Raw genomic sequence first — 57,671 nt, 5'->3', positions numbered from 1 at the left:
CCCTTTTATTGATAGAAACGTAACCCAAAGGGAGTATCATGCGTTGTCTTTGCGTATACGTACAGACTTCGATATTATCAAATCAAATAATGCTGAAAATTATATTAAGAAAAATCCACAATTAAATTTATTTGCAACAAACGATCCTCGTCACATTGTGGCATCAAGTGATTAAGCGAGGTCGAAATTATATACTATGTTCATGCCCGGCTGTAGTGAATCAAATTCTACTCAATACTTCCCCTCATCTAAATCCTAAGTCGGATCAATAACGTTCCAATCGTTGCCCCAAACTAAGTTGCTTTCTCAAGCTGCCAACTCATGCGTCAACTTCAATAAGTCTTTCGCTTCTACAGCACAGGTCGTGAGGGTGCGGCCCTTCGCATCGGCAAACTCGACTTCATACACACCATCAGCCAGTTCTTCGACAATGGTGCCGACCTGCCCGACGCTCAACTTCTCATCCGGCAATTCGGTTAGTAGAGCGACAATATCTAATAACTGCAACGGCTTGTCCATGCTATTATTTATATAATGTAACAACTTGTTAAGCGGGGTATTGTCTCGCCATTACGGATAATCCAGCCAGTAAGCACAGTTGCTGTCCGATCATTGCGTGTCCAGTTAAATTCAACTGCGAATCGTTTACCGTATTTATCTTCTTTGCCAATTGAAGCGGGGTTTCGCTTTATCTCCGTCAGAATGCGATTTTTTAATTCGCCAGCATCAGCTACTGTTATACCAAGAACTACCCGAAAGACAAACGCTTTATGTTTCCCTTCTTCATGTTCACTATTTAAAACATAGCCTGTTAGCTTACGGTCATCAATAACAGCTTGATTGGCATTCGGTAAATGTACTAATTCTACTTGAGCCATTTTTCCAATTTCCTGCCAACTTCTTCGTGCGTAAAGACCCGCCCTTCGTGGTATTGCTGTCGGCCCTGTTCAAAACTTTGAAGCAAAATTAGCCGCTCCATCAGGTCGTCAAGCGAAAATTCGTCGGGCAGTTCAGACAACGCTTCCTGAATGATAGCTTTCGTCATGATTTTGGTCTGTTAATAGCTAAAACTACGAAGTAAACGAATTAATACCAAATTAGTATTTCCTCCTCATTTCGGTGTAGCCTGTACTGTGTCTCAAACGTGCCGTCGATAGTAAAAAGCCCCTGCCATTGCCAGCAGAGGCTTTTCTACCCACAATCTACCTCAAAATACTATGCATTCGCTTCGGCTAACTCTTTCAGCTTCGCCAGTGCCTTTGGCCAGGTTTCCTCGAAGTAGGCCTTGTGGTCGTCCGTAACATCCAGGTCGACGGTCAACTCTGTTTTACCTCCATCAACAGTTTTGAGTGTGTAATTTTCGGAAGCCCCTGACCATTTTCTGGTTTCCGCACTATCCAGGTCTTCCACGCCGTCTTTGATTGTTCCTACGTGTATAAACGACATACATTCGTTGGGTTTGTTTACGGCAACGGTAGAAACCAGTCCTTCGTTATTGCCATCGAGAAACAGGACTTTGCTGCCTTCTTCCCAGGTGGATTCTACCCGCGACCCTTCGCTGAAGGGGGCCGTCCAGGCCGGGTAGGTGGCTTCATTCCACAGGATATCCCATACTTTTTCGCGGGGGGCATCAAGTACGATATTGACTGTTAGCTTCTTCATGGTTTTAATTGGTTCATTAGTTGTTTTTGTTGGTACGTGGCTGCTATAAACAATCACTTTCTACAACAAAGATGGCTCACGTTGAGCGGAGTTTAGGGGGGTGATCAGGCCAAATTTAGGGGTTAATTCAGTCAAAATCAGGCTGGCCGACACGTCGGCCAACGGCGCGATTATACGTCTGTCAAACGGGTCATTATCGGAAAAAAGGAACCGGTTGAACCGGCCCTGTTGCCGTGAGACAATGAAGAGTGGGTGAGATTGACCTGCCAGGTGAATGGTGCCGTTTAACGCATATAAAAAGCGCGCAGAAACTTTCAGTGCCCCGTTCGGTTATCCATAAAACGAATTAGCCAACTCGCTTTGGCCCCTGGTTATGAAAAAATATGGACTTTCGCTGCTTATATGGTCATTAATGGCCGGTAGTTGCCAGCAGGCTGATCAGGATCAGGTTCAGACTCCCTGCGCTCAGGCTGCCGTTACGACGAAGGCACCTCAGGCGGAGATTACCGCCCTAAAGCAGTATATCGACGCCAATCGCATCACGGCTACCGCCGATGACCGGGGGTTCTACTACACCATCCAGTCGGCTGGTTCAGGAGCCAAACCAACCGTGTGTTCCAATGTGACGGTTAACTATACCGGGAAACTAACGGACGGAAAAACGTTTGATAGTGGCGCCGGGGTGAGCTTTGGCTTAAACCAACTCATTGTTGGCTGGCAGGAGGGCATTCCCTTGGTAGCGCCTGGTGGCAGCATCACGCTCTACCTACCCCCCAGTCTGGCCTATGGGTCGCAGGCGCAGAATGGCATACCGGCCAATTCCATCCTTATCTTCACTATTGATCTGGTGCGGGTTAATTAAGGCTACCCGTTCTATACGCCTGGACTTTAGACTGTTGACCCTCCATTCCTCCCGGCTACTTCAGCGTGATTGGCTCCGGCGCTGGCATGAGGGCAGCAACCGGCTTTTTTACAGCAAGTAGGGTGATAAGAGCCGATAAGAGCAGGGAACCGGCCATGAACAGATAGGACGCGCCAAAACCACCCGTTGTTCCATTTAAATACCCCACGATATAGGCCCCGATAAAGGACCCCAACGCCCCGAAGCTGTTAATCAGGGCCATGGCGCCACCCGCTACGTTCCTCGGCAGAATTTCCGGGATAATGGCAAAGAAGGGGCCATAGGGAGTATACATGGCTCCGCCAGCCAGGATAAGCAGGCCAAAGGAGAGCCAGAAATGATTGACGCCGATGAGGTAAGATCCATAGAACGCAATAGCGCCCAGTACTAAAAATGGCCAGACAAAGGCTTTCCGGTTCTGGATTTTATCCGAAAAATACGACGCGCTCAGCATCCCGATGATGGCCAGCACATACGGCACCGACGACAGCCAGCCGGTTTTCACAATCGTCATGTTGGGGGCAGCATTCAGAATGGACGGAAGCCACATCACAAACCCATAGACGCCAATACTCCACAAGGCATATTGTAAACTGAGCAGAATAACCACGCGGGATTTAAAGGCCTCTCCGTAGTTTTTTACCGGTTTAATGCCCTGTTGTTCCTGCCATAACTGGTCGGCTAAGGCCTGCTTTTCGGCATTGGTTAACCAGTTGGCATCTTCGGGCTTATCATCGACCAGCCGCCACCAGAAAAAGGCCCAGATAATGGCGGGCAGGCCTTCCAGAATGAACATCCATCGCCAGCCCACCGCCTGAATTAAATACCCCGACAGAACCGACATCCAGAGGATTGTGGCCGGATTGCCCAGAATCAAAAACGTATTGGCCTGGGAGCGTTCGGCTTTACTAAACCACCGGCTTAAAAAAAGCAGCATCGACGGCATAACGGCGCTCTCGACCACACCGAGCATGAAGCGAATGACAATCAGGACAGTCACATTGCTGACAATGCCGGTTGCCATGGCAAGTGCTCCCCACAAAATCAACGACCAGAAGATGAGCTTTTTAGCGCTTCGGTTTTCGGCGTAAACGGCCCCCGGCACCTGAAAGAAAAAGTAACCCAGGAAGAACAGTGAGCCTAACAGCGACGACATCGCGGGCGTGATGTGCAAATCGGCTGCCATGCCGCTGGCGGCTCCAAACCCAAAATTAGCCCGGTCTAAGTACGCCAGACTGTAGGTGATAAAGGCGATGGGCAACAGCCGATACCACCGGGATTTTGCAAGCGGGTTGTTCATTCGAGGTCTCTACGCCGGTTGAGTGTCTGCTTGTGTGTCGTTCGCGCAGGGTGCGCTGACCACTAAAGCAGCGGGTTCGGGTAGCTCTACTGAATCGCAGGCCGCTTATTCTTTCTTTGGTAATTCCTGATTATCGCGGGTGTTTTTCTGGACAGCGATGGCTCCGAATAAACCTAACAAGAAGGCAAAGGCATAGAACCCTTTTTCGCTGGGTAACAGGGTCGCGTTCCACAGACCAACGGTCAACAGCACGATGGATAAAATGGTTGAAAACCAACAGATACTGTAATAAATATCTGTCACAGGCAATCCTTCTAACCGGTCTCTAACGCTTTTCTGGACCGATACGACCGAGAAAAGGCCAAACATTAAGACGGTAAAATAGAAGCCTTTTTCGTTCAACAGCATGTCGGAACGCCAAAGCCCGATTAAAAAGCCGAACATTCCTGTTCCAAGAGCAAACCATGACGCACCAATAAAGGCGGCTGATGTTTTTTGGTTCATGATACTGGTTTTGATTGGTGGTTTAGTAATTTTCATGGCAAAAGTAGCCCAGTGCCGGTCCACCGGTTAGTGAAAACTCATAATGAGTTGTTCTGGGGTTACAGTTGGTACGTTTGAGCCAGTACCTGGTAGCAGCCAACCGACAGTGGAGCCAGTAAACGCGTCAATCCTGCGCGTTATTCCTTTAATCCTACCCATTGTTCATTGGCTATAGTATGCCAACGGGTTAACCGCCAATTTCGCCGACTGAACGAAGGCAATCAATCACATCTCTAACCAATTCGTAACGCATGACTTTCTTCTGGATTTTGTGGAGCATCGACGCTGTTATTGCCCTTATTTTTGTCTACTTCTTTTTTGAAGGTATGGGCGATGGGTCTATTTCGTCGTTCAACGGCGGGTTGTGGTTTCTGATACTGGCCGTTTTAGGCGCTGTTCTGGCAGGCGGTTACTGGCTGCAGACTCATCAGCATGAGGCAGGGGCAAAGGTCTTGTTAGGCGTGCTGGCTATACCGGGCCTGTTAGCTGGCCTTTTCTTCTTGATCCTGCTGATCGCGAATCCCCGCTGGAACTGACGGGCCTGACAGGAAGGAGTCGCTCAGTCTTTCACCAACGGATAAATCCCATGGGACCCCTGTTTCCTGTTTTTCCGGGCGAAAGAAGCGTGTTCCGCAGGATACTGTAGCAAACCTTAAATGACCCGATTGATTGACCACGGACTGGCCGGAGAATCTACTCAACTTCTCCGGATTGAAACACCCGCATAAAAAATTTACCCAGCAGGTAAGCGGCCCCCTCCAGTAAGACCCAAAACATCAAGAGGTTTCCAGTCCATTCCTCCAGGAAAGCACTCAGTCTGGTTTGCATGGTGCGGTTCAAGAGTAAGTAGATTTACCAATAATACCAAAGGTATATCTACTCGTTGCAGCCTTGCAATACCGTTTACTAAATATTACCAATAATATGTTTTTGTAAATACAATAAGGAAAGGAGATTTTATTTCCGGACGGGCCTGGTGAGGCAGAATGCGAGTGTAATAAGCGCCAGCAGGACCAGCGGATACAGCAGCAGACGCGACAGGTTTCGGTGGTCGTGGACGTAGGCCATTGCCGAACTATGGGCAAGGAGCAATGTAATGCACGCCGATAGCACGCGCACATTGATGAGCGTTGAATGTTTCATAACGAACTAAGGTTGAACAGCAGCGGATGTTCAAAAGTAAACACGTTACCAATACGTGGCAAGCATTAACAAAAGAAGTTTTTGGACTCGTTTCTGGTCAGCGTATTCGGTGAAGCAAAGAATGGCAGGAACAGTTCCCTGAAGACTACTGACAGACCAATCGTTAGCCCAATCAGCAAGGTGGCCGCCAGAAACAAAAATAAATACCGCAGGTTAGGCAGAACAACGTGAAACAAATAGGTCATCGTCGCGGGGCTGAATTAGTAACAGTCAATCTCTTGTAGACTATTAAATTTTCAAACGGTCACTAAGCCAGCCCACCCTCACTATACGGAAAAGAAGCCGGTTTGTCCACCTGCCGCCGGTCAGTTTCAGCGCCCAGGCGCAAACCGATAGCTTCCTACAGGCACCCGACGCCGGACGTGCAGTGGCTTTGTATGATACGCGGAAGCAGGTTTGCAACGCCAGTGAGTATGAGTAAAGTAACGCCAAAAGAAGCTTCTAAACTGGAAGTGGGTTTTCGATAAGGCAGGCCACATCACTATAAAAATGAGGGTAGAAGTGGAAATCGGAATGTACCAGTTTGGGCAGGGCGTCCATTCGGTGGCCGATCTACTCGATCAGGTTTGCCCCTTCATACCCGATTCGTTTCTCCCTTCGTGGCATCACCCGTAGCACCTGCTCACATGGAAACGTTATTATGGATGTACTTCATCGTTGGGTTTTGCCATCCCTCTTTAGCCAGGCCCAAACCCGCTTTTCTTAACCCGTTTGCTTATAGTAGACGAGTAGATAACAACTATTTGGTTTACCGGAATCATTACTTCGGGCTCCTGGATTCAACCGGCCACCAGATTGTATCCTGCCGCTATGATGACATTGACCGATTCTATGACGGAATGGCTGAAGTGGTTTTAAACGGTAAGCACGGGTATATTAACCAGCAAGGCAACGTGGTTATTCCCCTTTTGTATACTCGTGCGAATCCATTTCAGAAAGGGGAGGCCTTAGTCGTCACGGCCGAAGGTGATGTGGGCTATTTGACCAAAAAAGGGCAACCTGTAATGCCCTTTAGTCAGTTTGGACGTCCCTACTTTAAAGGCCGTTATGCCAAAGGGTGGGCTTGTCAACCCTATATTGGGAATCAATACCGGGAAAGTGCCGGCGAATTTTACCAGGGCCTGGAAGCCGCTGCCGACTATGTTCCTCAAGAGATCTCATCGACCCAGGCCTTTCGGCCATCTGGATTAACCTCAGTTTTTATTGGCGACAAACAACATAGACGCTATGGATTAGCGGATTCGTTAGGCCACATCGTCATACCGTTGGTTTTCGAAGATGTTAGTGAAACTGAGTACGCCTGGAAAGACTGGATTCGAGTCAGGAAGAATAAGCGGTATGGCTTTTTAGACCGGCAATCTGGAAAATTAGTTATCCCTATACAGTTTGAGGATTCACAACCGTCGGCTTACAATCAGGTTTGGGTCAGGCAAAACGGCAAGTGGGGCAGCCTTGATCGAAAGGGAAACGTTGCCGTTCCCTTCCAATACTCCGCCGTGTCAGCCTATTGTGAACAGCGCGCCATTGTGAAGCAAGCCAATCGCTACGGATATGTAGATACAACGGGCAAGCTACGTGTACCTATACAGTTTGACCAGGCATCGTATTATCGCCAGGGACGGGCTAAAGTCTATCAGGGAAATCGCTGGCTGGAATTAGACGCACGGGGAAGCGTTCTTGCCAGCGGATTACAAGCTGATGTGTTTTGGAATTGGGTAAAATACGGCTCGTTCCTGAGCGGAGTACTATTCTTTATTTTTTATGCCTATCGAAATAAACTTGCTTTAGTGAGCTAAAGGCAATTTCGGGTCATTATGCTGCCCTTTACCACGTAACGAATAGAAATTGAAACCAACTATTTCCTTGTGAAAATCGACTAACATAAACCCCGTCAGTACGTCTCATACTCATAGTACAAGGTTTCTACCACGCTATTATCGACGGCCTTAACGCGCTTGGTTGGTAGGTTGGCCGCGTTGTAGGTGTACCCGTACACGGTGGTTGCTCCCCCGGAAAGTACGGCCGAAAGCACATTGTTCTGGCTCAGGTTAAAAAAGTTATTAATTCCCCCGTAGTAGGTATAGTAAGGCCCAAACTGACCGGAGAAGGTGAGCGGACTAAATACACCTGGGGCCGGAATGAGAAACACCCCATAGAACGGGTTTATTTTATCATCGAAGGTAAAGGTGGTGCTTGCCGACCCTCCGGTAAATGGAATCGACGGGCCGCCCGAACGAAATACCGAGAACCCCTCATTCGTAAGTGTCAGGTTATTCCCAGGGAAGGTAAACGTACCACTTCCGCTGTACTGAAGACCGCTCACCCCAAGTGATTTTCTGTAGCCTGACACCCGATTGTCGGCGGTATATTGGGGTTCTATAGTGTAGGTGGAGGGCAGGTGATTCAAACGGGAAACCTGTCCCGCTCCATTATAGGCGTACTCGTAGGTCTCAGAATAGGACCCCCGTCTGACAATCCTGCGGTTGACCTGCGTAAGCCGATTTTGCGCGTCGTACTGATAGACCGTGTTTTCAACCGGCGCTGCGCTGCTATCGGGTGTCTGGAAGCCAATAATCAGGCTTAGCCGGTTCTGTCCATCGTACTTGAAGGCGCTAACCCTGGTCGGATTATTGGGCGTTTCCTGGGTGATGGTTTTAACCCGCAGGCGACTCGGCTCTATTCCGGGCGACACCACCGGAACCCGATGGTCGATGCAAGACAGAGCGGTGGCAATTAACAGCAGGCTGATAAGCCACTGGCGGAGATGTGAGGTTTTCATGACGATTTAGTTATAGTGTATTTTGACTATATCGCTTATGCGTCAAGAAGGTAAGTGACGATAAACCGAAAAATTCTGAACTTATCAATTAGTCCATTTACACCAAATGAAATGATAGGCCATAGTACTACACAGGCTTCTTGAGGACTTTTTGACGAAAGCCAATGATAGTCTAACCCAAGTCTAACAGCGGTAAGAGGATTACACAGTACCATCCGCAGTCCGGTGCTTCCTGTCAGGAATTCACGAACTTCTTTTACATTAGAAAATGCATTTACTGTGGTAAGGAGTTTGACGCCCGTAGAGTAGGTACCGCTTTTTGTGGTCAGAATTGCCAAAAGGCTGACTTGCGATTAACGAAGAAAAAGTCATGAGTTTACATAGGCAATAAAAAAGCCCGGCTACCATAGGCCGGGCTGTTCTGTTGTGAATTATCAGGGGTATCATAAATCATTATATAGTACTAGTATAACATGCTGATTATTAGTATTTTATGAATAAAAATTACTGGTTGTCAACGGGCAAAGTTTGTGAATAGGTATCAATTGCACATAAAAAAACCGTTCAAATCATTGATTTTGAACGGTTTAACTAATTTTTGCAGAGAGAGAGGGATTCGAACCCCCGGACCTGTAACAGTCTTCGGTTTTCAAGACCGACGCAATCGACCACTCTGCCATCTCTCTTTCTAAACGCAAATATACAACCATTCGCATATTTGTCAACCCACGCCGGGGCAGTTTCGGGCAAAACCCCTAATTTTGGGCGATGTTTAAAGAGTGAACGAGTGAAAATGTGAAAGAGCGGAAAACGACCGCCTTTTCGAGCGCTCTTTCACTCTTTCACTCTTTCGCTCTTTATGAACTCCCCCGAATCGCTACCAACGCTTGAAATCGCCCGCAAACTGGGCCTGCTCCCCGACGAATTTGACCGCATTGTCGAAATCCTCGGTCGCCAGCCAAACTTTACCGAACTGAGTATCTTCTCGGTGATGTGGTCGGAGCACTGTTCCTATAAAAACTCCATCGTCTGGCTCAAAACGCTCCCCCGCGACGGCGACCGAATGCTGGCCAAAGCCGGAGACGAGAACGCGGGCCTGGTGGATATTGGCGATGGGCTGGCCTGTTCGTTCAAGATTGAGTCGCACAACCACCCATCGGCGCTGGAGCCGTATCAGGGTGCAGCAACGGGCGTGGGGGGTATCAACCGGGATATTTTTACGATGGGTGCCCGGCCTATTGCTCAACTGAATTCCCTCCGGTTTGGCGAGTTGACCTCCGCCAAAACCAAACGGCTGCTGCGGGGGGTGGTGAAAGGTATCGGCGATTACGGCAATGCCTTCGGGATCCCAACCGTTGGGGGCGAGATCTATTTCGATGAATGCTACAATACCAACCCACTCGTCAATGCCTTTTCGGCGGGGATTGTCGAGGTCGGTAAATCGGCGAAAGCCACCAGCTACGGCGTTGGTAATCCGGTGTTTATTGTTGGGTCGGCAACAGGAAAAGACGGTATTCACGGGGCCACCTTCGCGTCGGAAGATATTTCGGCGGCTTCGACCGACAAATTGCCTGCGGTGCAGGTCGGCGACCCGTTCATGGAGAAACTGCTGCTCGAAGCCACGCTCGAAATCATTGCCACCGGGCATGTGATTGGCATTCAGGACATGGGCGCGGCTGGCATCATCTGCTCGACCTCCGAAATGAGCGCGAAGGGCGAGCACGGCATGATCATCGACCTCGACAAAGTGCCAACCCGCCAGCCCAACATGGCCCCGTTCGAGATTCTGCTGTCCGAATCGCAGGAGCGGATGCTGGTCGTCATCGAGAAAGGAAAAGAAAGCGTTATTCAGGGCATTTTCGACAAGTGGGATTTGAACTGTGCCCAGATTGGCGAGGTGACGCCCCCCGGTGCGAACGATACCGGACCATCCAGTCGGGGCAGGCTGCATTTCTACCGCTATGGCGAACTCGTGGCGGATGTGCCCGCCCATGACCTCGTGCTGGGTGGCGGGGCGCCCCAGTACCAGCGCGAGTACCGAGAACCGGCTTACATTCAGGAGTTTGCCAAATTTAATATATCGGATGTGACCGATATTGCTTCCCCGCCCGCACCGGGAGAAGGTTGGGAGGAGGTACGAAAAATAGCTGCACATTTGCTGGCACACCCGAATATCTGCTCCCGCAAGTGGGTTTATGAGCAATATGACTCGATGGTAGGGACGGCCAACCGCAGCACCAACGCCCCTTCCGACGCGGCCGTGGTGCGCGTGAAAGATCCCCGAACCGGAACGCCGGCCGCCGGAACGCCGGCCACTGAGAAGTCTATCGTGATTACGGTCGACTGCAACAGCCGGTATGTAAATGCCAACCCGCGCAAAGGAGCCATGATTGCCGTGGCCGAAGCCTGCCGCAACATCGTTTGCACCGGGGGCGAACCACTGGCCGTGACCAACAACCTTAACTTTGGCAATCCCTACGTGCCGGAGGTATACTGGCAGTTTGTAGAAGCCGTGCAGGGCATGGGCGAAGCCTGCCGCCGGTTCAGTACGCCAGTTACGGGCGGTAATGTGAGTTTCTATAACCAAAGCTCCGACGATGGGCCGGTGTTTCCAACGCCCACCATCGGGATGCTGGGCCTGATGGAAAACCCCGCCCACCACATGACCCTCGACTTTAAAAACGAAGGCGATTTGATTTATCTCGTTGGCCCGTCGACAAACGATATTGCATCGTCGGAGTATCTGTATTCCTATCTGGGCATCAAAGCCTCGCCCGCGCCCGACTTTGATTTTGAAACCGAATGGCGCGTTCAGGAAGGCATCAAAACCCTGATTCGCCACGGCTGGCTTCAGTCGGCGCACGACGTATCGGATGGGGGCTTGTTCATCACGCTGGCCGAGTCGGCAATGGCGGGGAACAAAGGGTTTCAGATTAATGCGGATACCCGGTATCGTACCGATTCGTTCCTGTTCGGGGAGAGTCAAAGCCGCGTGGTGGTGACTATCGCGCCCGAGCAGCAACTGCATGTGGAAGGCTATCTGAATGATAGTGTGCTGCCGTTCCGATTCCTGGGCACCGTTACGGTGGATGCCGGTCCGTCGTCACGGCTTGTGATCGACGACAACCAAATCCTAACCGTTGCCGAAGCGAAAGGCCTGTATGACAATGCGTTGGGGAAAATAATGGCGTAAGGATGTAAATCGAAAGTAGGTATGCCTGCTCAGAAACGCCACCAACCGTCCCCAATAATGTCAGTTGACGAATACCTCGTTTATGAAGGCATTGACTTACTGCCCGACGATGAGAATACATTACCAGAAACAAAGCCAGACTAATGCCTTACGACCTACCCACTCTTACCCGCGACATCTGCACCATTGCCACCGATGCCGGGGCGTTTTTGCTTCAGGAACGAAGCCTGTTTCAGCGCGAAGCCATCGAATACAAAGGGCTGAATAATTTGGTCTCTTATGTGGACAAAGAAACCGAAAAGCAGTTGGTGGAGCGATTGAGCCGCTTGCTGCCCGAAGCCGGATTCATTACCGAAGAAGGCACCACCGGGCAGGAGGCCGATCAGAACGCCCTCAACTGGATTATCGACCCGCTCGACGGAACCGCCAATTTCATTCATGGGCTGCCCGTTTTTTCGGTGAGCATCGGGCTGGCGCAGGGCAGTACGCCCATTGCCGGGGTGGTGTATGACCCCAACCGAAACGAGTGCTTTTCGGCCTGGCAGGGTGGGGGCGCCTACTGCAATGGAACCCGGCTTGCGGTCTCGCCCGCTACCCACCTGGGCGAAAGCCTGATTGCAACGGGTTTCCCATACTCGCGCTTCGGGCAGATGCAGAGGTACTTACAGATTCTGGAATCGCTGATGCAGCAAACGCACGGGCTGCGCCGGATGGGGTCAGCCGCCATTGACCTGGCCTACGTGGCGGCTGGCCGCTTCGAAGCGTTTTATGAGTACAACCTCCACTCGTGGGACATGGCGGCTGGCGTGCTGCTCGTTCGGGAAGCGGGCGGCATCGTCACCGATTTCGAGGGGGGCGATGCGTTCCTGTTTCGGGGCGACGTGATTGCCGGTTGCGGCATTCATCCCGAATTAATTCAGGCTATTCAGGAATATTGGGAATAAACGAGTTATGACACAGAGATACACAGAGATTTTTTATCAATAGCCGCTGTGTATCTCCGTGTTCCTCTGGGCAGCTCTGTGTCCCAGCTTTTTAAATCAAACACACATGCAAAACCTCGACACCCTCCGGTATCCCATTGGTCAGCTTGCTCCCGGCCAGATGTTCTCGTCGGCCGACACGCAACAGCATATTGCCGCCATTGATGAGTTCCCCATCAAACTAACCGAATTAGTTGGAAAATGGGGCGACGACCGGCTCGATACACCGTATCGGCCCGATGGCTGGACGGTTCGGCAATTGGTGCATCATGTAGCGGACAGCCACTTGAACGCCTATGTTCGCACCAAACTGGCCCTGACCGAAACAAACCCAACGATCTCGCCCTACGAAGAAGGTGAATGGGCCAAATTGCCTGATTCTAAACTTGATGTAGCGCCGTCGCTGGTTATTCTCCGAAACCTGCATGTTCGCTGGGTCGAAATACTGGCCTCACTAACGGAGTCGGATTTACAGCGAACGTATTATCACCCTGGCAGTCAGCGGACTTACTCACTCCAGGAAGTCGCCGGATTATACGCCTGGCACGGCGAGCACCATTACCAGCACGCCTATCGGCTGGCCGAACGGAACGGTTGGCTGTAGAAAAATGTATAATAGATAATGTATAGTGAAGTTGAGCAGCAGGTTATTCAGTTCACCTTATTCATTATCCATTTAAAATCATGCAGGAATTCATCATCTTCCTGATTTTTGCCGCAGCAGTAGGCTACCTAAGCAGCCGGATGTATCGAAATTTCTCGAAAAAACAGGCGGGCTGCGGAAAGGGCTGCGGTTGTGCTACTGATGCGAAACCGCCGGTAGTCGTTGCGGGCAGGCGACTATAACTATCCTAAGATAACTTTTTGTTAATCTGATACGTTCTTGTAGTAATGACTACTCAACGGCTCATCGGATTTTTTGTGTTACTGGTTTTTATCGGTAGCCTGGACGGATGCAACCGCGTTCGTCCCGATATTCCCGTTGCCGAAGCGTTTGAGCCGCCCATCACTGACCCTGTGTCGTACATGGCTGGAACGATAACGTTCAATATTCGCGATCTGGAGAACAAAATAAACCGCTCACTGCCAACAACGCTTGTTCCTGAAGAAGCCTTTGAAGGAAAGAAAGGAGAAGCCTGGCGATTTCGGGTGGAGCGCACCGGCCCGGTGAAAATTCGTTATGCCAACCGGCGGGTTTATTTTTCGGCTCCCCTGCAAGTCTGGTACAGTAATCCAATTGGTCTGCGAAAAGGTGAAAACCGCAAAAGTCGCCCATTTTGTGCGCTGGCTGTCAATTTCACCAGTCCGCTGGGCGTTAGTTCCGGCTGGCGGCTGGCAACGAAATCGACGTTTGAAGACTACCACTGGATTCAGAAACCAGCCGTGCGGGTGCTGGGCGTAAAAATTAACGTGACGAAACTCTCGGAACGCTTACTTGAGAAACGGCGGGGTGCAATAGAGCATGCCATCGACAGCGCCGTCTATAACGGATTGCGACTCGACCGGCAGGTGCGAAAAGTCTGGCGCGATATGCAAAAGCCCCTCCGAATTAGCAAAGTACCTGAAAATCTCTGGCTGCTCCCCAAACCATTTAGCATTGCTGCGGCCCCTGTTCTGGGCAATTCGCGGCAAATCAGCGTACCCATTCAGATTGCATTCCGGGTAGATACCCGCCTGGGACCGAGGCCGGTTGTCGATACGCTGGAACGATTACCCCGGCTACTACGGCGGAATGTACTGCCCTCGTCGTCCCGGCTGGAGGTACTGGCCTTTATTCCCTATTCCGATATCAACCATGTACTTACCCGAACCCTCACCAAACAAAAACTGAACCTGATGGGTGGTACTATAACCATCAAACGTGCGTCGATCTACGGTAGCGGACGAAACCTGATCCTGCGAACGGACGTGAAAGGGGCGGTAAATGGCACACTCTATTTTCACGGTATACCCGCCTACGATACGCTGACGAATACCCTCCGGATCGTTAATGTTGATTTCGACGTGGATACGAAAGAACATTTGTTTGCCACGGCCGACTGGCTGTTGCACGACAACCTCCGCGACACGATTCAAACGGCTTTAGTAGTTCCCCTTCGCCAGCAGATTGATACCATTCCCGAAAAAATAGAGACAGCCTTTGCCCGGGCGAAAGCCGGTCAGAAAACCGACCTCGATATCGACGCCTTTCAGTTGGTGCCGCAACGCATTGTTGTTCAGCGCGACGGTGTACAACTATTGATTAAGGTCCGCTCGAAAGTAGCCGTGAAGGTGAAAAAGTTGTAAAAGTAGTCGTCAGCCAGTAGGCTATAATCGTTACTGACGGACGACTATTACTTCCAGCGCCACAAATACCGGCTGGCAGTTGTCCGGTAGGGTCGCCAGGCGTCGGCTATCTGTTGCAGCACCTTATACAACGCCCGGCCTGTTAACCCCTCCGTTTCCTGGGGATAAGCGCGAATCATGCGCTGCCGAATCACCAGATCGTCAATTGGAAATACGTCGGGCCGGTCGAGCACGAACATCAGCAGCATCTCAACCGTCCAGCGGCCTACGCCGTTGATGGGCAGCAAATACTGCACAATTTCTTCGTCGGTCATCGCGTCCAGATGCGCCCGGTCAATCGGCTTATTGAGTGAAAACTCCGCCACACTTTGCAGGTACCTGAGTTTCTGAAACGACAGCCCGGCAGCCCGCAATTCATCGGTCGTTTTGAGCAGCAGCGCGTTGGCGTGGGGGTAATTGTCGGGGAAGAGTGCCCGAAAACGCCCAAAAATCGCATCGGCGGCTTTCACCGAAATCTGCTGCGACACAATACTTTCCAGCAATGCCAAATACACGTCGTCGGCATACTCGTTGAAGACCTTTGGCGCTGAGGTCTCCGCAATAATCCGGGCCATCGTGGGGTCCTGGGCAAGGTGGGCGAGGGCTAAATCCTCCATAGTTGATAGCAGACGGGTCGGCGAATTGGATAAAAAGGCTTCCGATGGCAAGTTAAGGGAGTTTGCCGTCTGTTAAGCCGCCGGACAGTCTTAAAAATCGTACTCCGCTGCATTCGCTCCTGAGATTGAGTGATTGCAGCGGAGTATGACAAATTGTCCGCCAATCACCGCCCGCCCAACGGTATCAGGTAGCCTATCGACAACATCGCATTTTGGGGATGCAGCGTCGCGCCAGCGTCATTGGATGAGAACAGGTACGAATAACGGGCCTCCAGCAGCACCGAACCCGGCCCCGCCTTCAGGGCTACTCCGGCCCCGCCCGACGCACCAAACGCCAGGCGGCCTTCGTTCGTCATATCCAGCTTCTGCGAGTCGGATTGGCCGCCTTCCTGAACGGAAACCGTTCCACCCGTAGCGTAGGTCATAACCGGCCCGGCATTGACAAAGAACCGAAGGTTAGGTTGGCCAAAACTGGCTTTCAACAGCACCGGCACTTCGACAATACTGTATTTGATCTGCAAATAATCAGAGCCAGCGGCCATACGAACGCCATACTGTGTGTACAGAATTTCGGGTTGTACCGAAAACGATGGGCCACCAAAATTGAACACTACTCCGCCGTGAAAGCCAGTGACACGAGCGAGCTTAATACCCTCGCCCAGAGCGGAAACATCGACCCCGCCGATGGTGGATGAGTTGCCACCCAGCCGGAAGCCAATGCGGAAGCGGCCCTCGCTGGCGCTTGCGGGAATAACTTGAGGTGCCGGACGACTGGCGGCTACAGCCTGTGGTTTAGGAGGGGCTACATAGGCCGTTTCCGGCTGTTCCTGACGAACGGACGCAGCAGATACAGGCTGGGCAGTCGTGAGTTTTGCGGCCGGAACTGGCTTCTTCACCGATGGGGTGGCCGTTCGGGTCGTCGCTGGCCGTGCAGCAAGGGCTGACTTACGGGCCGCTGGTTTTGGCTGGGCCAACAGCGGCAGGGTAACAAAAGATAGAGCAAGTAGTGAGAGGAATTTGTTCATGATGGTTGTTGTTTGTGTTGTTTACTGGACCAAAATTGAGGGGTTGCCTCATCGTATCCAGCGCTGGGTTGTGTGAACTGGCATTTCAGCCAGATGAACCAAAGAAAGGAAGGCTTAGGCCGACAAACACGATGTCCCGGCTAAATGAGCTTACCGGGCCGGCGGGCGGGGTCGCCGCCGGTAAAACCCGGTGAATCCTGTATCTTTCGAATCATTTCGTATACTCCCCGACCACGAACCATGAAAACCAGACTTCACTGGAAATGGATGCAGGCTTTGCTGCTCTGCCTGCTGCTTGTTGCCACCGCGAGCAGGGCGCAGGTAACGAATCCCGTTAACGCGATTTTTCCGGCGGGCACCCGCTTCGTTGCAAACGTGGCCTATGCGGGTGATACCTCAAAAAAGCACCTGCTGGATATTTATCTGCCTGCCAAAACCGGCACCAATCCCCCTTTGGTCGTCTGGGTACATGGGGGCGCGTGGATGCTCAACGACAAGTATGCCGACATGAGTTATATGAAAAATACGGTTCGGTCGATTCTGGAAAAAGAGTATGCCTTTGCCTCTATCGACTACCGGTATAGCACAACGGCTCGGTTTCCGGCTCAGATTCAGGATTGCAATCAGGCGCTGGAGTTTCTGTATCAGCAGGCGGCTACCTACGGCTACGACCGAAATCGAATTGCCTTGATTGGGTTTTCGGCGGGTGGGCATCTGGCATCATTGCTGGCCCTATCGGCCAACAATTCAGTATCCGATTTTTATGTCAACCGGAAAAAGCCATCGTTCCGCATCAAAACCGTCATTGATTTCTATGGCCCCGCCGACCTGCTGGCCATGATGCGCCGGGATGCACCCCTGTCGGACACGGCAGCCGCCAATCCCGAAAGTCGCTTGTTGGGCGCATCGCCCTTGCGCCGGCCCGATTTGGCGAAAATTGCCAGCCCGGTAACCTACGTAGATAAAAACGATCCGCCGTTCCTGATTATTCAGGGAGAAAAAGATGAATCGGTACCCGCAGCCCAGTCGGTGTTGCTGAGTTCCTGGCTGACGCTAGTTCAGGTAAAAAACAGGCTCATTATTGTGCCGGGCGCTCCGCATTACGGCCCCATGTTTGACAGCGATGCCAACCGGCAGGCTATTTTTGACTGGCTTGAGACGTATTTGAAGTGATGTCGTACCGACTTGAACCGGTTGTGACGTAGCCTGGACGGCTACGTCATGCTACTGTAAGCTGATTGGAAAGCAGGATTGCCCGTGAAATCCCCCGTTTGCAAATCCTCTATTTCCCTAAATCCCGCACCAGCGCATTCAGCAGCGCACTCTTTTGCTGTAGGTCGTAGGTATATTCCCAGAACATCACTCCCGCCAGATGCTTCGACTGGACATAGTTCACTTTGTGGATAAACGACTCGGGGTCAGCGTAGGAAATGAACATGCGCGACGATGGATTCCATAAATAGGGCGCTTTGGCATCGGCATCCCAGTAGCGGGTGAAGCCGTTTTTGTTGATGTATTTCGCCACTAATTCATCATAACTAATAAACTGGTGTTTACCGGTCGAAGGTTGATAGAGGCCGTTGTCCTGAGCGCGGGTGTCGGCCCAGCCGCGCCCGTAGAAGGGGAGGCCCAGCACGATTTTGCTGGCTGGTACGCCCGCCCGAATGTGCCCCTCAACGGCATCGGCACTGCTGTTGCGCGCGTGATCGCCTTTAGCCGACTGGCTTAGCGGGCTATGGTGGCCGGTCACTTTGTCGTTGCCATGATAGAGGTCATAGGTCATGATGTTGACGTAATCCAGGTACTGCTGGGCGTTGCCCAACTCCGTATGGTTGACAAACGCCGTGTCGCCCCCGGTGGCGGCTGTCAGCAGATAGTGATTGGAACCGGTCCGGTTATCCTGCTGACCCTGTTCGTCCAGCCGATCCCGGATGGCTTTCAGAAACAGCGTGAAATTTTGCCTGTCCTCGGGGCGGAAGATGTTGCCCGCACCAACCTGATCGGGATACTCCCAGTCAATATCGACGCCGTCGAGGTTGTGTTTTTTGAGCAGTGCCGTGGCACTGTTGGCAAACGTTCGGCGCGACGCATCGGTCAGGGCGGCATCAGAAAAGTACTTGCAGCCACCCCAGCCACCCACTGAAATCAGGATTTTCAGATTTTTATTGACAGTCCTCAACGAAGTCAGGGCGGCCAGATTCGCTTCATCTTTGGCGCGTAGCGGAGCCAGTTCGCCCGTAGGTGCCGGAATGGCAAAGGCGTAGTTGATATGCGTCAGTTTTTGGGCATCAATCTGGTCCTTCGTCCAGCCGTTACCCGTTACATAACCGATGACCACATAAGCACGACCGGCTGGCTGCGCTGCTACAAGAGTCTGAATGAATAAGAGTAGGGTAAGGCATGGGCCAGCCGGGGAAAAGAAAATTTTCATAAAGAGGAATGAGAAGAATAAACGGAGTTCAATGATATTAGTACGTCGCCAACGTGGATTCTTTAGGTTGTAAACATTTGACTATCAGTACCAATAGAACTAAAAGGAGTTGTAGAAGCAAAATTGGACGAGTAATAGAGGCTGTCTAAATTTTTCAAATTAGGTGTGGGTTCCCCGTTGCTGTGTCCTCACAGCAACCTCCCCGGTAGGCCAAACGGTGGCTGACGCGTAGGTTGCTGTGAGGACACAGCAACGGGAATTCGCAGGTAATTTTAAGAAAGTTAGACAGCTTCTTAGCTATAAGAAAAACGATTAATAGTCAGTCTGTTGAATATTTGGACTGCAATCGTCGGGCCACGTCGTCGGCCAGTTCATCGCGCATACTGTCGTAGAGTTGCCAGCGCGAGGGCGGAAACGCGTTTGCCGTTGCCAATGACTGACCGTTCAAGGCCCGCTCATCGCCACTGAAGGTTTGCCATTCGGTTTGCCAGCTTCGGCTTTCCGAAACAACATCGTGCCAAAGTTCGTTGCCCGACTCGGTGTCGATAACCCGCATACGAAGCGTTATGCCGGCAGAAATGGTTCGCTGGTAGGTGGTTAGCGTGCCTTGCACTTTCTCCATAATATCCACTTTGGTGGTATCGTTGATTTTCTTCTCGCCAACTTTATACGCCTGATTGCTGTAAACCGTTGTGCAGGAGGATGACGTGTTGTCACCATAAGGCGAATAATCCGTTACCTGCATTTGTACCGCCTGATGAATCGGAAATCCATCACCGGCCATCTCATCCGGCGGGTAGAGCCGTACAAATTTAGACGGACTTGGATTCCGGCCAATCTGCCGAAAGATCAACCCCTGCAATTCCCGATTGTCGCCCGAACTGATTTCATTCGTTGGACTCAGCGGCTCGATAACCACCCGCAGAATGGCAAACGGCAGGGCATCTTCCGATTTGCCGTGGGCCTGCCGGTAGTCGGGCACCCACTCCAGGGCTTTGCGGTAGTTTAAGTACGCATCTTTAGCTGCCAGGCGGTTTTCTTCGCGGTAAGGAAAAGCTTGTTCGGCGGCTTCGTAGCGGTCGGCAGCGGCCAGCTCACGGGTGTCGCGTTGCCGGTCGGCATACGACGCCGGATAAGCGGCCAGCCACTCAGTGCAACCCGTGCATCGTCTGGCATTATCCGTTAAGGTTTGCAGGGCCGTGTATTCTTTATAAACGACTTCCCAGCGAAAGGCATCGGTGTTTGTTGGAACCGAAAGCCGCCGAATGGCCGTTTGATGCTGTTCATAAGCCCGCTCGAAGGCCTGTTTGAGCACAAGCGGGGCCAGAATATACCCGCGTTTGGTCAGGCCGGGCCGCTGATCGAGCCGGTTCGAGGCTTTTTTAACCGCCAGGTCGAAATGACCGCGTCTGAAGGCAGTTTGGCCGCTGCTACAGGCTGTGAGCACAACGGCTGTCGTGACGAAGAGGAAGAGTCGGCAAAACATACGGGTAAGATACGTTTTTTTGAACATTCGACAACGTGCCGCGTAGTTGGTTTATCTTTGGGTCCAAAAATGGTTCAGGTTCAACGGTTGAGGTTTGCCGGATGGAACCTGGAACCTGGAACAGTTAACTCGTTATGTCGAAACACCGACGCTACCGCTCGGCTGAGAAAACCCTCGGCACCTCGCCCGGCACGCTTACCTACGTAGGCGAAGAGATTGAACACGGCACAAAAATCAAGCGCATCGAGTACAATGCGACCGATTACCACATCGATGAGAGCAGCAAACTCAGCGCCTGCCGCTTGCCTGCTGCCCAAACACCGTATGTGAACTGGCTCGATGTCGATGGAATCCACGAGCCTACGGTCGTGGCAGCACTGGGTAAGCACTATCACCTGCACCCACTGCTGCTCGAAGATGTGATGAATACCGAGCAAAAGCCAAAGTTCGACCTCTACGACGATACGGTGGTGTTCGTTACCCTTAAAATGCTGCATCACAGCAGCCAGCGGCAGGAAATCGACGCTGAACACATTAGCTTAGTGCTGGGCAAAAACTTTCTGATCTCATTCCAGGAAGAGCGCACGAAGGATATTTTCGAGCCGGTTATCAAACGCATCAAAGCCTCGTCGGGGAAAACCCGGACCAACGGGGCCGACTACCTGCTCTACGCCCTGATGGACGTTATTGTGGACAATTACCTGCTGATTACCGAGCGTATCGGCGACAAATTAGACGAGTTGGAGGACCATATTGTGCAGCAACAGGCCAATCAGCAAACGCTGGCCACGCTTTATGCGCTCAAACGCGAACTGGCCTACATTCGGCGGGTGGTCAATCCCCTGCGCGATGTGCTTGGGGTGTTGCTGCGTGGCGAATCCGACCTGGTTCAGAACGGCACAATGCCCTTTTTGCGCGACTTATCCGACCACGTCAGTCAGGTTATTGAAACCCTCGATTCGTACCGCGAAATTATTGCCGGGCTGACGGATGTGTATTACGCCATTGTCAGTAACCGCATGAACTCGGTCATGAAAACGCTGACCATCATCTCGTCTATTTTTATTCCCCTGACGTTTATTGCCGGTATTTATGGGATGAATTTCGATAATATGCCCGAGCTCCGCACCCAAAACGGCTATTTCGTGGTGTGTGGCCTAATGCTCCTTATTGCCGTTGGCGAAGTTATTTATTTCAGGCGACGCGGCTGGATGTAAGGATAAAGGGCACGGCAAATGTACTGCACCCGGTGAAAACGATGACAACTCAACTTCCTGATTTACTGAATAAACAATGGCTCACCGACTCCCGACAGGTGACAACCAATGCCGCTGACGGGCCTGTAGCGAACAGCGTTTTTTTTGCCATTCGGGGTGAACACCACGACGGGCACGACTTCATTGGTGAGTTGTACCGGAAAGGCATTCGCCAGTTTGTGGTCGAACGCACAGCCTTAACGCCCGACCGCCGGGCCGAGTTGAGTAAGTATTCGGATGCGAAGGTTATCGAAGTCGATAGCAGCCTGCAAACCCTGCAAACCCTGGCGGCCAGCCATCGGCAACAGGTTCAGATTCCGGTTATCGGCATAACGGGCAGTAATGGCAAAACCATTGTGAAAGAGTGGCTCGCGCAACTCCTTGCCGATGATTTTGTGGTGGCCAGAAGTCCCAAAAGTTATAATTCGCAGTTGGGCGTACCGCTGTCGGTACATCAGCTAAACGAAAGTCATACGCTGGGAATCTTTGAGGCCGGTATCTCCCAGCCGCACGAGATGCAGGCACTGGAGGCCATCATTCGCCCAACGATTGGTATTTTTACCAACATCGGTACGGCCCACGACGGTGGCTTTCGGACCCGAAAACAGAAAATTGCCGAGAAACTCCGGCTCTTCACGCGCGTTGATACCCTGATTTATTGCCGCGATTTTGCCGATATCGACGAGGAAGTCAACCTGTTGCTGAAGGCTGTCAATCCGGCCCTGCAATGCGTTACGTGGTCGCTGACGGGCAAACCGGCCTCCTGGCAGGCGGAACTTCAGCAGGGTCAGCTAAGCCTGACGGGTAAGGCGGGCAGCTTTCACCTGCGGTTGCCCTTCACCGACCGCGCGTCGGTGGAGAATCTCCTGCATTGCCTAATCACCATGCTGTTGCTGCGTTCGTGGGAGGCTGCTGACCTGCAAACCCGACTCAACCGACTGCGTCCCGTGTCGATGCGGCTGGAGCAGAAAGAAGGCATCAACAACTGTATGCTGATTGATGATTCGTATAACAACGACGTGGCCGGGTTGCAACTTGCCCTAAGCTTCCTGAATCAACAGCGCACGCGCACGCGACAGGTGGTTATTCTGTCGGATGTGCTACAATCCGGGCAACCCGAAGGCGACCTCTACCAGCAGGTGGGTGCGCTGATCCGGGCGAACAAAATAGAGCAGTTCGTTGGTATTGGGCCGGTTGTGAGCCGACAGGCCCAATACTTTGCACCCAATAGTTTGTTTTACACAACTACCGACGAATTTCTGAGCGGATTTCCGTTCCACGACCTGCGCGACAGTGCCGTTCTGGTGAAGGGGGCGCGGCCTTTCTCATTCGAGCGGATTGTGCATCGGCTGGAGCGAAAAGTGCATGCTACGGTACTCGAAATCAACCTCGATGCCTTAACCCATAACCTGAACTATTACCGCGAAAAAGTAGGGAGTAAAACAAAACTGATGGTGATGGTGAAGGCATTCGCCTACGGCAGCGGCAGTGCCGAAGTGGCGCAACTGCTTCAGTTTCACCGGGTCGATTACCTGGCTGTTGCCTATGCCGACGAAGGCATATCGCTCCGGCAGAACGGCATCGAGCTGCCCATTATGGTTATGAACCCCGCCGGATCGTTGGACCGCCCCGAAACGTTTGCTGCTTTGCTCGATTACAACCTGGAGCCGGAAATTTACAGTATGCGGCTGCTGCAGGCGTGGGGAGCGTTTGTAGCCGGGAGCACGGGGGCCGGTGCAGGGGGGGCTGCGGCCCCGCGCCCCCTGCATCTGAAAATCGACACGGGTATGCACCGGCTGGGCTTTCTGGAAAACGAACTGAACGATGTAGCCAACTATTTGAAAAATAACCCGGCTTTGCACGTTGCAACGGTATTCAGCCACCTCGTTGGCGCCGATGACGCCCAGTTTAACTCGTTTTCGCGGAAACAGTACGAAACGTTCCTGCGTAGCACGGCCACACTCGAAGCCGCTTTGGCGTATAAACCTATGCGCCACCTGCTCAATTCGGCAGGCATCGTGCGGTTTCCCGCCTATACATTTGACATGGTCCGGGTAGGCATCGGCCTGTATGGGGTCGAAGCCAGTGCAACCGAACAGTCGGCTCTCCAAACCGTTGGCACACTCCGCACGGTTATCAGTCAGCTAAAAATCGTTCGGGCGGGCGAGTCGGTGGGATACAGCCGCCGGGGTGTTCTCGACCACGATGCCCGGATTGCCACCCTCGCCATTGGCTATGCCGACGGCTTTGACCGACGGCTCGGTAATGGTAGGGGCGACGTTTGGGTGAACGGAACGCGCTGTCCAACGGTGGGGAATGTGTGCATGGATATGACGATGATTGACGTAACAGCCGCTTCGGCTACAGAAGGGGATGAAGTCGTACTTTTTGGTGCCGAACTGCCCATCACCGAACTGGCAGAACGGATAGGAACCATTCCCTACGAAATCCTGACGGGCGTAAGCGAACGGGTTAAACGGGTGTTTTTTAAGGAAGGAAACTGACTGTACTGAACAACCTATATCCATTATACGACTAAATACCACATACAGCCCTTAACAGGGCTTTTTTTATGCAGAACACTACTCGTTTAGTCAGTAATAATATTAGTTTATTAAGCAATTATTTGTACCTTCGTTGTACCTCATCACCAGATTATTGCTCACTATAGTGCTTATACTGCGAAATTCTTTGACACTTTTAACCATAACGGTACACTTTGATTTATAGTAAGCTTATTTAACATGCCATCTTCAATCCGATTAAAGCGCATTTGTGAGTATTGCGGGAAAGAGTTCGAGGCTCGAACAACCGTCACAAGAACCTGCGGCAAACAGTGCGCGAAGCAGGCCTATGCGGTCCGCCAGAAAGCGGTGAAGGTAGACGGCAGTGATCGGCAGATGCAGACTCGTACCGAGGTGCAGGCGATTGAGCGGGTAAAAGCGAAGGAGTTCCTGACAGTCCGGGATGCGGCTAAGCTACTCAACAGTTCGCGCCAGACGATTTATAACATGATCCAGGCCGGGACGCTGCTGGCCGTGAATCTGAACGTGAAAAAAACGCTGATTCGCCGGTCTGATATTGACCGGCTATTCACGGGGCAGCTTATTATTCCGTTTGCACCGGATAGACCGACCGAAACGATACCCTTGTCTGAGTGCTATTTGCTCCAGGAAGCCCAGCAGAAATACGGTGTATCGAGCAAGACACTCTACGAAGTTATTCGACGGAACCGCATTCCGAAGCAGTATAAGGGTAAATACGCCTACGTACCCAAAGCGCAAATAGATGAACTTCTGGCTGAGCTTACTGCCAGTCAGGTTAACCCAGAGCCTTTATGATAAAAGTAACGCTGCGGAGTAAGCCAATTTCAAAAGGCCGCAAAACGATTTACTTAGATTTTTATCCAGCCATTACCCATCCTGATACAGGTAAGCCGACGCGCCGGGAGTTTCTGGGTATGTACATCGTCGATAAACCCAAAACGACGGGTGACAAACAACTCAACAAAGACACCCTTGCAATCGCTGAGGGCATCCGGGCCAGGCGGCAGCTTGCGGTCCATCAGGAAGCGTTCGGGTTTCTCTCTACGCGAAAACGGAATGCCTGTTTCGTGCGCTATTTTGAGCAGCTTGCCAATAAACGCTCGGGCAGCAACCGAAATAACTGGCGTTGCTCTTTACTGTATCTAAAAGACTTTACGGGTGGAACGCTACGGTTCACTGATCTCACTGCCCAGAAGTGCAGGGAGTTTAAAGAATATATGAGTAAGGCCAAGAGTCAGCGTAATGATGAGCCGCTGGCCTTGAACTCATCGGCTGGCTATTTTAACAAATTTAAGGCAGCCCTGCGCCAGGCCTATAAAGACGAATACATTTCGATTGATCTCGACGCCCAGATCGACCGAATCAAAGGAAAGGAATCCCACCGGGAGTATTTAACTCAGGAAGAATTAACGGCAGTGGCTGAGGCAGACTGCGCAGTACCTGTCTTAAAGAAGGCTGGTTTGTTTGCTGCTCTGACGGGCCTGCGCTTCTCGGATATTCATAAGCTAACGTGGGGCGAGCTACGCTACCGGCAGGGGGACGGATACAGTATTCAGTTTCGCCAGAAGAAAACGCAGGGGGCGGAGTTTCTGCCCATTGCTGACATGGCCGTTGAACTATTGGGTGGTCCTGGGCAACCGGACGAGCTTGTGTTTGCCGGGCTCAATTATGCCGCTCATTGTGGGAGGGTGCTTAAGCAGTGGATTGCGAACGCCGGCAAAACTAAGAAGTTTGGCTTTCACTGTTTCCGGCACACCTACGCAACGCTTCAGCTGACAATGGGGACAGACCTGTTTACGACTTCCAAGATGATGACCCACAGCAGCGTTACGCCGACTCAGATCTATGCTAAGGTAGTCGATTCTAAAAAACGTGAAGCGGCCAATAAGATGCACTTGTAGGACTGGAATTGCCCCTTTCTTCTCCCCGTCCAGATTTTCTCTCAGATCGTAGACTATTTAAAGCGCGGAGCCGCCGACCGCATTAAACTATAGAATAGAAAAGTATGAGCCGTCTACTTACGCTGTCAAAACTCAATACAATACGGGCAAAAATCAATTTCGATGAGCTTCACGAGTTTAACTGTGACTTGGATAGTAGTAAGGAATGGGGAATCAACTGGTCTCCTGTGAGGGGTTTACTCATTCACCCTGACCATTGGGAATCACTGTTGGATAATATTGTCATCTTAGAACACGCCGGAGACTATTTTTTGGGTAAAGTAAATTCTGTATCCGATGAACTAATTACGCTATCGTTATCTGACAATAGCACCGACGTTCAATTCTTCTTCAGACGGTTTGTTGATCAGGCATACGCCATCGAAACAACTCGTGGGGATGCGGCCAGATTTACAAGATTGGTTGAGTTCATTGACAATAATTTAGAACTTGCTATGTCCGGTTACCTATTTGAATGCTTAACTATTGGTACTATTGAAGAGCGTTTTGCACGAGAAAACCCAGATGAAGTAATTAATCGGATTGACCTTACTATCCGTAACACAGGTCGGTGGATAACAGAAGCGTTGAGCCACATCAGCGGCAAGAAAAGAGTAGAAGAACTCAATGTGTTAAAAGACCTTCTCACACTTTTACTCAGTTTTGAAGACAAACCACTCCCATCTCCCATCGTTAAAAAAGCAATCCGATTAAAGAAAGAATCGCTAATTGAATGCCTGAACGAAGTTAACCGGCAGATAGGATTACGTTGTCAGCCGTCGAGTGAGACAGCAGGACAAGAAGATAACGATGATTACTGGAATGGCAAAAAGAATCGTTTCAATCCACCCATGTCATTAGGTGTTATTGACAAATGGTTCATGCAGTTAGCAAACACTAAAAGCAAAAATGGCAATCCATTTCTGACAGTCGATCAGGTTCAAAAGTTCATCGAACGGGCATTTACACTTAATACAGACGTACCCATACAGACTTTTAATTTAGCAAACGGAGAACGGACATCTATTGAAAAACTATTTTATCTATACTATGAAAAATGCAAAAACGACTATACTTATGAGCCAACAAAGCATTCTAAAGCAAAATACGTCCGGTTGCTGACGGATAACTTTACTAATTATAATTTCGATACTGTTTTTAAAAAATTTAATAATTCACAGGCCGCACCAATTAAGTGGGACACCACTATTTAATAACTGCTGTAACTGTTTTGTACCTGCTATAACTGTTTCTCCCTGACTACTGACTATACCCATAATATTGCCCAACGCATCTGAAAAGCGTATTAGCAATATATGGACAACACTCCCCTCACTTTCGCTCAGCTACCTGCTTTCGTAGCTGATTTAGGCCGAAAAGTTGATGACTTAAAGGCCGCTGTGCTTTCGCAGAATGAACGTAGTCACCCCGCTCCTGATCGTTGGTTAAGCATCAAAGAACTGAGCCAATACCTTCCAGGACAGTTAGCCGTAACGACGCTTTATGGTCGGGTCCAACGGCGCGAGATACCTTTTAAGCGAATGGGCAAACGACTGGTCTTTTTGCAAAGTGAAATCGATCAGTGGCTTAAGGACCAACACATCAAGACTTTCACCGAATTATCTACCGTAGCTGAGGGGTATGTAAATCATAAGAAGCCATCGGAACGTCGGAAGGAGGGGCGCAATCGTGTTTGAGTTTGTACAAACCCACCCCGTTAGCACCCGCCAGCCGGTTTTAGCAACCAGCGTCGCTCACGAAATAAAAGCTGTCGGCGGATGTATTTGGCTGCTCCAAAAAGCTGACTTTGGCCTGCAAATTCGGGCCGAAATTGGGCGAAAACAGCTTAGAATCGTTCTCCAACCCCTATCCGGGGAAGGCCCGCCCGTGCCCTCTGAACCCAACTCTTCTGTATTTATAGTCGCCAACATCGACGACCTGCGCGTGTTCCTCACCACTCTCCCAAATGCAAACGGATAGCTCCGCCCACCACAGCAAAACTATCCGTTTACTAACAAGCTCAAAATCAATGCAATCTACTCATTTCCAGCCTCTCACGCAAGAGCTACTACCCAATTTTTTCGCCGGAACAAATGGCAAATTTTACCGGCGTCTCGAAAAAAATCCTTCTAAGTTTTTCGAATTTCATTCAGAGGAAACAGCAAAACGACCCGATGCCACAACGATTGGAAACTGGCCAGCAGACCTCTATCGAAAATTGCTTTCCGAAGAAAACGCTGCGCCGTTTTATGAATCTAATAGACAAGAGTCCCGACGTCCTCCTATTTTTAATATGTCGGACGAAGAACTGGCGGAGACTGGCAATATTAACTTTAACGAACAGGAGTCAGACAACGACTACCAGAAGCCGCCCCCAAACACGGCGGAACAACCGGATGCCGAAGAAAAGTCCAGCGAAAAAACAGGTAACAATTCCGATTCATCGTCCAATCTCCTGAAGCGCCTGCTAACCAAAGAGCAGGTGTTGGGGAATGCCGCAACACAGCAGGTTGTATTTACGCCACCACTAATCAGCCGGGATGGATCTGGTATCATTGGACGGGGTACTGCGAATATCATCCAGGGTGCTTTTGGCTCTCATAAGTCCCGACTGGCTGAACTCTTGGCTGCGCTGATGCTGACAGGTAATGATAATAACGATCCGCAGTTTCTGGAGTTTAAAAAGGCCATGCTGGAACGCTTTTGTGTATGCTACATCGACACTGAGCGCAATCTTACGGAGGAGTTGCCCTACGCCGTTCAGGGCATAAAACTTCGGGCGGGCTTTCGCTTAGACGAAAAGCCCGAACACTTTCGCTTTACTTCCATCAAGGGGGAAGAACGCAAAGACCGATTCAATGCCATTGAAACGTTTATCCATCACGTTCGGAAGCAAACGAGTTTGCATCTATTTTGCCTGATTGACGTAGTGACTGATGCCATCGGGGATTTTAACGACCCCAAAGAGTCGATGAAGTTGTTTGATTTTTTGGGCAACCTCTGCGATAACTACGACGCAACGTTTTTGCTGGTTATTCACCAGAACCCAGGCACTGAAAAAGCCAGGGGACATACCGGCACCGAAGCGGCTAACAAGGCAAGTACAGTTTTACAAATTGGTTTCGAGAAAGACGCAAACGGCAACGAAACTGAACTAATAAAACTCCGTTATCTCAAACTGCGACGAGGCAAACGCCCCGACCCTCTATTTCTAAAATTCTGTAAGGAATCCCATGGCCTGCGGCTGGCGGGCGCCGATGACATTGCCAGCTATATTCATCAACGCAAACACAAGGCCAACGGAGAGGATGTGCCCGACCGCCTGACAAGTTTACTGGCTGATGGTCCGCTAACCAAAGGAGAGGTAGTCGAGACACTCGAAGCCGAATTTAAGGCCAGCAACGCAACCATCCGTAAACGGCTAAAACTGGTTGTCGAGGAGCAGCCACCGATGACCGATGAACAGGGTCGAAACGTTCGATTAGGTGAATACCGGGATGGTAAGCAACAGTATTACCGGCTTGAATTAATCGAGCAGGAACCCGACTAAAAGTTACTGCTAACTGCTAACCCCCCTATATGGCCCTTAGCAGTTAGCAGTAACTTTTGATACTGCCAAAATCAATTTAGCACCAACTTTAGCAGTTAGCAGCATGGACAATCAGACCCTCCGCCCAAACCTGTTAGATGTACCAATCAGCATCTTTGCCGATACCTACAAGAAACAGCCAGAGGATGTAACTACCCTGCGACGGATAACCACGACTGGGTTTTACAAAGAACCTATTGAGGTAATCCGCCAGGAGCTGGATGAGCATCGGCAAAAGGACTTAAAGAAAAAGCTACGAGCCTTTACTCCTGTTGCCCTGCTCAACCACCGAACGAAAGGCTTTCCCGTTAAAGAGCAGGTGAACCACCAATGGCCGCTATTGATGGGAGACATTGACCAGCAGGATAACCCCGACGTTGACATGAACGAGTTAAAGCGGCATATTGCCCGACTACCTTACGTGGTACTTTGTTCGTACTCCGTTCGGGGTGGGGTATGGTTTGTCGCTCGTCTGCCTGACGGACAAACGCCCGAAACCTTGGTGGCTCATTTTCGGTATCTGCAACGGCTATTCAGTCAAAAGTTTGGGATTGCCTTAGATGGCAGCAAAGGCAATAACCCAACGCATTTACGGTACGTCAGTTACGATGCCGAGCCGTATTTTAACGAAGCTGCGGGGGTTATGTCAGGTCAATACACCCCTCCGCCAATTGCTCCACGCAACGACCGGCCAGCCTACCGCTTCCCATCGGGTGAATTTACCCGCAACGCCCTTCAGCGATGTGTACGTCTCATCGAGGATGCCCCCGATGGCCAGAAACACGCCCAGCTAAACCGGGCTGCCTTTACTGCTGGTGGACACATTGCTGGTGGGGTACTGGATGAAGCCGATGCCATAACTGCGCTGGAGGATGCCATCCGGCGAAAACCGAATGTTGCTGATGTGCGGGCCGCAGATCGAACGATTCGCGATGGGATTCGCGATGGTAAACAACAGCCAATTTATGCCGAACCAGCTACATCTGTTGTCCCAAAAACGGGACGGGCTACTTTTAAACGTGAAAGCAGCGTAGCCAAGTCTGATTGTGACCCTATTATTGTCAGCATCATCGCCGACCACAGAGTCAATCCCGGCTCGATCCTTCGCCCGACTGAATCTCAGCTCGAACGCTTGACGCTTGATTCATGCGATACCTACCCCGTCGAATGGGACGAACCAACCCCGCCTAACGCCGTACCGATGATTAAGCCAATGGATTTCTTTGACTGGCAGCGAAAGTACCCGCCTTTTAACCGCTTGGGCTTAGCCTCACAACAACCGGAAACACAACTATGATTAACCTCAGTAACCTCACTCCTGACCAGATAGCCAGCATTGCGGCTGTCCAAAAGCGACGACTGGTCGATTTACAACAACTGCCCCACTGGAGCAACAGCCAGTTCGAGGAGGTCTTATTTTGCCTACAAACCTGGGATGAGCGACACCGGCAATGGGCGCAGGACGTGGAGGCCATTCAGGCCCTGGCCTTCGATGTACGGATGCCCGATGCCTACGCGCAGAAACTCCAGCAGCTACTCCAACACTGGACCATGACCAACCAACTCACCTAAACCAACAACCTGCCATACCCATTCTTGAATCGACCCCAAATCATCAACTTTACCTGGACGATTTGGGGGGCGTATTGATGCTCGTCCTACACGACCAGCAAACCAACGAGACTTACTACAAGCTACCCAGCATTACCTGGCGGCTGGATTCATAGGTATAGATTATACTCTAGCAACTCATTACTCAAGAGTGAGGTGGATGGGCCTGAAAGCCGCCGGATTAACGTAGAAGGTGTGATTGGCCTTGCCATAGGCGACCAGCCTGGCCCGCAGCAGTTCGGTCTTGGCCCGGGATATATTGGCCGAATGATGGCTGAAGAGCGTCCGCAGTTCGCGGGTCGGACAGTAGCTCAGGCCCGTGCTGGCATCCACGCGGGCGGCAATGACGAGCAGTACCCGCAGCGCCCTGGGTGAGAGCGAAATCAGCAGGTTGAGCGTGTAGTCGTCGGGCTGGAACACCGAGCGGGCATAGGCCTTCTTCTCACCTGCAAAGGGGTTGGTGTTGTAACTGGTGTGATCTTTGAGATTCCGCATGGTGTCCGGGCGCAACGTGATCTGTCTATGCGTCAGGCGAATATAATTAAGAGTTATATAGTCATAACTAAAAATTATCGAATAGGTAGAGAGGGATTATCCACATCTATTATTTTACATACTATCTTCTTGATTACCAGAGTGTAACTTAACTAAGTAGGCATCCGAGTAAAGACCGGTTCATGCTATCCTGATGCCAGTAGGTATTTGCATTGGTATAAATGGGATTTGCCGTCGGCCAAAAGCCCTTTGTCTAGAGTGGTCTGATGGGAAGGGTTTGGACAACCAGCGGGCACACACCCGTAGTGGCTTCTTAAGACATGTACCTCTACTGGGACGTGTAAACTCCCCCCCGGTAGGCGTGAATACTGCCAGAAATAAACTGATTTATCAAAAGCATCTGCGTCTGGGACTATCCCCTCTGCTCCCTACCTGGCTGAAGCGTTTTTTTGTGCCCTCCTGCTGTTTTTGCCAGCTTAGTTGAAAAGGGAGGTAAGGGCAGTTTATACTAGGCCGGTTGCTCTTGGGTATTGGGATGGCATCAAGCTGATCAGAACGAAGTTAGAAAAAAGGGACGTTTTTCTGAACGGTGGTTGGGTAGGAGGGAGGTGGATAAAATAGTTTTTTGCCTACATTTCTACCCGATTACTAATGCTCTCAATTTCAATAACTGTCAACAACTATCCGTAGCATACGAAATTTAGAATATGGCGATTTACTTCCGTTATGATGGCTCTTTAAGCCAATCGTACATAGCCCTTTGCGCACGGAGTTTGGAGTCATTCCCTGAGTCAATGGGTTGATTTTGTCCCCATTGGTCAATCCGGCGAGCTTTTTCCGAATCGTGAAGTTGAAAATCGAGCAGTTGCAGCAATTCTTTTTTCAGCGCCGTCGAATAAATGGGAAAGCCTACTTCTACCCGATGGTAGAGATTCCGGTTCATCCAATCGGCCGAAGCCAGATACACCTCGGGTTTGCCTCCATTGTGGAAAACGGCGACGCGACTATGTTCTAAAAATGTGTCCACCAACCGAATCAGCTCAATCCCTTCACTGATCCCCGGTAGATCCGGCACCAAGCAGCAGATGCCCCGAATGATGAGTTGAACCTGCACCCCGGCCTGATTGGCTTCGTACAATTTATCAATCATCACCTGATCTTCCAGGCCGTTGAGTTTAATGATCAGACGGGCTTTTTTGCCTTTTTTAGCCTGCTTGATTTCCCGCTCGATCAGGTCCAGATATCGCTGCTGAAGATTGACCGGTGCCACCAGCAGGTGTCGCAGACGATGGATCTTTTTTTGCTTTCGCAGGTAGCCAAAGACTTTTTCCAGATCATCGGCCATCCCCGGATGGGTCGTAAACAAACCCTGATCCGTATACACCTCGGCTGTCGACTCGTTAAAATTGCCCGTGCTCAAATACACGAATCGTTGCGGGTTTTTCCTGGATTTGGTGGCCCCATTGGCGCGCTTAACTAAGGCAATCTTAGCGTGGACTTTAAGGCCGGGTAAGCTATAGATGATGCGCACACCAGCCTGTTCCATCTCTTCGGCCCACCGCAGGTTGTTCGCCTCGTCGAAGCGGGCTTTCACCTCTACAAACACGGTCACTTTCTTGCCATTGCGGGCGGCACTAATCAGTGCATTGGCAATCAGCGAGTCCGTTGCCACTCGGTACAGAGCCACCTGGATCTCATAGACGAGCGGATCGATAGCCGCTTCGTTAAAAAAGCGCAGGACGTAGCTATACGATTGATAGGGAAAGTGAAGCAAGCGGTCCTGCTGACGGATGGCAGCCAACACGGACTCGTAGGTATCCAGGTCAGGAGAAGGCAGCGGAACCATGCCGGGCACAGCCAGACCAGGTTTCGTACTTAGCGGTAAGCGGATCAAATCACTCAGACTGTGGTAGCGTCCACCGGCCATCAGGTCATCCTCGGTCAACGAAAACAGCTTGCTAAACCGGGCCAGCAGGGGAGCGGGCATTGCCCGGTCGTACAAAAAACGAACCGGCGGGGCGGTTTTCCGTTTGTTCAGTTGAACTTTAACTTTTTTGATCAGATCACCCCGATATTCGTCGTTGATACTGATGTCTTCAGATCGGTTGAGCTTGAAACTACAGCAGGCGTCAACGTCGAAAACCGGAAAAATGACGCCTAAATTAGCCCGGATGATCTCATCCAGAAAGACGTAGTAGCTTACCCCATCGATTGGGGATAGCTCAACAAAGCGAGCCAGTTTATCTTTTGGGATGTTGAGGTAGGCCATTACGGTCTCGGCCGGCGATTCTACGTGAAGGGCGTCTGGTGCGAGTTTAGGCCGTAGAGTAAGAGCGAAATAAAGGGCTTTGCTATTAAGCAGGGGAAGTTTGTCCCGACTCTTCATCCGACGGTGCGTGCCCACGAAAACGGGTTGCAAATAGGAGAGTACGGTACGACGAAAGTACTCGGACGCTTCTAAGCGATGAAGGTCTGACAGAGGTTGATGGGTATATAAAACCACGTTCTTCTGCCTAAGTTCCGGAAGAAGGGTTTGCTCGAAGAGCGCTTCGTACTGGGGTTGCTGGCGGGCAACGGTATCAGCAATCTGAGCCAGCACGACGAGCGGATCAATCGGTAGTTTCTTTCGTTTCTTTGGGGATAGAGCCGCCATGCTGCGCAAGGCCGCGACGCGAACCCGAAAGAACTCATCGAGATTGGCCGAATAAATAGCCAGAAATTTGACTCGTTCGGCCAGAGGCACCTGCTCGTCGTGGGCTTCCAGCAACACTCGGTAATTGAACGATAACCAGCTCAAGTCTCGGTCGGCATACACATAAGGATGCACCATAAGGCATACTGTAAGATTGACCGCATCCGGGTTGATGGGTGTACGTAATGTATAACTCGCTAGAAAAAAATCGGCCTCAAAAGTGCGTTACCAAATTGTAATGTTTACGCCTTTACGGCCCAATAAGTTGGGGCTATAATACTACTTTCGTGGGTAGTTCAGCAGACCCCAACAAGACGTATGCTACGGATTAGTGTGGACAATTATTAAAAAGTTGCTGTCTTGTCTCGAAATCATAGGGACGTTTTTCTGAACGGTTTTGAGTAGGAGAGGGGAATCATTAATATTACTCGGTTTCATAACTGTTAACTCTAATCCGTCACATACGGCGGGCTCGATACGTTTAGTGGTGTACTGTATTTTAATTTTTAGCCCTAGTTAATCTTATTTTCGAAGTCCTTTTCTCTTAACTCAGATGAACACGAAATACAGAATCGTTCTGCTCCTGCTGGTGGCAAGCTCCACCTGGCTAAATGCCCAGAAACCTAAGAATTACGACCTGAAGTCACCCGACGGCACCATTCGTCTGCACGTTGAAGCCGCCGATAAACTACTGTGGTCTCTGATGCACAAAGACCATCCGATTATTACGCCCTCGGCCATTTCCCTGCAACTGGAAGGCGGAGAAGTGCTGGGCGATAAAGCCCGGATAACCTCCGCACCCATGCAAAAAGTGAATGCCACCATTCAGGCCATCAATTACAAAAAAGCAGTTATTCCAGACCAGTATAATCAGCTTACCCTGAACTGCAAAGGCGAGTATGGCGTCATTTTCCGGGTGTATAATGACGCGGCAGCCTACCGGTTTTTTACGAAGCGCAAGGATTCGCTGACTGTGAAAATCGAAGAAGCCAACGTCAATTTCACCGACGACCACCGGGCCTTTATTCCCATTCAGTGGGATTACCGGGGCGGCCAGAATTTCAACTCCTCGTTTGAAGCCCTGTATCACGAAATCAAACTGTCGCAGTTTCCCAAAGATTCCTTAGCTTTCTTACCGCTGCTGGTCGATGTGGGCCAGAATAAGAAAGTCGTTTTGCTGGAAGCCGACCTGGAAGATTACCCCGGCATGTACGTAGACATGAATCAAAGCGGGAAAGGTTTTAAAGGGGTTTATGCCCCTTACCCGCTGGAAGCGCAATTGGGCGGATCGGGGAACATGAACTTCATTCCGACCAAACGGGCTGACTACATGGCCAAAACAACGGGCACCCGCTCGTTCCCCTGGCGGGCGCTAGCCATCAGCGAACAGGACAAAGATTTGCTCAACAATGATATTGTCCAGAAGCTGGCCGCCCCCACCCGCATTGCCGATGTGTCCTGGATTCAGGCCGGGCAGTCTACCTGGGACTGGTGGAGTAGCCGGACTATTTCGCACGTCGATTTCAAAGCGGGCAACAACACCCAAACCTATAAATACTACGTTGATTTTGCCGCCAAAAACGGGGTGAAATACATCGTCATCGACGCCGGTTGGTCAGATCGGCTGGACCTGCTAAAGGTGAATCCGGCCCTGAATCTGCCCGAGATTGTGGACTATGGCAAGCAGAAAAACGTGGGGGTTGTGATATGGGCTTACTGGTATGCCATTACGCAGGGAATGAACCAAGCATTCCCGCACTACGCGAAGATGGGCGTCAAAGGCTTTAAGATTGATTTCATCGACCGGGATGACCAGGTGGCCGTTAAATCACTCTACGACATCGCCAAACTGGCGGCTGACAACAAGCTGATGGTTGATTACCACGGCGCATTCAAACCCACCGGATTGCAGCGAACGTACCCGAACGTGATTGGCTATGAGGGCGTCAAGGGTCTGGAAAACTTCAAGTGGTCGAATGAAGATCAGCCCCGTTACACGGTAAGCATCCCGTACATTCGGATGATGGCCGGGCCAATGGATTACACCTCGGGTGCGTTTCGGAACGTGAATCAGGCCAATTTTAGGCCTATCAATAATTTGCCGATGGCCAAGGGGACGCGCTGTAACCAGTTGGCTCAGTTTGTGGTGTTTGAAGCGCCGTTCCAGATGCTGTCGGATAGCCCGACGACCTATATCAAGGAGCAAGAATGCACCGACTTCATGACCAAAATACCCGCTGCGTTCGATGAGACGGTGGCGCTGGATGGCAAAGTAGCCGAATACGTAGCCCTGGCCCGCCGAAAGGGCGATACCTGGTTTGTCGGGGCGATGAACAACTGGACTCCTCGCGAACTAACCCTTGACTTTTCGTTTCTGCCGAGTGGCAGCTACGAAGCGGAGGTCTTCAAAGACGGCCTGAATGCCGAGCGTGATGGCACTGATTACCAAAAGGAAACCATTACCCTTTCGTCCGGGGCTAAGGTGCCGTTACAACTGGCTGGCGGTGGCGGCTGGGTAGCCCGGATCAGAAAGGTCAATTAATGAGTTGTCAATAGAATGGGTAGGTTACTACTTGTAACCTACCCATTCTATTGAGTGGTGTAGTCACTTAAGGCTATTCCACTGTCCAACATATTATTGAAATCGGATCACTTTCGATTGCAGACCGGGTGCTGATAACGTAACGGTTACGGCACCGGCTTTTTGCTGTGACTGGATGTAGGCCAGTAAGCGACCCTGAAACAGCTTGCGTTTATCGGCCTTATACGCTTCATGGCTGGTGGTGCTGCCACTTTCCAGACCAATCAGCTTGGCGGGGCCTTCCACCTTCACCCAGATTTCACGATCGGCAGTATAGACCGGGACACCGTTTTTATCCAGTACGTTTATCTCAATATGGCTTAGCTGTTTTTTTGTTTTATCGAACGAGGTACGATCCGCCTTTGCCTCAATGGCATACGCATCACCGGCTGTTTTTAAGGCGTATTGCGCTGACTCCTTTCCGTTTTTATACCCTTTCATCGATAAATCACCCGGCTGGTAAGCCACCCTCCAGGTCATAACCCGCTCGGCAGCATCAGCCAGTTGCTTTTTGCCCAATGACTTTCCGTTTAGCAGCAACTCGGCTTCGTCACAAGTGGTAAAACAGCTTACCCGTATGCTATCGCCTTCTTTGTAATTCCAGGAAGCAGTAAGCTTCCGTCGGTTGTTGGCCTGATTGCCTGTCGGAGGGGTCGCCGGTACAGGAGCCGTGGCCATGTAAACGAAGGGGGTATCGGTCCACAGGCTTTGCCGAAAGTAAAACTCCGGTTTTTTAAAACCCGCCAAATCGATTAAGCCTGCCTGATTGCCTTTGGAGGGCCAGCTACGCGCTTCACCTAAGTAGTCAATGCCGGTCCATAAATATTGACCTGATATATACGCGTTATCCGCTACCGCAGCCCACGCACTGTAGGCCATCCCGTTTTCGCTACCGTAAATCACCCGGTCCGGGTATTTCTTGTGGTCGTCGGGGTAGCGGTATTCCTGATAATTATAGCCGACAACATCCAGCGCTTCAGGAAAGCCAACTTCGTTTGACATGACTACCCCGGCCAGCGCGGCCGTTACGGGTCTTGTGGGGTCGTATTTCTTCACGACGGCCGCCAGTTGCCGGGCCAGTTCGCCTAACCGACTCGCGGCCGGATGACCAGGCGTATACCCTTTGCCATAAATCTGCGGATTTCGGCCCGTATTGAGCACTTCGTGCGTATACGGATCATTCGGATAATCGATTTCATTACCGATACTCCAGAAGATAATCGAGGGACGGTTACGGTTCCGTAAGACCATATCCGCTACGTCACGCTCGGCCCATTGGTTGAAATCCGAATATGAACCATCATTACCCGGCTTGCCAACATTCCAGCCTTTTATCCATTTGTTTTTGCCTTCTTCCCATTCATCAAAGGATTCATCCATAACCAGAAAACCCATTTTGTCGGCCAGGTCATAGAGGTAATCGGCATGGGGGTTATGGCTCATCCGCAGGGAATTGCAGCCGACTTCTTTCAGCGTTTTTAATCGGCGAACCCAAACTTCTTCCGGCACGGCAACCCCTAAAGCACCTGCATCGTCATGAATGCAGACACCTTTGAGTTTCATGTTCTTTCCGTTGAGGAAAAAACCGTTGTCTTTATCGAATTGGAAGGAGCGAAAGCCAACGTTCTCCGTGATCGTATCGATTGGCTTGCCATTGGCGTTTACCGTAACAATCAGCTGATATAAAGCAGGCTGCTCGGTTGACCAAAGTGACGGATTCGGTACAGTAAATGACATCGTGGCATCGGCTTTACCACCGGCCTGAACCGATACGGGTTGCTGGGCCGTAGCTACCGGTTTTCCTTTTGAGTCAATTAACTGCGCTTTTACTAGGATGGGTTTCGTGATGCTGGATTGATTGGCTACTGACACGGTAACATTCGCGGTGGCCCGTTGGGGAGTTACCTCGGGCGTAACGAAGCGAACGCCCCACAGATCAACATGCACCGGATCGGTGGCTACTAAATATACATTGCGGTAAATGCCCGAACCGGTATACCACCTCGAATCGGCAAACTGGGTATGATCGACTTTTGCCGCCACAATGTTTTTGCCTGTCTTGGCCAGGTAAGGTGTGATCTCATACTGAAAGGGGGTGAACCCATTGGGCCGTTTGCCCAGATAATGCCCGTTTATCCAGACCTCACTATTCTTATAGACGCCATCAAAGTAGAGAAATATCTTTTTTGACCGCATACCGGGGGTAATGTCAAATGCCTTTCTGTACCAGCCAATTCCGCCGGGTAGATAGGCCGTAGCGCTGGCCCACTGCTCCTCAAAGGGCCCCTCAATGCTCCAGTCGTGGGGCAGGTCTACGGCTTTCCAGTCAGCCTCATTCACCGTTGGTTTGTCGCCATTGGTCATATCGCCTTTATGAAACCTCCAGTCATCATTAAATAAAATGGTTTGTCGGCTTTGCTGGGCAAAGCCAGTCGTCGTCAAGATCAGGTTCACTAAAATCAGCAAAAGCGAAGCATCGGTAGCTTTGAGCATAGCAGAATAGAAATGAAAAAGCAAGTAATGGATGTATACCTGGAAAGGACGGTTTTCAGACGATATACTTCCAGGAGTAGAGCCAAAAAGTAGGGACCACCGTTCATCGAATTAAGGGTTCACTTACTACTATATTTCTTTGTGTCTTATTCTTAAATCAATGGGAAGGTTTCGTGAACGATTTTATTGGAGGCTGTTTCTAATCTAATGTATTCATTGATAGCCAATTACACGACCACTAAATGGTTTGAAATGCCTTTTAATTGAACGAAAACAGCCATTCAGGGGGTTAAGACAGCATCCCCGCCGGTTGACCACCTACCTTTACGCTCAACCGTTCGACGGCCCCCGCCCAGTCCCACTGCTGGCTACTGACCTCCTAGCCCCGCAGGTATTGACCGGCTGCCTGCTCCACGTACCCGAGGCATCCACCACGGCGTACACTGTCTTAGCCTGATATAGTCAGGTGATCGTTTTTATAGTCAGCAGGCAGCTTCCGTAGGCCCTCATTCATTCGCCTGTCCCTAAACCGCTCATTATTGGCCGCAAAACGAGGGTCCGTTAGAAGTCAAATACCCAATTTTGGCTTATGGATAGGTAGGTCGCTCCCGCCTAATCCGAGTTGCCTTTCTCAAACCCTTCACCCTGATAACCAATGGCCATTCAATCGACCCAACGCACATATCAATTGTGGAACAGCGGCGCCAAAACCAAGCTCCTAAGCGACGAGCAAACAAGAATTAGGTCAAGGTATATTCTTCAACTTCTAACTCCTTTTAATCCCATGAAAACTTTACTCATCTTCACCTTACTCAGTTGGATCGTATTTTCCCCAGCCTTACAGGCTCAGCCTTCATCGACGGCTACCAAAATAACCCCTAGCAGGACCGAAGAGGAAATCCGAGCCTTCCTGACCGAATTAAAAGCGATCAGAGCCGATAAAAAGGCATTAGCCCGTTTTGCGGATCGCACCTTGGCTGATCCGTTCATCTCCACCGATGAGAGCGGCAGCCGTATCCAGACCAAAGCCCAGATGCTGACTAATATCCAGACGATGTCGGACGCAGTCAACGAAACTTGGGACCTTGATTCCCTGCGGGTGGTTGACTACGGAAATACGGCGGTTGCTATCTACTTACGTACCTCGGTAAGCGATTTCAATGGGCAAAAATTGACCAGAAAAGACCGAGAGACCGACATGTTTGTGAAGCGCAATGGACGCTGGCAACATGTGGCGGGTCACAGTTCAGGCATTGCCGCCGATCGTCCGGTGGGAAAGGTCGACCCGAAGCTATTCGATGCCTATACCGGGCAGTATGAGGCCGCGCCGAATTTAGTGTTGACCGTTACGCGGGAGGGGGACAAATTGATGGGGCAATGGCCCAGCACATCCATGCCCAAAGTTGAACTCTTGCCGCAAAACGAAACCACGTTCTTTACTAAAGTCCTCCCCGGCTCAATTGTATTCGTGAAGGGGGAGACCAACCAAGCCAGCCATTTCATCTACCGACAGGCTAACGGAGAAGAACTGAAAGGCAAAAAGGTGCCGTAGTTCACTTCCTTATTCTCTAACCCATATGCCCTCAAAAATGCCTGTTTACCACTCGGCTTGGGCTAACTTAGGGCCTGCAGCCAACGTTCGGGGGCGGCACAAAAGCGTGGAAACGGATCGGGATTCTCTGAGATCGGGATGGTCTGGCAACCGTTGTCTCCGAAAAAGCGCCGATCCGTCTTGCTAAACCGCAGGCCGTACTAAAGTTTTTAGAAAAACACCCAGAGGCAGGTAGGAGCGAGGTCCGCTAAGGGCGTGTTTGAGACGGATCAACAATTTGCTTTAGCCGACCGGAAAAGTCGTACCCTGTTAATGGAGTGTACGGCTTTTCCCTATTGCATCGAGCACTTAATGAGGTAAATTTAAAAAACCACAGTCTGCCAGCGGATACATTCTGAGTAGGTTTGATGGTCAAAACCTACTAAAATGGGCTTTAGGTGTCCGTCCGCTCCAATTTCTAGGAGGAGTACCCTGGTCCTGGAAAGCCGGCGCCATCGGGTTCGTGGTTCAGTTACCTATTAACTAATCAATTTCTGCCGATGAGAAGCCTATTTACGGTTCTGCTTTTCGGGTTGAGTCTACCCCATACGCTGGCTCAGGACACTACCCTCGTCTTATCGACCCGTATGTTTGACCAGTACCACCTAATCAACCTGTCTACCTTAAAAGGGTGGGTTTATCGACCCGGACATAACCCCACCTGGGCTAACCCGACGCTGAATACGGCTGGCTGGCTCAACAAAACACCGGCTGAGTTATCGGCTAAGGATGCGAACCCGGCTGGCAAAGCAGAAGGGTGGTTCCGATCAAGAATACGGTTGGATTCTACGTTTACAGGCCTACCCGTTGGCCTGGCAAACATCACCTGGGCGGCCATCGACGTATATGTAAATGGGCAATGGTTAATCTCCTTTGGCCGAACGGGGACGAATGAGAAACCCTATGCCGAATTCAAGCCGTACTGGAAGCCCCCTCTGGGGGTCCGGTTAACGCCCGGACCGGATTATCTGATCGCCTTGCATGTGGTCGATTATGTATCTCCGTATCCTCGTTTTCCGGGCAAAAGGCTCGAGTCAGAACTGCTTGGCGGTCCTGGGCAAAATAAACGAGGGATTGGACTAACCGGCCCACAGTTTGCCTCCGAAATGCTGAGCAATATGAAGCTGGCAACGGCCTACATAACGCTCTGGGCATCGGTATCTGTTTTTATTGCCTTATTTTTCTGGCTGCTCTCCGCTCAAAAACTGTATGAAAAAAACATCATCAGACTGCTGGCTATTTCGGAAACTTTTTTTGCCCTTGCCAATCTATTCCGTTTTAGTTTCTTAACAGATCCCTCCTTTCGCGTTGACTATATAAATGCCGGTATCGGTACCATCTGCCTGTGGCTATTCGTTGGCTTAACTAGCGTTGTTTATCTGCGGATATTTGGCTATCTCACCGAGCGCCAGGGGGTTGGAATAGCCGTGCTCGCTTCGTTAGCGGTCACCATACTTGCTCTCTATATGGGGGACAGTCGGCTTGGCTCCAGTGTCATTATTTTTCAGCCACTGGTTTTTAGTTTTGTTGTCATTTCTTCGTGGAAACGGCTGAGAGGGGCCCAATGGGCCATTGTCGTGGGGGTTGGTTTAGCTATTTTACTGGGTACGATCAATGCCATTTTAGAATTTACTCAAACCGCCTATAATTTTGAACTTCTTTATACGGGGATCAGTCTTTCGATTCCCTTGTCATTGCTGGTTTACGTTGCCCTGCGATTCAACGAGATTTTAGCCGAGGTGCAACAAAAAGCGGGTGCCGTGGTGCAGGTTACCGAAGAGAAGCGAGACCTGTTAGCCACTCAGAATGAGCGCCTGGAACAGCAGGTCGAAGCCCGAACCGCCGAACTGCGCCAGCAGGCACAGGCACTGCGTACCGCTCAGGATCAACTCAGGATCGTTGGCCAGCAAAAAGAGCGTTTCTTTAATAACATCGCCCACGAGTTCCGTACGCCCCTTTCGCTGATTCTGGCTCCGGTCGAAAAAATGTTGGCTGATGCTGAACTACCCAACCGGATGGCGTTACTGCTGGGGGTAGTGAATCGCAACGCCCGGCAGTTACTCTCGCTCATCAACCAGTTGCTGGACCTCTCCAAATTAGACGCCGGGCAGATGAAAGTCTCGGCAACGCCCGCTCACTTATTTTCCTTTCTCAACGAGCTGGTTAACCACTTCCGCCCTCAGGCCGATGCGAAAGGCGTGTCGCTCAATACACACCCGGAGAAGACATACCAAGAGAAGGCCTATGAATGGGTACTTATCGACACGGATAAATGGACCAAGATCATGACTAACCTGCTCGCTAATGCCCTTAAATATACGCCCTCCGGCGGTCAGGTGAGCATTCAGTGGCGGGTTGCCAACGGACAAGCCTGCCTGAGCGTCACGGACACGGGCATCGGCATTGAGGCTGATAAACTACCCCGCATTTTCGACCGGTTCTACCAGGCCGACGATTCTCCTACGCGTCTGCACGAAGGCACCGGTATTGGCCTGTCCTTAGTCCAGGAACTCACGGATCTGTTGACCGGTACGATATCGGTAGCGAGTGAAGTAGGCCAGGGGACAATCGTGCGGTTAAGTCTGCCCGTTCAATCGGCCGATCCTGAGCCAATCAATTCCCAGGCCTGGGCCGTGGCGACTTCAGAACCGGGAGCGGACCACCAGCATGGGCTGGCCCCGTTTCCTGAGGAAGAGGCAACTGACAGCAAACCGCTGGTGGTGGTAGTGGAAGACAATGCTGAACTGCGCGAGTTCATCCGTCAGGAATTAACTTCGGACTACCGGGTCCTGACGGCTATCAATGGACTGGAAGCCTGGGAAGTGGTCCGCCTGGAACTACCCGATCTGGTCGTCAGCGACGTAATGATGCCCCTAATGGATGGGATAGAATTAGCCCAACGGATTAAGACCGATCCGCTGACTAACCACATCGCCGTGGTATTGCTCACCGCCCGTACGGCCCACCAGAGCCGGTTAGAGGGACTGGAGCAGGGAGCCGACGACTATTTAACTAAACCCTTCCATACGAACGAATTGCAACTCCGATTACGTAACCTGCTAACACGTCGACAACGGCTGCAAGCTTACTTCCAGCGTCAGTTGGCCGGGGCAGGCAACGGTAGCGCCGCAGAGACCGAGGGGGCTACTTCTGGCCTTCCCAATCCGTTTCTGGAAACGCTTTATGACCGTATCGAAGCCCACTTGGACGATAGCGCTTTTAGTGTGGACCAGTTAGCCAGGGAGGTAGGCATGAGCCGCCGGACACTTCACCGCAAACTAACCGCCCTGACCGACCTCTCTCCCCAGGATTTTGTGTTCCGCTACCGGTTGCGCCGGGCCACCGACCTCTTGCGAGCGGGCCGTAACGTTTCAGAAACGGCTTATTTAGTGGGGTATGAGAGTGTCTCCCACTTTTCGGCCATGTTCAAGTCCTTCTACCACCAGGTACCTTCGGCGTTTGTCAAACAGTAACATAATGTTCCTAACTTACCCGTCTTCAACAGTAAGTAGTATGAGACTTCTTTCTCTTAGCTGGGCAATAGACAAAAACGAACCGGTGAAGAGTTCTAGTTGCAATCTGGTCCGGCCTGGATGGCCGCGTCCCGGCGTGGAACCGCACGGGGCCCCGCTTTGGTAGTTGCAACCACTTATGAGGTTACCCCTCAACTTCCGGTGTCCACGACCTTAGACTAGGTAGCCCAGTTACTGGTTGAGAGACAACGTCGCTTGGTGAACGGTGGCCTACTAAATTCGGTGGATGAGGTAATCCTGGGGGCGGTGCTAGGTAAGGCCATCGGTATCATGCGTCATGTCTTGTCCTGATTTTATTCGGACGTTTTCTTGGACGATTTTTGCAATCTTTAATAATAATATAAGTGGCTAAATTTCAAATACATAGAGTTAAAATTGATAAATTAAATGACCGTTTAGCTGGACGATTTTTGAGTAGGAGCGGAGTATCGTTTGGCTAGATCCGTTTTTAACAACTGTCAACGATAACCCGTAGCAAACGACCCAAGCCGTAACGCCTTCAAGGATGCATAACTAAGCCCACCACTGAGGCTCGGAATGATGGTTACTTGTAAGAGCTTCACCTCAGCTAAGTCAACCTGATAATCCTCTACCTCTCGGATTGTGCCGGGGGGACTAAAGGTATACTGCTGACGGACAATGTGGCTCAACGGGCTACCAGCCTCTGTACTCCAATCCAGCGTAAATTCCTGGGTTCGGCTGGCTTGGGTTTCCTCAAAAAGCAGATAGATACGCCTCAGCGTAAGGGGTTGATCAAACACCAACCGAATCACCTGCTTGCCCGCATGTGCCGCCCGCCAGCCCCAAGCGGTCCCTAGTGAGAGAGCCGACTCGATGGGGTAAGCCCCGCTCTCAGAACTAAGTTCAACCCTGGCCAACTGCTCTATGTTCAGCCAGGAAGCGGCAGAGGGCAAGGGTATTTCGGGTCCGAAAGGGATGATACGCTTTTGCATTAGCTTCCACAGTACGAGATTATATCCAGACAGCCCCTTACACATTCGTTGCTTTCCCGGAGTACACTGGGTCTCTTACGCTGATTTGGCTGCACAGCGTATTGGCCACTAAGGTAGAAAAGCCTTGACGTAATGGCTAGGTAAAGGTAGCAGGCCCGGTTGAGGTAGACACCTTTTGACTGGACAATTTATCACCTTATCAGTAGCCAAAGAGAGTATGAACCCTGAGTAATCGGGCTTTGTCAAACTAGGTCCGTGTACTATCCAATCGTCAGTAACCTGATTCGTTGACCGAGTCGGCCCCTAAGCAGGTATCAATTTTAAGCCAAACCGAATCATTCAGCCCCACCCAAAACCCAGCGCCTATGTTGCCACAGATGCCCGTATGGGCGCAGGCCGGCCTTTGGGGGTTGGTCTCAGGCAGCGCCTTACTCCTTGGCGCCCTTTTGGGCTACTTCCTGAGCGTGCCCCAACAACTTATTGCGGGCGTGATGGCCTTCGGCAGTGGCGTCCTGTTTTCAGCCCTGTCGTTTGAGCTCATGGATGAGGCTTACCGGACAGGTGGATTTATGGCCACCGGAAGTGGGTTTCTGGCTGGGGCCCTACTGTATTCAGGCGCTAATTACTTCCTATCCCATCGGGGCGCTAAACACCGTAAACGGTCGGGGGAAGAGCACCCCAAAGAGGCAGATAAACCGGGTAGCGGCATGGCTATCGCCGTGGGGGCCTTATTGGATGGTATTCCCGAATCGATTGTGATCGGGTTAAGTCTGCTGGGTGGAAAAGGGGTCAGTATGGTGGCCGTCATTGCGGTATTTCTGTCGAATATCCCCGAGGGCTTATCCAGCGCGGCAGGCATGAAAAAAGCGGGTCGATCCATGGGGTATGTAATGGGGGTATGGCTTGGCATTGCCCTGATCTCGGGCCTGGCGGCCCTACTGGGTTACAGCCTATTTCAGAATTATTCCAACTCCGTCATTGCCGCTACCACCGCCCTGGCAGCGGGAGCCATCCTGGCCATGCTGGTCGATACGATGATCCCCGAAGCCTTCAGCGAAACGCGCGAGTTTGCGGGTCTACTGACGGTGATAGGCTTTTTAGTGGCGTTTGTGCTCTCCAAGTGGGACGGGTAGTTTGAGCCCGATTCGTTCGTCGGCCACCGTAGGTAGCCGCTTTAGTTGAGCCCAAATTGATTGTTTGCCAAACGAGTCTTGTCCTCCACCAAAAAGTCGGCCAACTCATGAAGCCATTAGTTCTACCTTGCTTATTTTTCATTTGTAGCAGTCTGCCGTTACGGTTAGGGGCACAAAACCCAAAGACCGTCCAGTTGAAACAGGCCCTGGCTCAGGTTACAACAGATACAAACCGGATTTTGCTCATGGCTGATGTCAGTGCATCGTATCGTTACTCGCGCCCCGATTCGGCCATGTGGTATGCCCGGCAGGGTGAAACGCTAGCCCGGCGCATCCGATACGCCAAAGGAGAAGGACGATGCCTGACCCAACTCGGTTTTATCCTCGCTGAAAAAGGGGATTTGGCCAGTTCGTTAAGCCAGTTATTGCACGCCCAGGACCTGGGCGAACTGGCCCACGACCAGATGGGGCTGGCACGGAGTCTCCAGAGCATTGGTTACCTATACGTCAGTTTAGTTGAGTACAACAAAGCCAAAGCCTACCTCATTCAGGCCAAAACCTTATATAACCAAACCCGTACCCTAAACTCTGATGCTATTTTAGTGCTGGCTAGCCTAGGCTATGCGTATCGGTATCAGAATCAACTCGATTCGGCCCGCTATTATCAGCGGGTAGCCTACCAACTGGCCACGCGTCTGGCTGCGCTGGGCCAAAGTGCCTGGGGCGATCCGCTGCCGTTTGTTCTGCTTGAGATGGGCGCTATTGATAGTAAAGCCGGACATCGCGAGCGAGCGATTCAGTATCTCCATCGAGCAAAGACGGCTGCCATAGCCGACAATAACCGACAGGTTTATACGCGCACCTGTAATTTGCTGTCAACCATTTTTCGGCAACAGAACCAGCCGGATTCCGCCATTTATTACGCCCATCAAGCCTTAACGGTTGCTCGCCAAATGAACTTGAGCGTTGGGGTACTGATAAATAGTCAACTACTGGCCCAACTTTATAAAGCTGGCCAGCAGACTGATAGTGCACTCAAATATACCGAACTGAGGCTGGTTGCCAATGACAGTTTGTATAATCAAGAACGCATTAGACAATTAGAGTCAGTTAATTTTGCCGAGCAGATACGCCGACGCAGAATTGAGGCAGGGCAGGCTCGTTTTGAAAGCCAGGTTCGACAGGTTGCCCTCCTGAGTGGACTGGCCGTATTGCTGATAATAGCGCTGATTTTGTGGCGTACCAATCGACGACAGCGTCAGGCGAATGCGCTGTTAAGTGCCTTAAATAAGCAAGTTGGTCAGCAGAAAAAAGAAATAACCCACCAGCGCGACGACCTGAGTAAAACCCTCGCTGACCTCCGCACAACCCAAACCCAGCTTATTCAGGCCGAGAAGATGGCTTCGTTGGGTGCGCTAACGGCGGGTATAGCCCACGAGATTCAGAACCCGCTGAACTTCGTCAACAACTTCTCGGAAGTAAGTGCAGAGTTGGTTGGGGAACTACGCGAGGAAGAAACCAGACCCCAACCAGACACTAAACTCATTGGGGAACTCTTAGACGATCTCACCCAAAACCTGCACAAGATCATCCATCACGGCGGCAGAGCTTCGGCCATCGTTAAGGGGATGCTCGAACACTCCCGCACCGGCACGGGCGAGAAACAACCCACCAATCTGAACGCCTTAACCGATGAATACCTTAAGATTGCCTATCACGGATGGCGGGCCAAAGATAAAGCCGATTCGGCGGGCCGATTTAACTGCGAGCTGAAAACTGATTTTGGACCTGACTTAGGTCCCGTCGAGGTGTTCCCTCAAGAGTTGGGAAGGGTGCTCTTGAATCTGTTTAACAACGCCTTTTACGCGGTGCAGCAAAAACAGAACCTAGGGCTGGCTGACTATCAGCCCCGGATTTCCATTCACACTCGTCAGCTCACGGGGCATGTCCAAATTCGGGTAAGCGACAACGGTACGGGCATCGCTAACTCGGTGAAAGCCAAGATCTTTCAGCCCTTCTTTACCACCAAGCCCACGGGTGAAGGCACCGGCTTAGGCTTATCGCTCTCGTATGATATCGTGACAAAGGGGCATCAAGGCTCGTTGCTAGTCCAAAGCCAGGAAGGGGAAGGAACGGAGTTCATTATTCAATTACCCACCGCAAGCGTAAATTCGTCCGCTTAGAGGCCCACAGCTAGTTTAGCTGGCTAAAGGGCGGCCCTTCACAGCCCGAGTAGCGCCAGCGCCCCTATGTAACCTCCCTGGTAAAGGCCTTTAGCGGAGGCTACAAAAATCGTTGATCTCAATACCCGCATCGCTCGGCTCAACAACCCTAACAGGTTAACGATCTGTCCCTTCCAGGCTCGCTTTCAGTTATTGACCCTGCCTCCCTTTGGGGCGGGCGTACGTACAAACGTGTAAAATGAGGAGGGGGAGAGCGAGTTTAAAGAGCAGTATCCTCTTTTTTCGGACGCAGCCAGGCGGGGAAATTCCGATGGTGTCAGCACGGTCCGCCGTTGCGGGGGAACCACGCACCACTGTCGATGTGGATGCACGGTAGCTCCGATTGGTGGTTGCAATCGAAATAGCGGTGTTCATGATCGGCCAAAAACAGATGTTAACGTACCAAGGGGCAGACCTTCGGCATACGCCAAACTCAACAGGAAGGTGAGTAGCTGATGCTCACCGACAACCTGCCGGTGGGGGTGAGGCCAGGCTTTCATAAAGGTCCTGACCAGGATGGTTTTAGACGCCGATGCCCCTAAATCAGCTGTTAAAATAAGCCCCCACAGTTTAGGCGCATACTGATCATAGAACAGAACAAAGCCCGGCACGTCCTTAACATCCGGTTTGGTGGAGTCAGCGATCATTGGTCCGTTGAGAAGTTACAGCAAAGGTCACTCAACCAACTCGTTTCAACAATGATCGTTTGTCCAACGGAGAATGATACATGTTAGTGGTTGGCCTGATCTTTATCAGCTTCGAAGCTGATAAAGATCAAGCTGTCAGCGCTTCAGGCGGGTCAGTTTGTCGATGTCGAGCAGGGTAATCTGGCTGGCATTGATCTCAATCAGCCCTTCGGCCCGCAAATCACCCAGAATACGAATGACCGTTTCGGTGGAGGCTCCTACTAAGTGCGACCAGTTCTCGCGCGACAGGGTCATCGCTAGTGAGGTGTTAAGGGCCGGATCGCCGGAGGTGCGGCTATCCGAGGTACGGCCTTCCGACCTCGAAGCGTCGGCTTCCCCCGGTACGGTAACGGCGGAGTATTTAGAATCCGGCAGTAACGGATAGAATTTTCGCTGATACATCAGCAGCGCTTCGGCCACCCGTTTACGCACCGAATGATACGCCAATTGCAGCAGTCGTTCCTGATGTTCGGCGACGTCGCCCGCCAGCATCCGGATGAATTGGTTAGCCACCCCCTGATGGTTGTAAATGAGACTCATAAAGTCGGCCTGGGGAATGGTGCAGACCAGCGCATCGGCCAGCAGTTCAGCCGTTTCGGTGTAGGGCACTTCTTCCAGCAGTGCCGTATAGCCGACAAAGTCGCCAGGGCCAACCAGACCCGTGATATACTCGTTGCCAGCAGCGTCTATTTTGGAAAGTTTGCCTTTGCCCCTGTTGATAAAATACAAGGCGGTCGGCCAACTACCCGCTGTAAACAGCCGGTGCTTCCGGTTATAGGGCGTTGTTGGATACTGATCGCCGAGCGACTGGCGGGCATCGGTCTCCTCCAGAATGGCCCGCGTCAGATTGCTTAAGCCAATAGAGGTCGCGGCTGGGTCGGTCGGTGGGCCCGCGCCTTTACGGAGTCGTAACTCCACCGCACCCAGCAGGGTAAGGTCGTCGAACGGCTTCGTAATGTAGTCGTCCGCGCCCAGGTTCATCCCCACCCGAAAATCAGTCGCGTCCGCTTTGGCCGTCAGAAAAATAAACGGCACATCGGCTAAGGTGGGATCTTTCCGAAGGATGTGTAAGACACCGAAGCCATCCAGTTCGGGCATCGTGATGTCACACAGAATCAGGTCCGGGCGGGCTTGCCGGGCCCGTTCGATTCCCTCTTTGCCGTTGGCTGCCTGCACGACCTGGTAGGGGGCCAACTCGAGAATTTCGGCTATGTTCTCCCGCATCGCCGGGGTGTCTTCGATGACCAGAATGGTTTTCATGTGGACGGTGGGGATACAGGGAGTTGAATGGTGAAGACCGTGCCCGAATCGAGCTGACTGGTAAAGGTAACCAGTCCGCCCAGCAGATCGACGTAGCGTTTAACCACGTACAGGCCCAGGCCCGTGCCCGCGACGTGATTGACATTGCGGGCCCTGAAAAAATTGATAAACAGCTTGTCTTTGTCCGCATCGGGAATGCCGATGCCCTCGTCCCGGACGGTAAGCCAGAGTTGATTGTCCAGAACAGTCGTCGTCAGTTCGATTTCTTTGCCATCGGCCGAGTATTTACTGGCGTTGACCAGCAGATTGATCAGGATGTTTTTAAGCATTTGGCCGTCGAGCGAAATAGCCGGTTCACCCGACCGGTGGGTATAGACGACACGCTGACGGGGCTTGATTAAGGCCTGCATATCGTCGATGATTTCCTGGCAGAAGGTAATGATATTGAGCGGATGCGGGCGACCATGCAGGGTGGACTGTTCCATCTGGCTGAGTGAGAGAAAATCATTCAGCAGTCCCGTCAGCCCATGCACCGCCGATTTGATGCGCTGCACGTGCCGCTCCCGCTTTTCGCCATCGTCCGGGCCGTCATACCGCCCGATCAGGGACGCCGAGGAGAGAATGGTGCCCATCGGGGTGCGGAACTCGTGGGAAGCCAGCGTGACGAAATTGGACTTGAGTTCGTTGAGTTCGCGCTCCCGAACCAGGAGCTGCTCAGTCTGCTGGCGGGCCAGCACCTGTTCGGTTACGTCCGTTCCCACCACGACGACACCGGTGATGGAGCCGTCTGAGTGGTCGCGCAGCGGTTCGTACACGAAGTTGACGTAAACGGTTTTGGCCTGCCCGTCGCGCAGAAAGGGCACGGGTAGTTCGTTGCCCACAAACGGCATCCCGGTTTGTAGCACGCCGGTCAGTAATTCCTCAAACCCCTGCCCGGCGGTTTCGGTCAGCACGGCGAAGACCGGGTGGCCCAGGAGTTGGGCCTCGGTGCGATTCCAGACGGTACAGATGCCCGGATTGGCCAGTTCGACCACGAAGCTGGGGCCGCGCAGAATAGCGATGGCCACCGGAGCCTGAGCAAACAGGCTCCGTAGCCTGACTTCGCTGGCTTCGATCAGCTGGCGGACTTCCCGGGCTCGGGTGACATCGGTGGCAACGACCATGGTGCGCTCGATGCTGCCGTCCGCGTTCCGCAGGGCATCATAGACAAAGTCGAAATAGACCGTCTCCAACTGGCCATGGCGCTCCAGAGTGACGGGCAACTCGTGACCCTCGAAGGGAATCCCGGTTTTATAGACGCCCTGTAGCAGTTCTTCAAACCCCTGCCCGGTGGCTTCAGGCAAAGCCGTAAAGAGCGGTTTACCCATCACCTGCTGATGGGTGCGGCCCCAGAGCTGGCAGATGGTCGGGTTGGCTAATTCGACAATGAATTCGTGGCCACGAAAGATACCTATCCCTAAGGGCGTTTGCTGAATGATGGCGTTTAGCAGCCGCTCATTAGCTTCTACCCGTTGGCGCGTCCGCACGGCCTGGGTGATGTCGGTGGCGATGACGACGACCCCCGTGATGGATTGGTCGGCTTCGTAGCGAGGCTGAAAAACAAAGTCAACGTAAATCGTTTCAGGCTGGCCGTTACGCATCAATTCTGACCCAGTCTCCCGGCTAATGTAAGGAACACCCGTTGCCAGGACCTCTGCTAACAGGTCCTCAATGCCTTGTCCAGCTACTTCTGGCAGGGCTTCCAGCAGGGGTTTGCCCACAAGCTGGTCAGCCGACCGGTCAGTCAGTTCGCAGTAGAATGGATTGACTACTTCATACACAAATGCTGGCCCCGGTCCCATGATAGCCACCGCCACGGGGGCCTGTTCAAAGAGCGTTTGCAATCGGCTGGCGTTTTCCGCCATGAGTTGCCGGGCTTCCCTCGCTTTTGTCACCTCCGTAGCCACCACCATGATGCGGTCAACGCGCCCGTCCGGACTGCGTAGCGGTTCATAGACAAAATCGAAGTAGACCGTCTCCAGCCGCCCGTTGCGATAGAGCCGCGCGGACTGATCGTTACCCCGGATAGCAATCCCGGTCTGGCGCACGCTGGCCAGCATGGCTTCAAACCCCTGCCCCCTCGATTCGGGGGATGCGGTAAACAGCGGGTACCCCAGGAGTTCACCGGGGGGGTGATTCCAGAGTTGGCACAGGGTTGGGTTGGCCCGTTCGATGATGTAATCAGGCCCATAAAAAATGCCGATGCCTAAGGGCGTTTGCTGAATCATGGCATCCAATACCCGCTCGTTGGTTGCTTCCTGTTCCCGTTGCTGCTCGGCCAGCCTCGTGTCAGTCGTTTCCGTAACGACGCAGAAGACACCCCCAATGCCGTTTGATTCATCGTAGATCGGGCTGTGGGAATAACTAAAGCAGGCTGCTTCCGGCTGGCCGTGGCGATTGACCAGCAGAAACTGATTTTCCGACCAGTCGGCTTCCCCCCGCGTGCGTACCCCTTCGAGCTTCGGACCCAGGGTATCCCAGATTTCAGGCCATATATCCCGGCCGGTACTGCCCAACGCGTGGGGATGCTTATCGCCCAGTAGTAGCCGGTAGGCATCGTTGTAAAGCATGATCAGGTCGGGTCCCCACCAGATCAGGATGGGGAGATGGGCGTTGAGGCACGTACTGACGATGGTCCGCAGGCTCTGGGGCCACTGGTTGGGTGGCCCAAGGGCGGTTTGCGACCAGTCTTTGGCACGTATGCGTTCGCCCAGTTCACCGCCCCCCGCCAGAAAAGGGGGCGGTGCTGCTTTGTTTACCCCCATAGTAGGTTAGTACTCAGAATAGGTTTTGTACAGGTTCATCGTATTACATGGGTTCTTATTGGTTGTCTGTCATTACCCTAAGTAAACATACATAAAGCACCGCTCAGTCCATTACTAATGACTGAGCGGTGCTGTTGCTGATCGGTCTGGGTGGCAATGGACGGCTTAATCGGCTGCCACGCCTAACAAACAGCCGCTAATCGACTGGGCAACCTGAACCAGGTCGGCATAAGAGGCCGGTTTTTTCAGGTACTTACTAGCCCCGTTTTGGTACGCCGTAGCCATTTGTGCCGGTTCGGCGGACGTAGAGAACATGACGGCCGGAATGTGTCGAAGCAACGGATTCGTTTTGATGGCACTTAGGGTCTCCAGTCCATTCATTTTGGGCATGTTCACATCGAGCAGGATCAGGTGCACGGGCTGGGGGGCTGGCTCCTGGCTCCAGATGTCCAGCATGGTCAGCAGATCGCTCCCGTCCTCGGCTTCGACAATGGTCACCGAGGGATAAACTTCCTGGAGCGACTGGCGCATAAAGTAGCGGTCATCGGCGTCATCATCAGCCATGTAAATAACGGTTTTCGCATAGTTCATCGGGTAAGTGCTTATTACGTGAGCATTAACAGGCCAAATATGAGGAGGAATGGATGGTGGGCCTATGACGGTTGATAGGTATGGATATGATTGTTTACCGACTGAACGTGCGTACGGTTTGGGCGCATCGTAGTTGGGACGGCACGGGTAACGATCATGTGGCCGGGTGATGAATGTCATAGCTAATCCGGACCAATGGCTGTAGGTTTGCTTCGGTAGTCTTCCTGCCTTTACGTGTAAATTCAAGTAGGTAAACGTCAGGCCAATGGTTCAGATACAAACAGTAGTTGGCTTTTTTGATACCATAACGGAAGCGCAGCAGGCCGTCCAACTCCTGCTGGCGAAGGGGTTCACCGCTGAAAACGTTGCCCTATCGACCCCAACTGCCCTGAACTCGACGACTACCGGTGACAGCCTCCCCCCGTCTATCAAGGCCGACGACAGCAGTGGTCGATTCTTCTCATCCCTCTTTGGTAGCCGAGCTGACAGTCAATCCCCCAGCGCTAACCTGGTAACGGTGCAGGCACTGTCAGCCACCCAAGCGAAGCAAGTGGCCGACCTGCTTGACTCGGCCGGGGCCGGAGACGTAGCTGTGGATGAACCTGCGGACCCGAACCGTTAAGGTGGCCTAGTTGGATGAGCTTCATCAGGCAACCGTTGCAATCTATGTTACGGCTGGAGTAACCAGCCGCTAGCACCGTCAGCTTGATTAATTTACACCAGTAACTGGAAATAAGCGGATGGATGCTTCCATCACTGGATAAGATTGATCAACCCAGGCCAATACCCGTTGCTATTGAGCGTTTCCACGCACCAATAAACGGCTAAATTAACTCATGACTTACCTGCTTTACGGCGAATCATTATCGTGGTTAAGGCCTATCACCACCCAACGGACGACTACTTTGACCCAGCCAGAAATGAGTCCTTAGCTACGTATCTGAAAGCGTATCTATCAATCCAGGATGGATATGTTGGCAACGGCTAAGGATTAGCCAACCAGCAACTTCTGGCACCGATGGCCAGGCTTATGGGTAAAGAACTGCTTAGGGACGCCCATTTAGAAAAGGATTTCCAATCAGTCAGACTCGGTTAGCCTACTCACGGATTGTGAACCCTTTTTTTTGCAACCAGGCACACAGCATCGAAGGGTCTTTCTTCTAGGCGATCTAAGACCCTACTTTCCGCGCTTAAAAACCGCTAACCATCATACGGTACGGTGACGAATGTCATAGTTATAGCTGATGGAAGAACCTACTTTTAGTGCCACAGAAGTCCGCTTGATTGATCTCATAAGCAGTAGCCAGTGCCCAATCGAAGTGTCCTGAACGTAGTCGTTAACAATGGGCAAAGTTCCGACACGCAGACCGGATGCCCTGGTGGTCACCCAAAGTGATATCGGTACCTAAGCTGAATATGTTTCCAGCACCCCGGCCTGGTGCAGTGAAAATTTACTGTCAAACTTGACAACAAAACCACAAAACGTTATGAAACGCACGCTTTTATCTCTTTTCCTTTCCGTTGCTCTTTTCTCCTGCACGGACCATCGCGACCCAACCGGCCGGGCCGACATTCTGTACGTGCAAACCAATAACTTCCAGGCCAATCAAAATGCGGTGCTTGCCTACAGGAATAATGGCAGTGGAAACCTGGAGCCTTTAGCGGGCAGCCCGTTTCTCACCAATGGATCGGGGGTGGGTAATCCTGAGCAATTATTAGGGCCGTTGGATTCGGATTACGAAGTAAGAGTCTCCTCCGATGGGCAGTACCTGTTAGCGGTTAATTCGGGCAGTAATACCATCGCGGTATTCAGCATAAAAGCAACAGGTGCCCTTGAGCATGTGGCCGGATCACCGTTTCCATCGAATGGACAAACACCGGTTGGCATCGATGTGTCGGGTAATTTTGTCTTTGTCCTCAATAAGAGTCAGGACCCCCTGCATCCGACCCCGCAGCTTCCCAACTATGCTACATTTACCATTGATGCGGCTGGCAAGTTAACGCCCGTTGCCGGCGCTAAAGTTGAAACGACGGCGGGCACGTCGCCTTCCAACGTGCTGGTTTCCCGCGATGGCAAATTTATGTTCGGCACGGACTTTCTTGGGTTTATGCTGATGCCCCCGGTTGGTACCTTACGTTCCTTTACCATTAACGGTACGGGTGGTTTAACCGCCGTAGCCGGTACACCGTATGTAGTGCCCGGCATGGACGGAGCCGCCCTGGGTTTATGGCAGCATCCATCCGGCTCCGTGTTGTACGTTGGCAATCCGTTGCAGGGCAAGGTGGGCGTATATGCCATCAATGCGACTACGGGCGCTTTATCACTCCAAACCTCGGTACCCGCCGGAAAAGCGGCTTGCTGGATTCGCACCAATAAAGCAGGCGATCATATGTACGTGCTTAACTCAGGGGATAATACGGTACAGGTCTATAACACATCGAACCCCCTGGCACCCGCATCAATGCAAACATTGGAGCTTAAAAACTCAGGTCCCACTTATCCCGGCCCCGGCGGTGCTCCGTTCAAAACCAGTCAGCCGTTTTCGCTTGTTTTTTCTTCCTCAGAAACCATCTTGTACGTCGTCAATCAGCATACTAATAAAGACTTCAGCATTGGCAATTACAATTACCTTCACACGTTAAAAATTGCGGCTGACGGTAGGGTTACGGAAGATGCTGATCCGCTTCAACTACCTGTGCCCAATACAGTCAGACCCAAAGGATCGGTGATTATAAACCGATGATAACAAAACCGATTGACAAGCCGTACATAGTATGAAGAAACAGGGGCCTGGAGCAATATTGGTGATTTTCGTATTATAGTCATAGTTCTCCCTACAAATGGTCATTCGTAGCGAGAAATCTGCATCTGGAAGCCATTGAAATGATTTCGTCGGTACAGTGTACTGCCATAAAGAATTAATTTTTCAGCACATTAATGCTCACTTACTCCGGCCCCTTAAGCAGGCGAGTATCCACGGGGAAAGGTTCGTTCTCTACTACTTTGACCGCATCAGCAAAACCGGGGTGTAAGGTATGCAACAAATAGTTACGCGAACGGCTCACAATGGCTGAAGGAACTGATACCGTCAGCACATCGGGTTGCTTTAACCAATCTAACAAGATAAATACTGTACGTCGTCAAATGAAAGTGGACAAAAGGGGTGAAAATGGGAAGAGAGAATTCAGTAAATTGTTTCACTCAAATCACCTTGGTTATGTCCAATTCAACCAAAAAAACCGCGTC

49 protein-coding genes and 1 tRNA gene (1 of these 50 running past the window's edge) are annotated in these 57,671 nt (G+C 51.5%); 28 read left to right on the top strand and 22 right to left on the bottom strand.

The window, feature by feature from the left end; all coding sequences use genetic code 11:
* Window positions 1-175: the 3' portion of a hypothetical protein gene (locus ACYVI1_RS00250; RefSeq protein WP_460905313.1), read on the top strand. Its footprint begins 1,478 nt before the window's first position; 175 of the gene's 1,653 nt are visible here — the last part of the coding sequence; the start codon falls outside the window, past its left edge; its stop codon occupies window positions 173-175.
* Between the two features lie 131 nt (window positions 176-306).
* Here ACYVI1_RS00250 and ACYVI1_RS00245 read toward each other — a convergent pair whose 3' ends face one another.
* The 4 genes from ACYVI1_RS00245 to ACYVI1_RS00230 form a co-directional block, all read right to left on the bottom strand.
* Window positions 307-519 carry a DUF4926 domain-containing protein gene (locus tag ACYVI1_RS00245; protein ID WP_460905310.1) on the bottom strand — a complete coding sequence of 71 codons (213 nt, stop codon included), beginning with the start codon at window positions 517-519 and terminating at the stop codon, window positions 307-309.
* Window positions 520-527: 8 nt separating this feature from the next.
* The gene (locus tag ACYVI1_RS00240) at window positions 528-878 is read right to left on the bottom strand and encodes a DUF6883 domain-containing protein (protein ID WP_460905308.1); all 351 of its coding nucleotides are present in this window, start codon (window positions 876-878) and stop codon (window positions 528-530) included.
* Window positions 866-1,045, bottom strand: coding sequence for a hypothetical protein (locus tag ACYVI1_RS00235; protein ID WP_460905305.1), 180 nt, complete (start codon window positions 1,043-1,045; stop codon window positions 866-868). Before ACYVI1_RS00235 ends, ACYVI1_RS00240 begins: the two co-directional genes overlap by 13 nt.
* A gap of 170 nt (window positions 1,046-1,215) precedes the next feature.
* Window positions 1,216-1,662 (bottom strand): SRPBCC domain-containing protein, encoded by a 447-nt coding sequence (locus ACYVI1_RS00230; RefSeq protein WP_460905303.1) that lies wholly within the window; start codon window positions 1,660-1,662, stop codon window positions 1,216-1,218.
* 373 nt (window positions 1,663-2,035) lie between these two features.
* Here ACYVI1_RS00230 and ACYVI1_RS00225 point away from each other — a divergent pair, with 373 nt between their 5' ends.
* Window positions 2,036-2,524 (top strand): FKBP-type peptidyl-prolyl cis-trans isomerase, encoded by a 489-nt coding sequence (locus tag ACYVI1_RS00225; protein ID WP_460905300.1) that lies wholly within the window; start codon window positions 2,036-2,038, stop codon window positions 2,522-2,524.
* 55 nt (window positions 2,525-2,579) lie between these two features.
* Here ACYVI1_RS00225 and ACYVI1_RS00220 read toward each other — a convergent pair whose 3' ends face one another.
* Both ACYVI1_RS00220 and yiaA read right to left on the bottom strand, forming a co-directional pair.
* The gene (locus ACYVI1_RS00220) at window positions 2,580-3,863 is read right to left on the bottom strand and encodes an MFS transporter (protein WP_460905298.1); all 1,284 of its coding nucleotides are present in this window, start codon (window positions 3,861-3,863) and stop codon (window positions 2,580-2,582) included.
* 105 nt (window positions 3,864-3,968) lie between these two features.
* Window positions 3,969-4,367 (bottom strand): inner membrane protein YiaA, encoded by a 399-nt coding sequence (gene yiaA, locus ACYVI1_RS00215; RefSeq protein ID WP_460905296.1) that lies wholly within the window; start codon window positions 4,365-4,367, stop codon window positions 3,969-3,971.
* A 290-nt stretch (window positions 4,368-4,657) separates the two neighbouring features.
* On the opposite strand from yiaA, the gene ACYVI1_RS00210 reads away from it, so the two are divergent.
* Window positions 4,658-4,942, top strand: coding sequence for an osmoprotectant transporter permease (locus ACYVI1_RS00210; protein WP_460905294.1), 285 nt, complete (start codon window positions 4,658-4,660; stop codon window positions 4,940-4,942).
* 421 nt (window positions 4,943-5,363) lie between these two features.
* Here the strand turns inward: ACYVI1_RS00210 and ACYVI1_RS00205 are convergent, their stop codons facing one another.
* Window positions 5,364-5,549: a hypothetical protein gene (locus tag ACYVI1_RS00205; protein ID WP_460905291.1), complete on the bottom strand. Its 186-nt coding sequence runs from the start codon at window positions 5,547-5,549 to the stop codon at window positions 5,364-5,366.
* Between the two features lie 65 nt (window positions 5,550-5,614).
* Window positions 5,615-5,794: a hypothetical protein gene (locus ACYVI1_RS00200; protein ID WP_460905288.1), complete on the bottom strand. Its 180-nt coding sequence runs from the start codon at window positions 5,792-5,794 to the stop codon at window positions 5,615-5,617.
* A 441-nt stretch (window positions 5,795-6,235) separates the two neighbouring features.
* On the opposite strand from ACYVI1_RS00200, the gene ACYVI1_RS00195 reads away from it, so the two are divergent.
* Window positions 6,236-7,405 (top strand): WG repeat-containing protein, encoded by a 1,170-nt coding sequence (locus tag ACYVI1_RS00195; RefSeq protein WP_460905285.1) that lies wholly within the window; start codon window positions 6,236-6,238, stop codon window positions 7,403-7,405.
* A 95-nt stretch (window positions 7,406-7,500) separates the two neighbouring features.
* Here the strand turns inward: ACYVI1_RS00195 and ACYVI1_RS00190 are convergent, their stop codons facing one another.
* Window positions 7,501-8,388, bottom strand: a complete 888-nt coding sequence (locus ACYVI1_RS00190) for a hypothetical protein (protein ID WP_460905283.1) — start codon at window positions 8,386-8,388, stop codon at window positions 7,501-7,503.
* Window positions 8,389-8,989: 601 nt separating this feature from the next.
* Window positions 8,990-9,074, bottom strand: a tRNA-Ser gene (locus ACYVI1_RS00185).
* A 173-nt stretch (window positions 9,075-9,247) separates the two neighbouring features.
* Here ACYVI1_RS00185 and purL point away from each other — a divergent pair.
* From purL to ACYVI1_RS00160, 5 genes are all read left to right on the top strand, one after another.
* On the top strand, window positions 9,248-11,581 hold the full coding sequence (gene purL, locus ACYVI1_RS00180) for a phosphoribosylformylglycinamidine synthase subunit PurL (protein ID WP_460905281.1): 2,334 nt from the start codon (window positions 9,248-9,250) through the stop codon (window positions 11,579-11,581).
* Between the two features lie 143 nt (window positions 11,582-11,724).
* Window positions 11,725-12,525 (top strand): inositol monophosphatase family protein, encoded by an 801-nt coding sequence (locus ACYVI1_RS00175; RefSeq protein WP_460905279.1) that lies wholly within the window; start codon window positions 11,725-11,727, stop codon window positions 12,523-12,525.
* 106 nt (window positions 12,526-12,631) lie between these two features.
* On the top strand, window positions 12,632-13,168 hold the full coding sequence (locus tag ACYVI1_RS00170) for a YfiT family bacillithiol transferase (RefSeq protein ID WP_460905276.1): 537 nt from the start codon (window positions 12,632-12,634) through the stop codon (window positions 13,166-13,168).
* Between the two features lie 80 nt (window positions 13,169-13,248).
* Window positions 13,249-13,410 carry a FeoB-associated Cys-rich membrane protein gene (locus tag ACYVI1_RS00165; protein WP_460905273.1) on the top strand — a complete coding sequence of 54 codons (162 nt, stop codon included), beginning with the start codon at window positions 13,249-13,251 and terminating at the stop codon, window positions 13,408-13,410.
* A 45-nt stretch (window positions 13,411-13,455) separates the two neighbouring features.
* Entirely contained in the window at window positions 13,456-14,850 is a 1,395-nt protein-coding gene (locus ACYVI1_RS00160) for a DUF4403 family protein (RefSeq protein WP_460905270.1), read from the top strand.
* 47 nt (window positions 14,851-14,897) lie between these two features.
* Here the strand turns inward: ACYVI1_RS00160 and ACYVI1_RS00155 are convergent, their stop codons facing one another.
* Window positions 14,898-15,506, bottom strand: a complete 609-nt coding sequence (locus ACYVI1_RS00155; protein ID WP_460905267.1) for a DNA-3-methyladenine glycosylase family protein — start codon at window positions 15,504-15,506, stop codon at window positions 14,898-14,900.
* 164 nt (window positions 15,507-15,670) lie between these two features.
* Window positions 15,671-16,531 carry a porin family protein gene (locus ACYVI1_RS00150; protein WP_460905264.1) on the bottom strand — a complete coding sequence of 287 codons (861 nt, stop codon included), beginning with the start codon at window positions 16,529-16,531 and terminating at the stop codon, window positions 15,671-15,673.
* A 240-nt stretch (window positions 16,532-16,771) separates the two neighbouring features.
* Between ACYVI1_RS00150 and ACYVI1_RS00145 the strand changes: the two genes are divergently transcribed.
* A complete protein-coding gene (locus ACYVI1_RS00145; protein ID WP_460905262.1) occupies window positions 16,772-17,704 on the top strand; it encodes an alpha/beta fold hydrolase in 933 nt (310 codons plus the stop codon).
* A 109-nt stretch (window positions 17,705-17,813) separates the two neighbouring features.
* Here the strand turns inward: ACYVI1_RS00145 and ACYVI1_RS00140 are convergent, their stop codons facing one another.
* Window positions 17,814-18,962, bottom strand: a complete 1,149-nt coding sequence (locus ACYVI1_RS00140) for a glycoside hydrolase family 18 protein (RefSeq protein WP_460905261.1) — start codon at window positions 18,960-18,962, stop codon at window positions 17,814-17,816.
* 319 nt (window positions 18,963-19,281) lie between these two features.
* A complete protein-coding gene (locus ACYVI1_RS00135; RefSeq protein ID WP_460905260.1) occupies window positions 19,282-20,448 on the bottom strand; it encodes a hypothetical protein in 1,167 nt (388 codons plus the stop codon).
* 134 nt (window positions 20,449-20,582) lie between these two features.
* Here ACYVI1_RS00135 and corA point away from each other — a divergent pair, with 134 nt between their 5' ends.
* The 10 genes from corA (at window position 20,583) to ACYVI1_RS00085 (ending at window position 31,351) form a co-directional block, all read left to right on the top strand.
* Entirely contained in the window at window positions 20,583-21,665 is a 1,083-nt protein-coding gene (gene corA / locus ACYVI1_RS00130; protein ID WP_460905259.1) for a magnesium/cobalt transporter CorA, read from the top strand.
* Between the two features lie 41 nt (window positions 21,666-21,706).
* On the top strand, window positions 21,707-24,208 hold the full coding sequence (locus ACYVI1_RS00125; RefSeq protein ID WP_460905257.1) for a bifunctional UDP-N-acetylmuramoyl-tripeptide:D-alanyl-D-alanine ligase/alanine racemase: 2,502 nt from the start codon (window positions 21,707-21,709) through the stop codon (window positions 24,206-24,208).
* Window positions 24,209-24,448: 240 nt separating this feature from the next.
* The gene (locus ACYVI1_RS00120) at window positions 24,449-25,045 is read left to right on the top strand and encodes a helix-turn-helix domain-containing protein (RefSeq protein WP_460905255.1); all 597 of its coding nucleotides are present in this window, start codon (window positions 24,449-24,451) and stop codon (window positions 25,043-25,045) included.
* On the top strand, window positions 25,042-26,151 hold the full coding sequence (locus ACYVI1_RS00115) for a tyrosine-type recombinase/integrase (RefSeq protein WP_460905253.1): 1,110 nt from the start codon (window positions 25,042-25,044) through the stop codon (window positions 26,149-26,151). The genes ACYVI1_RS00120 and ACYVI1_RS00115 overlap by 4 nt, the downstream gene beginning before the upstream one ends.
* Before the next feature lie 104 nt (window positions 26,152-26,255).
* The gene (locus ACYVI1_RS00110; protein ID WP_460905251.1) at window positions 26,256-27,404 is read left to right on the top strand and encodes a hypothetical protein; all 1,149 of its coding nucleotides are present in this window, start codon (window positions 26,256-26,258) and stop codon (window positions 27,402-27,404) included.
* Window positions 27,405-27,506: 102 nt separating this feature from the next.
* Window positions 27,507-27,887, top strand: a complete 381-nt coding sequence (locus ACYVI1_RS00105) for a helix-turn-helix transcriptional regulator (protein WP_460905249.1) — start codon at window positions 27,507-27,509, stop codon at window positions 27,885-27,887.
* Entirely contained in the window at window positions 27,880-28,170 is a 291-nt protein-coding gene (locus tag ACYVI1_RS00100; RefSeq protein ID WP_460905248.1) for a hypothetical protein, read from the top strand. The genes ACYVI1_RS00105 and ACYVI1_RS00100 overlap by 8 nt, the downstream gene beginning before the upstream one ends.
* A 313-nt stretch (window positions 28,171-28,483) precedes the next feature.
* Complete coding sequence (locus ACYVI1_RS00095) at window positions 28,484-29,740, top strand: AAA family ATPase (protein WP_460905246.1); 1,257 nt, start codon at window positions 28,484-28,486, stop codon at window positions 29,738-29,740.
* 103 nt (window positions 29,741-29,843) lie between these two features.
* Window positions 29,844-31,076, top strand: a complete 1,233-nt coding sequence (locus ACYVI1_RS00090) for a BT4734/BF3469 family protein (RefSeq protein WP_460905244.1) — start codon at window positions 29,844-29,846, stop codon at window positions 31,074-31,076.
* Window positions 31,073-31,351: a hypothetical protein gene (locus ACYVI1_RS00085; RefSeq protein ID WP_460905242.1), complete on the top strand. Its 279-nt coding sequence runs from the start codon at window positions 31,073-31,075 to the stop codon at window positions 31,349-31,351. The genes ACYVI1_RS00090 and ACYVI1_RS00085 overlap by 4 nt, the downstream gene beginning before the upstream one ends.
* Window positions 31,352-31,531: 180 nt before the next feature.
* Here ACYVI1_RS00085 and ACYVI1_RS00080 read toward each other — a convergent pair whose 3' ends face one another.
* Together ACYVI1_RS00080 and ppk1 are read right to left on the bottom strand one after the other, a co-directional pair.
* Window positions 31,532-31,885, bottom strand: coding sequence for a hypothetical protein (locus tag ACYVI1_RS00080; RefSeq protein ID WP_460905240.1), 354 nt, complete (start codon window positions 31,883-31,885; stop codon window positions 31,532-31,534).
* A 724-nt stretch (window positions 31,886-32,609) separates the two neighbouring features.
* A complete protein-coding gene (ppk1, locus tag ACYVI1_RS00075) occupies window positions 32,610-34,715 on the bottom strand; it encodes a polyphosphate kinase 1 (protein WP_460905238.1) in 2,106 nt (701 codons plus the stop codon).
* 415 nt (window positions 34,716-35,130) lie between these two features.
* Here ppk1 and ACYVI1_RS00070 point away from each other — a divergent pair, with 415 nt between their 5' ends.
* The gene (locus ACYVI1_RS00070; protein ID WP_460905236.1) at window positions 35,131-37,119 is read left to right on the top strand and encodes a glycoside hydrolase family 97 protein; all 1,989 of its coding nucleotides are present in this window, start codon (window positions 35,131-35,133) and stop codon (window positions 37,117-37,119) included.
* Between the two features lie 93 nt (window positions 37,120-37,212).
* Here the strand turns inward: ACYVI1_RS00070 and ACYVI1_RS00065 are convergent, their stop codons facing one another.
* Window positions 37,213-39,651, bottom strand: a complete 2,439-nt coding sequence (locus ACYVI1_RS00065) for a sugar-binding domain-containing protein (protein WP_460905234.1) — start codon at window positions 39,649-39,651, stop codon at window positions 37,213-37,215.
* 784 nt (window positions 39,652-40,435) lie between these two features.
* Here ACYVI1_RS00065 and ACYVI1_RS00060 point away from each other — a divergent pair.
* Together ACYVI1_RS00060 and ACYVI1_RS00055 are read left to right on the top strand one after the other, a co-directional pair.
* Window positions 40,436-41,203, top strand: coding sequence for a DUF3471 domain-containing protein (locus ACYVI1_RS00060; protein WP_460905232.1), 768 nt, complete (start codon window positions 40,436-40,438; stop codon window positions 41,201-41,203).
* Between the two features lie 539 nt (window positions 41,204-41,742).
* Window positions 41,743-44,715, top strand: a complete 2,973-nt coding sequence (locus ACYVI1_RS00055; RefSeq protein ID WP_460905230.1) for a hybrid sensor histidine kinase/response regulator transcription factor — start codon at window positions 41,743-41,745, stop codon at window positions 44,713-44,715.
* Window positions 44,716-45,233: 518 nt separating this feature from the next.
* Here the strand turns inward: ACYVI1_RS00055 and ACYVI1_RS00050 are convergent.
* Entirely contained in the window at window positions 45,234-45,728 is a 495-nt protein-coding gene (locus tag ACYVI1_RS00050; protein ID WP_460905228.1) for a hypothetical protein, read from the bottom strand.
* Between the two features lie 365 nt (window positions 45,729-46,093).
* Here ACYVI1_RS00050 and ACYVI1_RS00045 point away from each other — a divergent pair, with 365 nt between their 5' ends.
* Window positions 46,094-46,861, top strand: a complete 768-nt coding sequence (locus ACYVI1_RS00045) for a ZIP family metal transporter (protein ID WP_460905226.1) — start codon at window positions 46,094-46,096, stop codon at window positions 46,859-46,861.
* Between the two features lie 194 nt (window positions 46,862-47,055).
* The gene (locus tag ACYVI1_RS00040; RefSeq protein ID WP_460905224.1) at window positions 47,056-49,044 is read left to right on the top strand and encodes a tetratricopeptide repeat-containing sensor histidine kinase; all 1,989 of its coding nucleotides are present in this window, start codon (window positions 47,056-47,058) and stop codon (window positions 49,042-49,044) included.
* A 410-nt stretch (window positions 49,045-49,454) separates the two neighbouring features.
* Here ACYVI1_RS00040 and ACYVI1_RS00035 read toward each other — a convergent pair whose 3' ends face one another.
* From ACYVI1_RS00035 to ACYVI1_RS00020, 4 genes are all read right to left on the bottom strand, one after another.
* Window positions 49,455-49,730: a hypothetical protein gene (locus ACYVI1_RS00035; protein WP_460905222.1), complete on the bottom strand. Its 276-nt coding sequence runs from the start codon at window positions 49,728-49,730 to the stop codon at window positions 49,455-49,457.
* Between the two features lie 135 nt (window positions 49,731-49,865).
* Window positions 49,866-51,029: a response regulator gene (locus ACYVI1_RS00030; protein WP_460905220.1), complete on the bottom strand. Its 1,164-nt coding sequence runs from the start codon at window positions 51,027-51,029 to the stop codon at window positions 49,866-49,868.
* On the bottom strand, window positions 51,026-53,833 hold the full coding sequence (locus ACYVI1_RS00025; protein WP_460905218.1) for a PAS domain-containing sensor histidine kinase: 2,808 nt from the start codon (window positions 53,831-53,833) through the stop codon (window positions 51,026-51,028). Before ACYVI1_RS00025 ends, ACYVI1_RS00030 begins: the two co-directional genes overlap by 4 nt.
* A gap of 165 nt (window positions 53,834-53,998) precedes the next feature.
* Window positions 53,999-54,424 (bottom strand): response regulator, encoded by a 426-nt coding sequence (locus ACYVI1_RS00020; RefSeq protein ID WP_460905216.1) that lies wholly within the window; start codon window positions 54,422-54,424, stop codon window positions 53,999-54,001.
* Window positions 54,425-54,689: 265 nt separating this feature from the next.
* On the opposite strand from ACYVI1_RS00020, the gene ACYVI1_RS00015 reads away from it, so the two are divergent.
* The 3 genes from ACYVI1_RS00015 to ACYVI1_RS00005 form a co-directional block, all read left to right on the top strand.
* Complete coding sequence (locus ACYVI1_RS00015) at window positions 54,690-55,046, top strand: hypothetical protein (protein WP_460905214.1); 357 nt, start codon at window positions 54,690-54,692, stop codon at window positions 55,044-55,046.
* A gap of 865 nt (window positions 55,047-55,911) precedes the next feature.
* Entirely contained in the window at window positions 55,912-57,168 is a 1,257-nt protein-coding gene (locus tag ACYVI1_RS00010) for a lactonase family protein (RefSeq protein ID WP_460905212.1), read from the top strand.
* Window positions 57,169-57,491: 323 nt separating this feature from the next.
* On the top strand, window positions 57,492-57,671 hold a 180-nt coding region (locus ACYVI1_RS00005), incomplete at its 3' end, for a hypothetical protein (protein WP_460905210.1).

The sequence above is a fragment of the Spirosoma areae genome (assembly GCF_054781775.1).
This window is presented reverse-complemented; position numbering and strand designations above follow the sequence as displayed.

Excerpts from the sequence above, each read along its gene's own strand:
- ACYVI1_RS00245 (WP_460905310.1), bottom strand. The coding sequence starts at position 519 with ATGGACAAGCCGTTGCAGTTATTAGATATTGTCGCTCTACTAACCGAA.
- ACYVI1_RS00240 (WP_460905308.1), bottom strand. The coding sequence starts at position 878 with ATGGCTCAAGTAGAATTAGTACATTTACCGAATGCCAATCAAGCTGTT.
- ACYVI1_RS00235 (WP_460905305.1), bottom strand. The coding sequence starts at position 1,045 with ATGACGAAAGCTATCATTCAGGAAGCGTTGTCTGAACTGCCCGACGAA.
- ACYVI1_RS00230 (WP_460905303.1), bottom strand. The coding sequence starts at position 1,662 with ATGAAGAAGCTAACAGTCAATATCGTACTTGATGCCCCCCGCGAAAAA.
- ACYVI1_RS00225 (WP_460905300.1), top strand. The coding sequence starts at position 2,036 with ATGAAAAAATATGGACTTTCGCTGCTTATATGGTCATTAATGGCCGGT.
- ACYVI1_RS00220 (WP_460905298.1), bottom strand. The coding sequence starts at position 3,863 with ATGAACAACCCGCTTGCAAAATCCCGGTGGTATCGGCTGTTGCCCATC.
- yiaA (WP_460905296.1), bottom strand. The coding sequence starts at position 4,367 with ATGAACCAAAAAACATCAGCCGCCTTTATTGGTGCGTCATGGTTTGCT.
- ACYVI1_RS00210 (WP_460905294.1), top strand. The coding sequence starts at position 4,658 with ATGACTTTCTTCTGGATTTTGTGGAGCATCGACGCTGTTATTGCCCTT.
- ACYVI1_RS00205 (WP_460905291.1), bottom strand. The coding sequence starts at position 5,549 with ATGAAACATTCAACGCTCATCAATGTGCGCGTGCTATCGGCGTGCATT.
- ACYVI1_RS00200 (WP_460905288.1), bottom strand. The coding sequence starts at position 5,794 with ATGACCTATTTGTTTCACGTTGTTCTGCCTAACCTGCGGTATTTATTT.
- ACYVI1_RS00195 (WP_460905285.1), top strand. The coding sequence starts at position 6,236 with ATGGAAACGTTATTATGGATGTACTTCATCGTTGGGTTTTGCCATCCC.
- ACYVI1_RS00190 (WP_460905283.1), bottom strand. The coding sequence starts at position 8,388 with ATGAAAACCTCACATCTCCGCCAGTGGCTTATCAGCCTGCTGTTAATT.
- purL (WP_460905281.1), top strand. The coding sequence starts at position 9,248 with ATGAACTCCCCCGAATCGCTACCAACGCTTGAAATCGCCCGCAAACTG.
- ACYVI1_RS00175 (WP_460905279.1), top strand. The coding sequence starts at position 11,725 with ATGCCTTACGACCTACCCACTCTTACCCGCGACATCTGCACCATTGCC.
- ACYVI1_RS00170 (WP_460905276.1), top strand. The coding sequence starts at position 12,632 with ATGCAAAACCTCGACACCCTCCGGTATCCCATTGGTCAGCTTGCTCCC.
- ACYVI1_RS00165 (WP_460905273.1), top strand. The coding sequence starts at position 13,249 with ATGCAGGAATTCATCATCTTCCTGATTTTTGCCGCAGCAGTAGGCTAC.
- ACYVI1_RS00160 (WP_460905270.1), top strand. The coding sequence starts at position 13,456 with ATGACTACTCAACGGCTCATCGGATTTTTTGTGTTACTGGTTTTTATC.
- ACYVI1_RS00155 (WP_460905267.1), bottom strand. The coding sequence starts at position 15,506 with ATGGAGGATTTAGCCCTCGCCCACCTTGCCCAGGACCCCACGATGGCC.
- ACYVI1_RS00150 (WP_460905264.1), bottom strand. The coding sequence starts at position 16,531 with ATGAACAAATTCCTCTCACTACTTGCTCTATCTTTTGTTACCCTGCCG.
- ACYVI1_RS00145 (WP_460905262.1), top strand. The coding sequence starts at position 16,772 with ATGAAAACCAGACTTCACTGGAAATGGATGCAGGCTTTGCTGCTCTGC.
- ACYVI1_RS00140 (WP_460905261.1), bottom strand. The coding sequence starts at position 18,962 with ATGAAAATTTTCTTTTCCCCGGCTGGCCCATGCCTTACCCTACTCTTA.
- ACYVI1_RS00135 (WP_460905260.1), bottom strand. The coding sequence starts at position 20,448 with ATGTTTTGCCGACTCTTCCTCTTCGTCACGACAGCCGTTGTGCTCACA.
- corA (WP_460905259.1), top strand. The coding sequence starts at position 20,583 with ATGTCGAAACACCGACGCTACCGCTCGGCTGAGAAAACCCTCGGCACC.
- ACYVI1_RS00125 (WP_460905257.1), top strand. The coding sequence starts at position 21,707 with ATGACAACTCAACTTCCTGATTTACTGAATAAACAATGGCTCACCGAC.
- ACYVI1_RS00120 (WP_460905255.1), top strand. The coding sequence starts at position 24,449 with ATGCCATCTTCAATCCGATTAAAGCGCATTTGTGAGTATTGCGGGAAA.
- ACYVI1_RS00115 (WP_460905253.1), top strand. The coding sequence starts at position 25,042 with ATGATAAAAGTAACGCTGCGGAGTAAGCCAATTTCAAAAGGCCGCAAA.
- ACYVI1_RS00110 (WP_460905251.1), top strand. The coding sequence starts at position 26,256 with ATGAGCCGTCTACTTACGCTGTCAAAACTCAATACAATACGGGCAAAA.
- ACYVI1_RS00105 (WP_460905249.1), top strand. The coding sequence starts at position 27,507 with ATGGACAACACTCCCCTCACTTTCGCTCAGCTACCTGCTTTCGTAGCT.
- ACYVI1_RS00095 (WP_460905246.1), top strand. The coding sequence starts at position 28,484 with ATGTCGGACGAAGAACTGGCGGAGACTGGCAATATTAACTTTAACGAA.
- ACYVI1_RS00090 (WP_460905244.1), top strand. The coding sequence starts at position 29,844 with ATGGACAATCAGACCCTCCGCCCAAACCTGTTAGATGTACCAATCAGC.
- ACYVI1_RS00085 (WP_460905242.1), top strand. The coding sequence starts at position 31,073 with ATGATTAACCTCAGTAACCTCACTCCTGACCAGATAGCCAGCATTGCG.
- ACYVI1_RS00080 (WP_460905240.1), bottom strand. The coding sequence starts at position 31,885 with ATGCGGAATCTCAAAGATCACACCAGTTACAACACCAACCCCTTTGCA.
- ppk1 (WP_460905238.1), bottom strand. The coding sequence starts at position 34,715 with ATGGTGCATCCTTATGTGTATGCCGACCGAGACTTGAGCTGGTTATCG.
- ACYVI1_RS00070 (WP_460905236.1), top strand. The coding sequence starts at position 35,131 with ATGAACACGAAATACAGAATCGTTCTGCTCCTGCTGGTGGCAAGCTCC.
- ACYVI1_RS00065 (WP_460905234.1), bottom strand. The coding sequence starts at position 39,651 with ATGCTCAAAGCTACCGATGCTTCGCTTTTGCTGATTTTAGTGAACCTG.
- ACYVI1_RS00060 (WP_460905232.1), top strand. The coding sequence starts at position 40,436 with ATGAAAACTTTACTCATCTTCACCTTACTCAGTTGGATCGTATTTTCC.
- ACYVI1_RS00055 (WP_460905230.1), top strand. The coding sequence starts at position 41,743 with ATGAGAAGCCTATTTACGGTTCTGCTTTTCGGGTTGAGTCTACCCCAT.
- ACYVI1_RS00050 (WP_460905228.1), bottom strand. The coding sequence starts at position 45,728 with ATGCAAAAGCGTATCATCCCTTTCGGACCCGAAATACCCTTGCCCTCT.
- ACYVI1_RS00045 (WP_460905226.1), top strand. The coding sequence starts at position 46,094 with ATGTTGCCACAGATGCCCGTATGGGCGCAGGCCGGCCTTTGGGGGTTG.
- ACYVI1_RS00035 (WP_460905222.1), bottom strand. The coding sequence starts at position 49,730 with ATGATCGCTGACTCCACCAAACCGGATGTTAAGGACGTGCCGGGCTTT.
- ACYVI1_RS00030 (WP_460905220.1), bottom strand. The coding sequence starts at position 51,029 with ATGAAAACCATTCTGGTCATCGAAGACACCCCGGCGATGCGGGAGAAC.
- ACYVI1_RS00025 (WP_460905218.1), bottom strand. The coding sequence starts at position 53,833 with ATGGGGGTAAACAAAGCAGCACCGCCCCCTTTTCTGGCGGGGGGCGGT.
- ACYVI1_RS00020 (WP_460905216.1), bottom strand. The coding sequence starts at position 54,424 with ATGAACTATGCGAAAACCGTTATTTACATGGCTGATGATGACGCCGAT.
- ACYVI1_RS00015 (WP_460905214.1), top strand. The coding sequence starts at position 54,690 with ATGGTTCAGATACAAACAGTAGTTGGCTTTTTTGATACCATAACGGAA.
- ACYVI1_RS00010 (WP_460905212.1), top strand. The coding sequence starts at position 55,912 with ATGAAACGCACGCTTTTATCTCTTTTCCTTTCCGTTGCTCTTTTCTCC.